The sequence below is a fragment of the Acidisarcina sp. genome (genome assembly GCA_035539175.1).
Lineage (GTDB): Bacteria > Acidobacteriota > Terriglobia > Terriglobales > Acidobacteriaceae > JANXZS01.
In genome coordinates this window covers 230,687-288,357 of record DATLIY010000008.1, presented here as the reverse complement: position 1 = coordinate 288,357, position 57,671 = coordinate 230,687, and the positions used below count along the sequence as shown (strand labels likewise).

43 protein-coding genes (2 of these 43 running past the window's edge) are annotated in these 57,671 nt (G+C 56.7%); 15 read left to right on the top strand and 28 right to left on the bottom strand.

Annotated features, from left to right (window positions below; all coding sequences use genetic code 11):
• From VM554_09310 to VM554_09295, 4 genes are all read right to left on the bottom strand, one after another.
• Positions 1-598 carry the 5' portion of a hypothetical protein gene (locus VM554_09310; GenBank protein ID HVJ08571.1) on the bottom strand. The gene continues 2 nt to the left of window position 1, outside the view, so only the first 598 of its 600 coding nucleotides appear in the window; its start codon is at positions 596-598; only part of the stop codon is in view: it crosses the left edge, with 1 base visible at position 1.
• Positions 588-1,121, bottom strand: coding sequence for an RNA polymerase sigma factor (locus tag VM554_09305; protein HVJ08570.1), 534 nt, complete (start codon positions 1,119-1,121; stop codon positions 588-590). Before VM554_09305 ends, VM554_09310 begins: the two co-directional genes overlap by 11 nt.
• A 538-nt stretch (positions 1,122-1,659) precedes the next feature.
• Positions 1,660-2,229: an HNH endonuclease signature motif containing protein gene (locus VM554_09300; GenBank protein HVJ08569.1), complete on the bottom strand. Its 570-nt coding sequence runs from the start codon at positions 2,227-2,229 to the stop codon at positions 1,660-1,662.
• Entirely contained in the window at positions 2,226-3,182 is a 957-nt protein-coding gene (locus VM554_09295; protein ID HVJ08568.1) for a DNA cytosine methyltransferase, read from the bottom strand. Before VM554_09295 ends, VM554_09300 begins: the two co-directional genes overlap by 4 nt.
• 166 nt (positions 3,183-3,348) lie before the next feature.
• Between VM554_09295 and VM554_09290 the strand changes: the two genes are divergently transcribed.
• The 3 genes from VM554_09290 (at position 3,349) to VM554_09280 (ending at position 8,018) form a co-directional block, all read left to right on the top strand.
• Entirely contained in the window at positions 3,349-4,512 is a 1,164-nt protein-coding gene (locus VM554_09290; protein ID HVJ08567.1) for a hypothetical protein, read from the top strand.
• Positions 4,513-4,670: 158 nt separating this feature from the next.
• Positions 4,671-7,292, top strand: a complete 2,622-nt coding sequence (gene gyrA / locus VM554_09285; protein HVJ08566.1) for a DNA gyrase subunit A — start codon at positions 4,671-4,673, stop codon at positions 7,290-7,292.
• 114 nt (positions 7,293-7,406) lie between these two features.
• Positions 7,407-8,018 (top strand): hypothetical protein, encoded by a 612-nt coding sequence (locus tag VM554_09280; GenBank protein HVJ08565.1) that lies wholly within the window; start codon positions 7,407-7,409, stop codon positions 8,016-8,018.
• Between the two features lie 60 nt (positions 8,019-8,078).
• Here VM554_09280 and VM554_09275 read toward each other — a convergent pair whose 3' ends face one another.
• The 4 genes from VM554_09275 to VM554_09260 form a co-directional block, all read right to left on the bottom strand.
• Positions 8,079-8,564 (bottom strand): hypothetical protein, encoded by a 486-nt coding sequence (locus VM554_09275; protein HVJ08564.1) that lies wholly within the window; start codon positions 8,562-8,564, stop codon positions 8,079-8,081.
• A 176-nt stretch (positions 8,565-8,740) separates the two neighbouring features.
• Positions 8,741-9,526 carry a fumarylacetoacetate hydrolase family protein gene (locus VM554_09270; GenBank protein ID HVJ08563.1) on the bottom strand — a complete coding sequence of 262 codons (786 nt, stop codon included), beginning with the start codon at positions 9,524-9,526 and terminating at the stop codon, positions 8,741-8,743.
• A gap of 25 nt (positions 9,527-9,551) precedes the next feature.
• Positions 9,552-10,691, bottom strand: a complete 1,140-nt coding sequence (locus VM554_09265; GenBank protein HVJ08562.1) for a fibronectin type III domain-containing protein — start codon at positions 10,689-10,691, stop codon at positions 9,552-9,554.
• A 29-nt stretch (positions 10,692-10,720) separates the two neighbouring features.
• Positions 10,721-11,632 carry a TIGR01777 family oxidoreductase gene (locus VM554_09260; GenBank protein HVJ08561.1) on the bottom strand — a complete coding sequence of 304 codons (912 nt, stop codon included), beginning with the start codon at positions 11,630-11,632 and terminating at the stop codon, positions 10,721-10,723.
• A gap of 138 nt (positions 11,633-11,770) precedes the next feature.
• Here VM554_09260 and VM554_09255 point away from each other — a divergent pair, with 138 nt between their 5' ends.
• On the top strand, positions 11,771-12,565 hold the full coding sequence (locus VM554_09255; protein ID HVJ08560.1) for an XRE family transcriptional regulator: 795 nt from the start codon (positions 11,771-11,773) through the stop codon (positions 12,563-12,565).
• Between the two features lie 23 nt (positions 12,566-12,588).
• Here VM554_09255 and VM554_09250 read toward each other — a convergent pair whose 3' ends face one another.
• Both VM554_09250 and VM554_09245 read right to left on the bottom strand, forming a co-directional pair.
• On the bottom strand, positions 12,589-13,161 hold the full coding sequence (locus VM554_09250; protein ID HVJ08559.1) for a hypothetical protein: 573 nt from the start codon (positions 13,159-13,161) through the stop codon (positions 12,589-12,591).
• Between the two features lie 95 nt (positions 13,162-13,256).
• A complete protein-coding gene (locus VM554_09245) occupies positions 13,257-14,066 on the bottom strand; it encodes a C4-type zinc ribbon domain-containing protein (protein HVJ08558.1) in 810 nt (269 codons plus the stop codon).
• A gap of 221 nt (positions 14,067-14,287) precedes the next feature.
• Here VM554_09245 and VM554_09240 point away from each other — a divergent pair, with 221 nt between their 5' ends.
• Both VM554_09240 and VM554_09235 read left to right on the top strand, forming a co-directional pair.
• Entirely contained in the window at positions 14,288-16,549 is a 2,262-nt protein-coding gene (locus tag VM554_09240; protein ID HVJ08557.1) for an alpha/beta fold hydrolase, read from the top strand.
• A complete protein-coding gene (locus tag VM554_09235; protein HVJ08556.1) occupies positions 16,546-17,427 on the top strand; it encodes an MBL fold metallo-hydrolase in 882 nt (293 codons plus the stop codon). The genes VM554_09240 and VM554_09235 overlap by 4 nt, the downstream gene beginning before the upstream one ends.
• Positions 17,428-17,437: 10 nt before the next feature.
• Here the strand turns inward: VM554_09235 and VM554_09230 are convergent, their stop codons facing one another.
• Positions 17,438-19,051 carry an acyl-CoA carboxylase subunit beta gene (locus VM554_09230; GenBank protein HVJ08555.1) on the bottom strand — a complete coding sequence of 538 codons (1,614 nt, stop codon included), beginning with the start codon at positions 19,049-19,051 and terminating at the stop codon, positions 17,438-17,440.
• Positions 19,052-19,479: 428 nt separating this feature from the next.
• Here VM554_09230 and VM554_09225 point away from each other — a divergent pair, with 428 nt between their 5' ends.
• Positions 19,480-20,796, top strand: a complete 1,317-nt coding sequence (locus VM554_09225; protein HVJ08554.1) for a hypothetical protein — start codon at positions 19,480-19,482, stop codon at positions 20,794-20,796.
• A 6-nt stretch (positions 20,797-20,802) separates the two neighbouring features.
• Here the strand turns inward: VM554_09225 and VM554_09220 are convergent, their stop codons facing one another.
• Positions 20,803-21,306, bottom strand: coding sequence for a hypothetical protein (locus VM554_09220; GenBank protein HVJ08553.1), 504 nt, complete (start codon positions 21,304-21,306; stop codon positions 20,803-20,805).
• Between the two features lie 204 nt (positions 21,307-21,510).
• Here VM554_09220 and gluQRS point away from each other — a divergent pair, with 204 nt between their 5' ends.
• The 3 genes from gluQRS to rpoD all read left to right on the top strand — a co-directional run bounded on the left by gluQRS (position 21,511) and on the right by rpoD (position 26,259).
• On the top strand, positions 21,511-22,443 hold the full coding sequence (gluQRS, locus tag VM554_09215) for a tRNA glutamyl-Q(34) synthetase GluQRS (protein ID HVJ08552.1): 933 nt from the start codon (positions 21,511-21,513) through the stop codon (positions 22,441-22,443).
• 56 nt (positions 22,444-22,499) lie between these two features.
• A complete protein-coding gene (dnaG, locus tag VM554_09210; protein ID HVJ08551.1) occupies positions 22,500-24,263 on the top strand; it encodes a DNA primase in 1,764 nt (587 codons plus the stop codon).
• A gap of 307 nt (positions 24,264-24,570) precedes the next feature.
• Complete coding sequence (gene rpoD, locus VM554_09205) at positions 24,571-26,259, top strand: RNA polymerase sigma factor RpoD (GenBank protein ID HVJ08550.1); 1,689 nt, start codon at positions 24,571-24,573, stop codon at positions 26,257-26,259.
• Positions 26,260-26,334: 75 nt separating this feature from the next.
• Here rpoD and VM554_09200 read toward each other — a convergent pair whose 3' ends face one another.
• Positions 26,335-27,219, bottom strand: coding sequence for an aldo/keto reductase (locus VM554_09200; protein ID HVJ08549.1), 885 nt, complete (start codon positions 27,217-27,219; stop codon positions 26,335-26,337).
• Positions 27,220-27,322: 103 nt separating this feature from the next.
• The gene (locus VM554_09195) at positions 27,323-28,255 is read right to left on the bottom strand and encodes a VOC family protein (GenBank protein ID HVJ08548.1); all 933 of its coding nucleotides are present in this window, start codon (positions 28,253-28,255) and stop codon (positions 27,323-27,325) included.
• A gap of 96 nt (positions 28,256-28,351) precedes the next feature.
• On the opposite strand from VM554_09195, the gene VM554_09190 reads away from it, so the two are divergent.
• Together VM554_09190 and VM554_09185 are read left to right on the top strand one after the other, a co-directional pair.
• Positions 28,352-30,391: an alpha/beta hydrolase domain-containing protein gene (locus tag VM554_09190; protein HVJ08547.1), complete on the top strand. Its 2,040-nt coding sequence runs from the start codon at positions 28,352-28,354 to the stop codon at positions 30,389-30,391.
• Between the two features lie 130 nt (positions 30,392-30,521).
• Positions 30,522-31,667: a glycoside hydrolase family 5 protein gene (locus tag VM554_09185; protein HVJ08546.1), complete on the top strand. Its 1,146-nt coding sequence runs from the start codon at positions 30,522-30,524 to the stop codon at positions 31,665-31,667.
• 28 nt (positions 31,668-31,695) lie between these two features.
• Here VM554_09185 and VM554_09180 read toward each other — a convergent pair whose 3' ends face one another.
• From VM554_09180 to VM554_09155, 6 genes are all read right to left on the bottom strand, one after another.
• Positions 31,696-35,037: a carboxypeptidase-like regulatory domain-containing protein gene (locus VM554_09180; protein ID HVJ08545.1), complete on the bottom strand. Its 3,342-nt coding sequence runs from the start codon at positions 35,035-35,037 to the stop codon at positions 31,696-31,698.
• Between the two features lie 215 nt (positions 35,038-35,252).
• Positions 35,253-35,666, bottom strand: coding sequence for a TOBE domain-containing protein (locus tag VM554_09175; GenBank protein HVJ08544.1), 414 nt, complete (start codon positions 35,664-35,666; stop codon positions 35,253-35,255).
• 69 nt (positions 35,667-35,735) lie between these two features.
• Positions 35,736-37,487 carry a class I mannose-6-phosphate isomerase gene (locus tag VM554_09170; GenBank protein HVJ08543.1) on the bottom strand — a complete coding sequence of 584 codons (1,752 nt, stop codon included), beginning with the start codon at positions 37,485-37,487 and terminating at the stop codon, positions 35,736-35,738.
• Positions 37,477-38,424, bottom strand: coding sequence for an ROK family protein (locus tag VM554_09165; protein ID HVJ08542.1), 948 nt, complete (start codon positions 38,422-38,424; stop codon positions 37,477-37,479). Before VM554_09165 ends, VM554_09170 begins: the two co-directional genes overlap by 11 nt.
• A gap of 85 nt (positions 38,425-38,509) precedes the next feature.
• The gene (locus VM554_09160; protein HVJ08541.1) at positions 38,510-39,529 is read right to left on the bottom strand and encodes an L-rhamnose/proton symporter RhaT; all 1,020 of its coding nucleotides are present in this window, start codon (positions 39,527-39,529) and stop codon (positions 38,510-38,512) included.
• A 3-nt stretch (positions 39,530-39,532) separates the two neighbouring features.
• The gene (locus VM554_09155; protein HVJ08540.1) at positions 39,533-42,436 is read right to left on the bottom strand and encodes a glycoside hydrolase family 38 C-terminal domain-containing protein; all 2,904 of its coding nucleotides are present in this window, start codon (positions 42,434-42,436) and stop codon (positions 39,533-39,535) included.
• A 300-nt stretch (positions 42,437-42,736) separates the two neighbouring features.
• Between VM554_09155 and VM554_09150 the strand changes: the two genes are divergently transcribed.
• The 3 genes from VM554_09150 (at position 42,737) to VM554_09140 (ending at position 49,389) form a co-directional block, all read left to right on the top strand.
• A complete protein-coding gene (locus tag VM554_09150; protein ID HVJ08539.1) occupies positions 42,737-46,273 on the top strand; it encodes a carboxypeptidase regulatory-like domain-containing protein in 3,537 nt (1,178 codons plus the stop codon).
• A gap of 144 nt (positions 46,274-46,417) precedes the next feature.
• Entirely contained in the window at positions 46,418-48,148 is a 1,731-nt protein-coding gene (locus VM554_09145) for a CRTAC1 family protein (GenBank protein ID HVJ08538.1), read from the top strand.
• Between the two features lie 32 nt (positions 48,149-48,180).
• Positions 48,181-49,389 carry a tetratricopeptide repeat protein gene (locus tag VM554_09140; protein ID HVJ08537.1) on the top strand — a complete coding sequence of 403 codons (1,209 nt, stop codon included), beginning with the start codon at positions 48,181-48,183 and terminating at the stop codon, positions 49,387-49,389.
• On the opposite strand, the gene VM554_09135 is transcribed toward VM554_09140, so the two are convergent.
• From VM554_09135 to VM554_09100, 8 genes are all read right to left on the bottom strand, one after another.
• Positions 49,386-50,684 carry a hypothetical protein gene (locus VM554_09135; GenBank protein HVJ08536.1) on the bottom strand — a complete coding sequence of 433 codons (1,299 nt, stop codon included), beginning with the start codon at positions 50,682-50,684 and terminating at the stop codon, positions 49,386-49,388. The genes VM554_09140 and VM554_09135 overlap by 4 nt on opposite strands.
• The gene (locus tag VM554_09130; protein ID HVJ08535.1) at positions 50,671-51,402 is read right to left on the bottom strand and encodes a c-type cytochrome; all 732 of its coding nucleotides are present in this window, start codon (positions 51,400-51,402) and stop codon (positions 50,671-50,673) included. Before VM554_09130 ends, VM554_09135 begins: the two co-directional genes overlap by 14 nt.
• Positions 51,399-53,438 carry a c-type cytochrome gene (locus tag VM554_09125; GenBank protein HVJ08534.1) on the bottom strand — a complete coding sequence of 680 codons (2,040 nt, stop codon included), beginning with the start codon at positions 53,436-53,438 and terminating at the stop codon, positions 51,399-51,401. The genes VM554_09130 and VM554_09125 overlap by 4 nt, the downstream gene beginning before the upstream one ends.
• Before the next feature lie 21 nt (positions 53,439-53,459).
• Positions 53,460-54,164 carry a hypothetical protein gene (locus VM554_09120; GenBank protein ID HVJ08533.1) on the bottom strand — a complete coding sequence of 235 codons (705 nt, stop codon included), beginning with the start codon at positions 54,162-54,164 and terminating at the stop codon, positions 53,460-53,462.
• On the bottom strand, positions 54,161-54,949 hold the full coding sequence (locus tag VM554_09115) for a cytochrome b N-terminal domain-containing protein (GenBank protein ID HVJ08532.1): 789 nt from the start codon (positions 54,947-54,949) through the stop codon (positions 54,161-54,163). Before VM554_09115 ends, VM554_09120 begins: the two co-directional genes overlap by 4 nt.
• Before the next feature lies 1 nt (position 54,950).
• Positions 54,951-55,445, bottom strand: a complete 495-nt coding sequence (locus VM554_09110; GenBank protein ID HVJ08531.1) for a Rieske (2Fe-2S) protein — start codon at positions 55,443-55,445, stop codon at positions 54,951-54,953.
• Positions 55,446-57,431: an FAD-dependent oxidoreductase gene (locus VM554_09105; GenBank protein HVJ08530.1), complete on the bottom strand. Its 1,986-nt coding sequence runs from the start codon at positions 57,429-57,431 to the stop codon at positions 55,446-55,448.
• Positions 57,432-57,502: 71 nt separating this feature from the next.
• Positions 57,503-57,671, bottom strand: the final stretch of a protein-coding gene (locus VM554_09100; protein HVJ08529.1) for a carboxypeptidase regulatory-like domain-containing protein. The gene runs 413 nt beyond the window's last position; the window shows 169 of its 582 coding nt (coding positions 414-582); its start codon lies off the right edge, out of view; it ends in the stop codon at positions 57,503-57,505.

The window sequence follows — 57,671 nt, the reverse complement described above, 5'->3', positions numbered from 1 at the left end:
ACTGCAACGGCTCTATCTGAATTGCTGCGATATGAATTGGCTCAGCACTCTCGGCCTGAGCCTCGGTTAGGGCCTGCGTTACTTCCGCCGGATGCTGCTGGATTGCAGCGATAATCCTGCGTTCTTCCGCCGTCAAAGGCTGCAGTACAGGAAAGAACTTGCTTCGCGCCGGGCTGGACTCCGTAACGGCGGGAGCGGCTGGTCCAGTTCTGTGGCTGCGAACGGGAGCGATGTGCCTTCGCAGCGGCTCCGGCAACTCTGACGTCTCCGAAAGCTCTGGGGCCGCGACGCCCTCTGGCCTGCCAGCCGGCTCGGCTGAGGTGCGTTGTGCCACGTTTGGCTGCAGGGAAGCGACTCCCGGGTGGGCAGCATCTGTTTTGCCGGGCCGCGTTGCAAAGAGAGCTGCGAGGACTGCCAGAATCGCCACGCACGCACAGGCTGCTGCCCATTGCCACACACGAAATCGTGGTGCGACGCGCGGCTCCCTCGCTCGGCGCAGCACGCGTTCCTCCATGCCCAGCCGAGGTTCGGCGTCCGCATAGCTGGCGAGGCCCGCCTTCAGAAGGTCATCCAACTCGTCCTGCTTGTTACCTGGCATAGCGTCCATCCATCATTGCGGCTAACTTCTCTTTCAGGATTCCGCGTGCACGCATCAGCCGCGTCCGCACGGTTCCTTCTGGAATGCTCATGACGGCTGCAATCTCAACCGAACTCAACTCCTCGACCGTGGAGAGGGCCAGAGGTTGCCGCAGCTCTTCCGGCAGGGAATCGATCAACTGGTGCACCAGTCTGCGGGAGTCGGCTGCCATGGCCGCCTGCTCTGGAGTTGGCTTGCTCGAAACTGGTTCCAGGAGATCCGCGTCGTCCTGCGAAGTGTTCTGCGCTCGCTTCGGCAGCTTGTCCACGGCGATGCGCCATGCCGATCGCGCCAGGAAGGCCCTCTCGTCCTGCATCTCCTGCCACGCGCCGGATCGATAAAGCTTCAGGAATGTGTCCTGCACTGCATCCTCCGCATCGTGGACGTTTCTCAGCACGGCATACGCAACCCGGAAGACGAAGCGGGATTGACGATGGACAAGCTCTCGAAACAAGTCTTCGCGCAGCTCGTCGTTTCTCCCCAACCGCCAACCTCCGCTCTGTCCGTCATAGCGTCTCACAAGCAAAGACCGCCCTCGTGTGCCATTCGTTCAACTATTTTTCCGGGCCGTTCACGGGGTGGCTGCGATTTAAACGATCTGTACATCAGGATGCAAGATACTTTTGCAGCTTCAAGGAGGTTCTAGCTGTATCGCGGAGTTCACATTCCCAAATCACCAAAACCTTCCAGCTGAGCGCCAGGAGTTTCTTACGGTTCGTCCTGTCGCGCTCTTGGTTTTTCGTGAGCTTTGGAAGCCAGTATTCGATTCTGGTCTGTGGAATGCGGCCATCTACGCAATGCTTGTGCTGATGCCAAAAACATCCATGGACGAGAACCACTTTCCTGAGGCGCGGAAGCACAATGTCCGGTCTCCCGGGAAGATCTGCACGATGAAGGCGAAAGCGATAGCCGAGCCGATGGATTATGGAGCGAACTGCGATTTCCGGGCGAGTATTGCGGCTTTGAATTCGCCGCATATTTTCGCTTCGCGCCGCGGATGGAAGTTTATCCATACGAAAAGGCTACAGCGGAAACTTTCGCAGTAGCCATTCAAGCACTTTTTTCTGATCATCGGCCGTTGCCCTGCGAACCTGAATGAGGAGTTTCTGTAAAGAGGGGCGATCCAAGGTTAAGTTTCGCGCTCCCTCATTGCAAATCGAACAAATTGCCCTTAAATTCCCCGCTTCGTCTTTTCCACCCATGGATTTATCGACGATGTGGCCGATATGCAGTCTTGTCTTCCTTCCAGGATCGTATGGGTGGTCTTCGCCGGCAACGGCCCCGCACATTTGGCAGGTAAACCCATTTCGATCCAGGACATATGCACGTAATTCCTTTGATATTGCCCGTTCAAAGGCTGGCATCGGCTTTGGATCATTCAAGAGATATTGACCGGGCTTAAGATCGCTTCGATCATTGTTCGTCAGAATTTGGAAGCCCTCTTCTGTTCGCAATTCCCGGACGCGCCGAGCCCACTCTGTAATATCCCCCGCAACCTTGCGCAGTTCTTCGGAGTTCATCACCTTGCCAATATTCCTGAGGAAATGAGCCCGTAGTTTTGCGCGGGCACCATTGGATTTCTTTTCAGTCATCTTGCTCTCACCAAGCGGAGACCAGCGTTGAGAGAGCGGTATATCTGCCGGCCAACCGCCTCAGCCACCGGGGGAGGAAAGGCATTTCCAACCTGTCGGTATGCTGCGGTCTTTGCACCGGCAAATTGCCATTCATCAGGAAAGCCCTGAAGTCGTGCCGCCATCCTCACTGTGAGCCTAGGCATGCCGACAAAGTCAGCTGGAGGAGCCTCATTTGCTAGTCCGTGCCCATCGACAGAGAGTGTTGCCCAAGCTCTCTTGGAACGAGTTGGGCCAAGGTCGGGTCCTCCATGCTTGAGGCTGCCACCAACTAGGGTCGGAGCTATTTCATCGGCACGGCTCCGCCAGAGATCGGCTCCCTTCCACCCCCGGCTTGCCATCAGGTCATAAAGCGTTTCACCTACGGTTTGAGGGCGCTCCGGATTGCACTCCGGCCATTCAAAATCTTGTCTGTTATGGTGAGCGACGGCAACAAAGACAACGCGGGGCCGAAGCTGACTCACGCCGAAATCAGAAGCATTGAGGAGTTTCCATTGCGCCCTATAGCCAAGGGCCTTTAATTCTTCCACTATGTATTGCCGGTAATCACTGAAAACGGCATCGAGGATACCGCGAACATTCTCGATCATCACAGCACGCGGCTTGACTTGCTCAATGACTCGTATCGCCGAGGGGAAAAGATTTCTCTCATCATCTTTGCCCAACTGTTTGCCGGCGACGGAGAACGGCGGACACGGTAAACCTCCGCACACGAGGTCAACACCCGCAAATGCAGCGGCATCAAAATCGCGCAAGTCGCCTTGAATCACGTTCCATTCAGGTCTATTGATGCGCAGGGTCATACATGCGTGCCGATCGAGTTCAAGTAGCGCCTTATGGTGAAAGCCGGCGCGCTCCAAGCCCAACGCTTGACCACCTGCACCGGCACATAGTTCCAAAGCTGTTAGTTTCATCTATCCACCGATCGTACGGCACAGAAGCTGTCTTCGGTTGCCTCTCAGATAAAATAACCCACAAGTTCCCCTTCTGGTCGATCAGTAATAGAAGAGTCCTGATTCGATCATGCTGGACTCCTTCGCCAACTCTTCCGTTTACACTGTCATGTAAGTTCATCACGCAATGACTTTTTCCCGGATACGGAAATTTCGTTTCGAGCGGCCCCAGCAGTTTGCCGCGCTGCTCCTGCTCCTGCTGCTGGTGCAGTGTCTGTGGGTCATCCGCCACCAGACTCTTACCGACCGCGACTACCAATTTGCCCGTTGTGGCCGCGAGATGTGGGAGCGGCCTTCGCCGCTCGCCGGATACTTTACCAGTTGCGGCAATATCCATGACGGTACGCTTGGCTATCGCGCTGCGGGCCTCCCGCTCACGGTAGAGCGTGTCTTCGCCGGGCAATCCACGGAGACCTCCACCTGGGAGGGCCGCCATCAGCTCGGTTCTGTGGTGTTGCTGATGCGGCTTGCCTTTGTGCTGGCCGGCATAGGCCTGGGCGGTGCGCTGTGGTGGGTTACGCGCAGGCTCTATGGCAATGAGGGGGGATTTGTGGCGCTTTCCCTCTACTGCTTCTCGCCGGATATCGTTCGCGCCTGCACCTCTGCCAATAACGAGATCCTCGCCGCCTTTGGTCTCTATGCCGCCGTGTATACGGCGATCGGAGTGGCGCACGCCATGCAGGGGCCACAGCACAAGTGGAGGCCGCGACTCATCCTCCTGACCGCAGCCTTCGGGTTCACCGCCGCGGCGCATGTCTCGGCCGCGCTGCTCGCGTTTGTGCTTGCCTTCCTATTTCTCGCGTACCTTGCTGAAGGCCGCCGCGCGTACATCATTCCGATTCTGATGGTCACTGGCCTGGGCACGCTGCTGCTGCTCTTTGCCTCGTATGCGTTTCGGCCTGACGCTTTCAGCTATGTCTTTCGCAGTGGCGTGGCGCGAATCAGCTTCTCGTCGTTGCCTGCGCAGCTCTACTTTTCCAATGTGCTGAATGCGGGGATAACGCTCGCGGCGGCAGCAGCTCTCGCGCTGTACCTGGTGCTCAAGCATGCACGATATTTCGGCAATACCACGCCGCTGCTGGTCGCGCTGCCACTCTTTTTTCTGGTAACGACCGGGGTGCAGGCGCAACCCTGGATCTGGGCGATTCCTTTCCTCCTGACCTTCGTTTCCGGGGTCTTCGCCGATGTTCTGGAGAGTCGGCATCGACGGGTATTTCTCTTCGCCACGGTCAGCGTTTTGCTGGCTCAGGCGGCGCTTTGCGTGGCGGGTTTGCCCCTCCTCTGGCGATAAATTGCAAGTGACTCGCATCATTGGAGTTACTGGGGCGCTACGCGCTTGCTTACGGGTAACTATTTGCGTATCATAGAGTTAGGTTAGTTTCAGAGTCGGAATTTCCTGTGCGGGTCCCTGCTTCTTCTCTTCCGGCCACCTGAACCACCCCCACTCTTATGGCAGACGATCAGAATCCCCAGTTACCCCTCGGCGGAGATGGCAAGGACGGTCTTCGACCGGACGCTACCGGTGCCGCCAGCATTATCCCGATCAACATTGAAGACGAGATGCGCCGTTCGTATCTCGACTATTCCATGTCCGTCATCATCGGTCGAGCGCTTCCCGATATTCGCGACGGTTTGAAGCCTGTGCATCGCCGCATTCTTTACGGCATGAACGACATGGGATTGCAGTACAACAAGAAGTACACCAAGTGCGCCAAGGTAGTCGGCTACGTCATGGGTGTCTTCCATCCCCACGGCGACTCGGCGATTTATGACACCCTGGTGCGCTTGTCCCAGCCCTTCAGCATGCGTTATCCCATGATTGACGGCCAGGGGAACTTCGGTTCGGTGGATGGCGACCCGCCAGCAGCCATGCGTTACACCGAGTGCCGCATGATGCGTGCTGCCGGGGAGTTGCTCGCCGACATCGACATGGAGACGGTGGACTTTGCGCCGAACTATGACGAGTCAACGCTTGAGCCTACTGTCCTGCCGACTCGCATCCCTAACCTGATTGTGAATGGTTCGAACGGCATTGCGGTCGGCATGGCTACAAACATTCCGCCGCATAACCTCACCGAGGTGATCAACGCCACCATCGAGTTGGTGAACGATCCGCATGCAGGACTGGCGGAGGTTTTGAAGCACGTTCAGGGGCCCGATTTCCCGACGGGCGGCTTTATCTATGGCCGTGGCGGCATTGCGCAGGCATACAAGACCGGGCGTGGACGCTTCCTGATGCGCGCCCGTGCGGCCGTCGAAAACATGACCAAGGACAAGCAGGCGATCATCGTTACCGAGATCCCCTACCAGGTCAACAAGTCCAAGCTCATCGAGCGTATCGCCGATCTCGTCAATGAAAAGATCATCGACGACATCTCCGATATCCGCGATGAGAGCGACCGCGACGGTATGCGCATCGTCATCGAGCTGAAGCGTACCGCGGAAGCGCAGATTGTACTGAATCAGCTCTACAAGCACACGCAGATGCAGGAAAGCTTTTCCATGATCTTCCTGGCGGTGGTGAATAACCAGCCCAGGGAGGTGGGACTTGCCGAGGCTATCCGTCACTTCATCGATCATCGCGTAGACGTGGTTCGCCGCCGCACCGCTTTCCTGTTGCGCAAGGCGCGCGAACGCGAGCACATCCTCGAAGGCTACAAAATTGCCCTCGACAATCTCGACCAGGTGATCCGGATCATCCGTGGTTCGAGCAGCCGTGCCGATGCCCGCGAGAATCTCTTCCGCTTCGGCAAGAGCAAAGACATCGTCATCAAGCTCGATAAGGACACCACCAACCTTACGCAGGAAGTGGGCCTGAGCTACAAACAGATCGACGCTGTTCTCGAATTGCAGCTCTATCGTCTGACGCAACTCTCCATCGATGAAATTTTGAAGGAGTTGGCCGACGTCCGCGCACGCATCGCCGAGTACGAATCGATTCTTGCCTCGGAGAAGAAGCTGCGTCGCGTCATCGTCGCTGAGCTGGAAGAGATTCGCAAGCAGTATGGCGATGAACGCCGCACCCAGATTCTGGATGAGACCGCCGAGCTGCAACTGGAAGATCTGATCGCCGATGAGCAGGTTGCGGTCACGGTTTCGCACTCCGGTTATCTCAAGCGCACGCCCATCTCCACCTATCGCCAGCAGAGGCGTGGGGGGCAGGGACGACTTGGTATGAAGACGCGCGAGGAAGATTTTGTCTCGCAGCTGATCATCGATTCCACGCACGCCTACCTGCTCTGCTTCACCAACACCGGGCGAGTTTACTGGCTAAAGGTGTACGAGATTCCCGATGTAGGAGCGGCGGGTAAGGGCAAGTCGATCGCCTCACTGCTCAGCCTGCAGCCTGGGGAAACGGTGCGTAACATCCTGCCGGTGCGCAACCTGGAGGAGGAAGGCAAGTTCATCTTCTTCGCCACCCGTAAGGGAACAGTGAAGAAGACGCCCTTGAAGGACTTCTCCAATGTGATGGCTCGTGGAATTATCGCGATCGGCATTGACGAAGATGACGAATTGATTGGCGTCAGCATCACCGATGGCAAGCAGGTCATCTTCCTGGCGACGCATGACGGCATGGCCATCCGCTTCAACGAGAACGATGTTCGCTCCATGGGGCGCCCGGCGCACGGCGTTCGCGGCATCGATCTGCAGAAGCAGGATTACGTCGTGGGCATTGCGGTTACGCCGCTGGAGCGGGTGAAGGAAGATAACGGGGCCGAAAGCCCCCGCCTGATTCTCAGCGTCACCGCCAACGGCTATGGCAAACGCACCGATGTGGACGAATACCGATTGCAGACACGTGGCGGCAAGGGCGTCATCAATATCAAGACCACCGCACGCAACGGTAAGGTCAACACCATTCAGCTGGTGGACGAAACGTCGGAGCTGATGGTCATCAGCCAGTATGGCAAGATCATCCGCATCGATACCAAGACCATCCGCGCGGCGGGCCGCTCGACGCAGGGCGTACGCCTGCTGCATCTGGAGGAAGACGATAAGGTTGCCGCTGCTGTCGTTATCCCGCCGGAAGAGGCAAAAAATGAACCGGAAAACGGGACTCTCCTGCAATAGAGGGTTCCGCGGCAAATACGCCACAGTAGCAGTGACATTTCAAGCAAGGGCATCGAGACATCGGTGCCCTTCTTCTTTTGCGGCTTAGGCTTATGGCCTGGCGGAGCATGGAAAATGCTCTATACTTCGCTCTCAGGGAATCTTTGCAAGGAGACGGAGAAATTGGTCGACTACCAGCAATTGGTCAGGCACTACAGCAGCATGTATGACGAAGAACTGCAAACTCTGGCCGCGCAATATGACGATCTGACGGAGGTCGCCCAGCAGGCTTTGCGGGAGGAGTTACAGCGGAGAAAGATGGACTTGCCGCAGCGTCGCCAGGAGCCATCCGGCGAAGTGCCAGCGGCCGTTCCCCTGGAAGTCGATATGGCCGCGGATGGAAATGCCTTGGTCGGCAACTTTCGCACCGTGGAGGAGGCAACGATTGCCTACTGGGCTCTGGAGATAGCCGGGATCGCAAGCAAAGTGGTCACTCCGCAGACACCCCGCCTGCAACTTGCCCCCGAAGATGTAGAACGCGCGCAGCAGGTGCTTGCCCAGCCCATCTCCGACGAAGCCATGGAGCAGTATGAGGCAGCAAGGGAGACCGGAGATTTTCAGTCTCCGGAATGCCCGCGCTGCGGCACCCCGGATCCGCTCCTCGAGTCCGCCGATCCCGTCAATGAATGGTTCTGCGAGTCCTGCGGTCACCAGTGGAAAGACACGCTGCATCACGGCACGGAATAAGAAATCGCCTGCCATAGGTATCTATGGCAGACGTAATTTATCTGCCGCGATGTATCGCAGCTAGTTCTTTACTGTCATCGTGTCGGAGTTGACGGACTTTTTCCCAGTTATGCCTTCGAGTCCCGCAAGGATACCGCGATACTCGTTCTTGTCACACTGCATCGCCAAGCCGCCCTTTTTGTCAGTACTGGCCCACGTCAAACCAACGAAATGCTTCTTGGATTTACTCAGAGCCATCAAGGCTCCAGCGCCCAGGGTGAAAACGCCAATTGCAATAGCGGATCCCACGCGCCGGTGGACATCTTGTCCGTAGCTGATCTCCGTCACGGACGAAGCAGGTACGAGCATTACATCTTTTCCATCTCGTACAAATCGTATGGTGTCCGCCTCAATGTACATCTTGAGAGCAGAGCCGGATTTCACACCTGTGAATGAGCCTCCATCGTAAGTCACCTTATAACTGTTGTCAGCGGCGAAGGCTACGATGGGGATGGTAAGGCAGAGGATCAGAGCGAGCACGCACTTCATCAGACCTGTTTCTTTCATGGTCTCCTCAGTTCAGATAGAAAGCTGTTTGGATTGCGACTGGGAGGCTAGCAGGTTTGAAACACGCAGAGGAAGTGGCTAAGCAGTTGTTAACGCAGGCATTAACCACTCCTTGTCGGGTGTTGCAACCTAATCGATTGGCGACCTTGCTGACAAGGTAGAGGTTCTGGAACCTCTTACGCCACCATATTTGTCAGTGTGCCGAGCCCTTCGATCGTTACCGAGACCTGATTCCCGGGACGCATCGGCCCTACACCTGACGGGGTTCCGGTAGGAATCAAGTCTCCCGGCTCCAGCGTGATGGCAGCAGTGATGTAGCGCAGCAGCGTGGATACCGGAAAGATCAAGTCCAGTGTTGTGCCATGCTGGCGGAGTTCGCCGTTGAGCCGCGTCTCTACCGTGACGCCCTTCACCGGGTCGATCTCGTCCGATACCAGCGGCCCCACCGGGCAGAAGGTATCGAAGCCCTTTGCCCGGGACCATTGGCCATCTTTCTTCTGCAGGTCGCGCGCGGTCACGTCATTCACGATGGTGTAGCCGCGGATGTATGGTTTCACGTCCTCTTCAGGGCCGATGCGGCTGGCACGGCGGCCGATCACGACGGCCAGTTCTCCTTCAAAGTCCACCCGTTCGGAAACAGCGGGAATCCGAATCGTGCCGCCGGGCGCGAGCAGGGAAGAAGGGGCCTTGAGAAAGAGCAGCGGCTCGGCGGTGAAGTCGTTGCCCAGTTCCTTGACGTGGTCACTGTAATTCCTTCCGATACACACGATCTTCGAAGGCATGACCGGAGCGAGCAAGGTTGCCGTCGCGAAGAGGATCGGCTCAAACTTCGCCTGGGATAGGCGGGTGACGTGGTCCTCCTGTGGCGGAGGAAGCCGCCGCTCAATCCATAGCTCGCCATTGCGGTCGACAACCTCGCCGTACTGTGGTCCCTCTTGCGTCTGGAAGCGGCAATACTTCATGGATTCCTCTCTCCTTATTGCAGGTTTATTGCGGCAGGGATTCTTCTGCCTCGGCGGAGCGTGCACTCTCATTTCCACTGGTGTCCAATGCGCTGACGGAATAGCGATAGCGATGTCCGGGAAGCGCGGAGGTGTCACGGAAGGAGGGAGCTACCAGCAGGATGCCGGCTGGCGACACGCGCTCTGGCTGACTACCATCTTCCCTGCGATAGACCACATATCCGGCCAGATCCGTTTCGGTATTCGGTGACCAGGATAGATCGATTCCATGCTGGCCCTCCGCTGCGATAGCTGCCAGTTGCTGCGGCGGGTTTGGAGGAAAGACGTCCTTGGTTTCTATCTGGACGGTGTTGCTGGGGCCGCTCAGAACCTCGATGGAATGACCGTTGAGGCTGACCGGGGCCACTCGCTCCACCCAATACTCATAGTGGCGGCCAAACAGGGCGCTTCGGTCCAGCGCTTCGTCGCGGTCTTCGCCGGATGCGGGTTTCACCAGCAAGCTGAGCGTGACGGGTTCAGGAGCGCTGCCTTCGGAAGACTTCTTCTCCGGTGCAGAATCCAGCAGCTTCCTGTGGATGCGAAACACATTGGGCCCGCGAAACACGTTGGACCCTGCGTCCTCTGCTGAGGTCACGTCCTGCTTCCAGCGCAGGTGAACTCCGTCCTTTGTCATCTCCCCGGAGAGTTCCCGCACGGACGAGGGAGATGCGCCAGCAGCCGAGTATGCCTGATTCGATCGGCCAGCGGAGTGCCCCAGGTGGTTTTGCAACTCCACGGTATACGTGAGGATCGCCGGAGGCCCGGTTTGTAACTGTGGCGGTAGCTTGTCCGCAAATGTACCGGAGGCGCCAGGGAGCAGGGCCAGATCTCCGACAAGGTCGCCTCTTCCGCTGCCGTTCGTTCGCCACACATACACGCTCGTCTTGCCCTGGAGCGGAATGTTGTCGGTGGATCGGCGAGGCATGGTCCACTTCAGTTGGACGGTATCTTCGCTGCGGGTTGCGCTTAGATCTTTCGGCGGCTCCGGCAGCTTCAGCGTGGGTGCCTGCGGTGCTGCGGGCATTCCACAACCCGCGAACACTCCGGCTGCCAGAAAAACCAGCAATGCCGTGGCGCGACAGATGCGAAACGCTTTCTCGTTGTCTCTTCCTGGCTTGCGAATCATCTCCTCTTCAGCCTAGCAGAGGAATTCTGTTACTTCCGTAGCAGAGAGCGCAATGCGGGCTCGAGCTCCTCGTGCTCCAGGCGGAATCCCGCTTCCAGGATGCGCCGCGGAAGCACGCGCGTGCTGGCCAGCATGGTGCTGTTGGCCATCTCGCCAAAGATCAGCCGCAACGCCGCTGCCGGAACGGCGAAGAACGCGGGCCGATGCAACACTCGACCCATGGCACGGGTGAACTCCAGATTGGTAACCGGGTGCGGCGTGACCACGTTGATAGCGCCCCGCAGATCTTCTCTTTCCAGGGCGAAGCGAATGATGCGCACTACATCGGGCAAAGCCACCCAACTCATCCACTGCTGGCCGCTGCCGAGCTTGCCACCCGCGCCCAGCCGGAAGACCGGCAGCAGCTTCGCCAGCATGCCGCCCTCGGCTGCCAGCACTACGCCAAAGCGCAGGTGGAGCACGCGAATGCCGAAGCTCTCGGCGGGTTGCGCCGCGGCCTCCCACTCCCGGCAGAGATCGGCGAGGAATCCGGTGCCGGGGGGCGAGGTTTCGTCCAGGATGTCGCTGCCCCGGTCGCCATAGATTCCTATGGCAGATGCGCATACCAGCACGCGAGGAGGACGCGGCAGACGAATCAGCAGTTCGCAGAGCGCCTGCGTAGAGGCGACGCGGCTCTGCCGGAGCTGCTCCCGATAGGCCGGAGTCCAGAGGTGCCCCGCAATGTTTGCTCCTGATAGGTGAATCGCCGCGTCTAAGGGAACGGAAGCCGGAATTTCAGGGAATCGTTCCTCCGGAGAGGATGCTTCAGGATTCCAGTGGATCTCTCCCGCCTGGGTCGCGGCTGACCGGACCAGGCGAAACGTCGGAATCGATTCCCGTGCAAAGGAAGCCCGGAGGGCGTTTCCGATCATGCCCGAGGCGCCACTCAGAAGTACCGGCATCTTGATGCTCCTTTCCTCGCGGTCTGGTTCCGATGCGATTGCCGCGGGAGCTGGTTTCACCATAATGGAAGGTATTGCAGTACTGGTAACATTTTGCTCCGCTGACGCATCTATTAAGTGTGGTCAAAAGGATCTGCTATGAACACCAAGCCCGAGATGAAAGACGAAGGGACCACTCCTGCGGCGATCGATCCTAGCAGCGCCGAGAATTTTATCGCGGAAAAACATATCGGGGAGCGAATTAAGCGTCTTCGATTGAAGAAATCCATGGGGCTTGTGGAGTTGGGGAAGCACACCGGCCTTTCGGCCAGTTTCCTGTCGCAGCTTGAGACCGGCCGTGTGGTCCCTACCCTCAGGAACCTGGCGCGCATCGCCATGGTCTTCAGCAAGGATCTTTCCTACTTTTTCGAGACGGAGCCGCATACCCTTTTTCGGGTCCATAAGAAGAAGGAGCGTGTTCGCCTGCCACAGACCGGGGTGGACGACCCCACCTACTACTTTGAGAGCCTCGGCTACATGGTTCCCGACCGCCAGCTCGATCCCTACTATGCGGAGTTCATTCCGCTGAAGAAGATGGCGGAAGTGCGCCCGCACGTGCATCCGGGCTACGAGTTCCTGTACTTGCTCGAAGGCGAACTTGAGATCCGCCACTCCGACAAGGTTCATGTTCTCGAACCAGGAGATGGGGTCTATTTTGATGCCAGCACGCCGCATGCGTACCGCTGCCTTGGCAAAACTCCGGCTACTGCGATTATTGTGACCATGCACCAGCAGGCCACTACGCAGCCGGCGATGAATCTGCGACCCATGGGAACAGCGCTGGGCGCCAAACCATTGGCTGCTGTGCTGTCTTCGAAATCGCCAGCCATGATGCGCGGCTCGATGCCGCCCGTCCGGCCGGTTGGATTGGAACAGGACAACGGCAAGCCCTAGAAAATTGGCTGTCGATGGTGGTGCTAGAGCTCTTCGGACGGGTTATTTTCGGTCAAATTGCGGAAAAATTCGGCGATCTGACGCCAGTTATCCACGCGATGGTAGCCGGAGACGCCGAGATTGTGCGGAGCGGAATACAGGATTCCCTGGCCGACAAATCGCCGGAAGTTTCGCGGTAGATCGTCAATCAGGTAGTGGGCGCGCAAGATGCCTTTGTCACCGCAGAAGACGTAGTTTACCGGGGAGATGAAAGGGAAGTGCCGCTGCAGCCACCGGTATTTGGGACCGAAGGAGTTGGGGAACTCCATGGCTGCCGTGGCGATATAGACGTCGTATGTCTCACATAGATCAGCCAATACCTTCTGGCTGTCCGGCACGACCGGCAGATCCTCAAAGAAATCTTCTGCCTGCAGGTACGCATTCAGCCTCTCGTGCCGGTCGGTGGAGACGATGTCCCACATCCACTTGCCGGCCAGATCCGCCTTGGTGACCGACTCCCCATGCTCCTGGTTATAGCGCGCGATGTGTTCGCTGAGCGTATCGGCAAGGACTTCGTCCATGTCGACGGCAATGCGCTTCTTCCCCCTCTGGGCCACTTCGTGGAGCTCTCCTCTAGGAATAGTATGCGGTCGGCTGCTCCTCAACTGGAGAGGAACAGCTGTAAATCGAGCAGGTTAGGACCGGATGCGCTTCAGGCTTCTGCTTTTTCCGTGGCTTGTGCCGCGCCTTCTGCTGGAGCTTTCTTGGTGCGCTTTCTGGTCTTGGATGCCGCTGGCTGGGGCTCACGTACCGGCTCTTTCGAGGCGTCGTAGTACATCAGCCGTCCACAGCTCTCACATGTCAGCAGTGCACCTGCCTCGCGAACCATGTTCCATAACTGGGGGCGCAAAAACATCTGGCATCCGGTACATTGCTGCCCTTGTGCGAGGGCCAGGGCCTTCTTTTTGCCGGAGGAGATGCGATCGTAATTTGCCAGTACCGTGGACTCGACACCGGCGCGGCAGGAGTCCCGCTTCGCCTTCAGATCTGCCAGTTCGGCTTCCTGCGCGGCAGCAGAAGAGCGTGCCAGCTCCTTCTCCGCTTCTACATGGGCCGTCTGGGCAGCCAGCTCCGTCTGTGCTGCGGCGCGCTCGGCCACCAGCTTTTCGGTGCGATCCATGCATTGCAGTTCCTGCTCTTCCAGCTTGCGAATTTCGCCCTCAGCAAAGGTGATTTCGTGCTGCAGCGCTGCGTATTGGTCGTTGTTCTTGACCCCGGTCAGCTGATCCTTATACTTCGCGATCTTCTGCTGCTGATCCTTGATATCGCTCTCCAAAGCGCGTTTTTTCGCCTCTTCGGCCTTGACGGCCTTTTCATGTCCGGCGACGGAGAGTTTCTGGCTTGCAAGTTTCTGTTCGAGGGCGGCAAGGTGCCCGGGCAGCGCAGCTATGGCTTCCTGAAGATGAGCGATTTGCTCGTCGGCTGCCTGAAGGAGGATAAGACGTTCGGCTAATGGATTCATGCGATACTTAATAGTTTAACACCCGCCGTTTTTACCGACCCAATCTCTCTATCTCCCGCTCCGCATAAGATGACCTCTCCTTCCTGCCGCAGAGGCGGAAACGCATGCAAATATTGAGGCCAAAATGTTGATGGGGCAGGCTCCCACAAGGAAGATTCTGCGGCTGTATGGCGGCGTGTAATACACTGCATCCTTAATAAAGCTTCGTAGGGGTCTTTCCTTTGAATAGGTTCCTGTCATTTTTCTTCCTTTCCGTCCCGGTTCTTTTCCTTGGCTTCCTCGCCCTTGACTCCTTTGCGCAGACCGCGCCTCCCGCCCGGCCCTTCACCGTTGCCGAAATCTATAGCGAAAGCGGCTTGACGGGGAAGGCTCCGGAAGGCCAACTGTGGTCGCCGGATGGCGCTCGGCTTACCTATGTCTCGGAAGAGGGCGATTTAATGCAGGTGGAGGCGGCAACGGGCAGGGTTTCCGTGCTGGTGGGACGCAACAAGCTGGCGAGCCTCATCAGCGCCAATGCTCCGGAGAAGGACAAGGATCATCGCTCGCGCTACAACATGCCTGGGTACATATGGGCCCCGGATTCGCGCCATTTACTGTTTGACTCCAACGGCCAGCTCTGGCTCTACGATTTGCACATCGGCACGGGCGTTCAAGTGGCATTTTCCGGCATCGCCAGCGGCGACGATCCCAAGTTTTCGCCTGACGGCTCGATGCTCAGCTTCGTTCGCGATCACAATCTGTACATCTGTCAGTTGCGCAAGGCCGGGACACCCACCGCGTCGGTGAGCAATAACCGGGATCCTAACGTGTTCAACGGCCAGGTGGATTGGCTGTACCTGGAAGAACTGGGCGTACGGAGCAACTACTTCTGGTCTCCGGATTCGCGCCAGGTGGCTTATTTGGAGATGAATGAAGGAGCCGTGCCGGAGTATCCGTTGGTGGACTGGATTCCCACCCATGCCCAGGTCGATCTGCAACGATATCCGCAACCGGGGGATAACAATCCTGCGGTTCGCGTGGGAGTGGTGGGCGGCGGTGGCGGCAAGACGGTCTGGATGAAGCTGCCGTTCCACGAGGGTCAGGACTACATACCCCGCTTCGGGTGGGCCACCCGCAAAACGCTATGGATTGAAACCATCAGCCGCGATCATACGCACCGCAACCTCTACTTTGCCGACGCTGCCACCGGAAATACCACTCTCGCGCTGGCGCTGAAGGACGACAAGTATTTTGACGAGTCCTATGACATCACCTTCAGCGGAATCCACATTGCCTTGACCAGTTGGCAGGATGGTCACTCGCATATTTATCTCTACTCCTTCGACGCGGCGAACCCCACCACAGCGAAACTCGAGGCTCAACTGACCAAGGGAGATTTCGAGGTCAGCTCGATTGCTGGGCTGGACGAGAGTCATCACACGGTCTACTTTGCCTCCAATGAAGGCGATGCGCGCCAACAGCAGGTGTGGGCAGTGCAGATGGATGGCAGCGATAAGCGAAAGGTTTCGCAGACCGCAGGCTTTCACGATCCGGAACTGGCTCCCGAGGCGGCTTTCTATGCCGATACCTACTCCAGCCAGATGACGCCGACGACCGTGAGCCTGTGCACCAGTAAGGGCGCGTGCAAGCCCTTCTGGCAATCCAAATCGCTCTCCGGATATTCGCTTACTGCGCCGGAAAATCTGGAGACGAAGGCCTCGGATGGGACGACGCTTTACGGATCACTACTGCTGCCACCCGGCAGGACAGCGACAGCGAGTGTGCCTCTGATTATCAATCCATACGGGGGGCCGCACGCGCAGACGGTGCGCGACGCGTGGTCCAAGGGATTTCTTTTCGATCAGCTACTGGTGCAGCACGGATACGCAGTTCTCCACGTGGACAACCGCGGAATGGGAAGCCGAGGACGCAGCTTCGAGCAGGCTGCCTATCACAACTTCGGGCCGGTGCAGCTTGAGGATCAGTTCCGTGCGCTGGACGATGCTCTGGCGCGTTATCCCCAGCTCGACCGGAATCGCGTTGGATGGTGGGGATGGAGCTGGGGCGGCACGTTTACGCTCTACGCCATGACGCATTCGTCAAGAGTTGTGGCAGGGGTTGCGGTTGCTCCGGTGACCGACTGGCACAACTACGACTCCACCTATACCGAGCGCTACCTGGGAACGCCGGCGAGCAACCCCGATAGCTACCATGATTTCTCCGTGGTCAACGAAGCGCAGAATCTTAAGGGACGGCTGCTCCTGGTGCATGGCACGGGCGACGACAATGTGCACGTGGGGAACTCCATCCAGTTCCTTCAGCACTTGATCGATGCTGATATCCCTTACGATTTGCAGTTGTATCCCCGCAAGACGCACTCCATTGCGGGCGAAGAATCGCGCACCCATCTCTTTGAGCGAATCCTTGCCCACTTCGACCGGTATTTGATGAATGCGCACCAAAATGCAACCACGGCAGGTACAAATTCAGGAGAGGCCGAATGACGCACCCCGCGGAGCAGCCGGATTCGCACAACCTGATACGCGCCCGCTCGCGGGTGGGCGACTTCGATCTGACGGTATTGACCGATGGCTTCTTCTTCCTCGACGGCGGCGCAATGTTTGGCGTTGTGCCCAAGCCGATGTGGGAGAAGCGCGCACCGGCGGATGAAGAGAATCGAATCCTGCTTGGGACCAATACTGTTGTGGTCCGCACGGGCAAGCATACGGTGGCGATTGAAACCGGACTTGGCAATAAGCTGTCGAGCCGCATGCGGGAGATCTTCGGCGCGAAACAACTGCTGCCGGAGTCCTTTCGTGCCGCGGGAATCCGGCCCGAGGAGGTGGATATCGTCATCAATTCACACCTTCATTTCGACCACTCGGGATGGAATACGACGAAGACCGCGGACGGCCGCATCGTGCCGACCTTCCCTAACGCCCGCTACTTTGCGCATCGCGGCGAGGTGGAGCATGGGCATCTTCAATTGGAGCGGGATGGGGTCAGCTATATTTCGGAGAATTACGATCCTCTGATTGCAAGCGGCCAGATGACGCTGCTGGATGGTCCCTGCGAGATCGTGCCCGGCATCTCGGTCGATATGTATCCCGGACACACTGCGCAGCTGATGGGCATCTCTATCGACTCCGCGGGAGAGCGGGCCTGCTACATCTCCGACCTTATCCCCACCAGCGCACACCTGGATATCACCTGGGTGATGGGCTACGATCTGGACCCGGTCACATGCATTGCGCAGCGAAAGCGCTTTTACTCCCGTGCGATTCCAGAGAAGTGGCTCGTGCTGTTCACCCATGACCACCACAGGCCAATGGGCTACGTCGAGTTGAATGAGAGGGGCAAGCCGCAGTTGCGCACGCCTTGATGTTGGCGGCCTACAGCGGGATGTTGCCGTGCTTCTTCGGCGGATTCTTGTCGCGTTTGCTATCCAGCATCTCTAATGCGGAGATGAGCCTTCGCCGCGTGTCCCGCGGAGCGATCACGGCATCGACAAATCCGTGCTCGGCGGCGATGTAGGGATTCGCGAATTGCTCGCGGAACTCTTCGACCTTTTGTGAGCGTGCCCCCGCCAGCACCTGTGCTCGTTCGTCCTCGCTCAATGGTCCTTCGCGATCCTCGGCCTCCTTGACGACTCCCGCCAGCTCGCGCCCATAGACGATATTCACCGCGCCCTCCGGACCCATGACTGCGATCTCCGCCGTCGGCCACGCAAAGTTGAAGTCGGTGCGAATATGTTTGGAGCTCATCACGCAGTAGGCTCCTCCATAGGCTTTGCGCGTGATTACGGTGAGCTTGGGCACGGTCGCCTCCGCATACGCGTAGAGCAGCTTGGCTCCCTGCCGGATAATGCCTCCGTACTCCTGCTCGGTTCCTGGCAGGAATCCGGGCACATCTTCCAGGGTGATCAGGGGAATATTGAAGGCGTCACAGAAGCGGACGAATCGCGCGGCTTTCACGCTGGCATCGATATCCAACACTCCGGCGAGGAAGGCGGGCTGATTTGCCACAAGCCCGACGGGCCGCCCGTTCATGCGGGCGAAGCCAACGACGATGTTTCGCGCGAAGTGCTCGTGGACCTCAAAGAAATAACCCTCATCGACAATTCGCGTGATCACATCCTTGATGTCGTAGGGCTGGTTGGATTCTGAAGGGATCAGGGTATCGAGGCTTGCGTCGGCGCGATCGGCTGGGTCACTCGACGCCTTGCGCGGTGGATCTTCCAGATTGTTCGCCGGCAGAAAACTGAGCAGTTCGCGAACCATCGCCAGGCACTCGGCGTCGTCCTGCGCTATGAAGTGTGCAACGCCGGAGACCTCGCTGTGTGTGGTTGCGCCGCCCAGTTCTTCCTTTGAGACGATCTCATGGGTCACGGTGCGGATGACATCCGGTCCAGTCACAAACATGTAGCTTGTCTTATCGACCATCAGGGTGAAATCGGTAATGGCCGGGGAATACACGGCTCCCCCGGCGCATGGCCCAAGGATGGCCGAGATTTGCGGAATCACGCCGCTGGCCAGCGTGTTCCGCAGGAAGATGTCCGCGTATCCGGCAAGCGATACGACGCCTTCCTGGATGCGTGCTCCGCCGGAGTCGTTCAGGCCGACCACCGGCGCGCCCACGCGCATGGCCATATCCATCAGCTTTACAATCTTGGCCGCGTTTGTTTCGGAGAGGGAGCCTCCAAAGACGGTAAAATCCTGCGCGAATACGAATACCGTGCGCCCATCGATGCGACCAATCCCGGTCACGAATCCATCGCCGGGAATGCGTTTCTCCTGCATGCCGAAGTCGGTGGAGCGATGCACCACCAGCTTATCCAGCTCCTCAAAGGTTCCTTCGTCCAGCAGCAGAGCGATCCGCTCTCGCGCCAGGAGCTTCCCTTCGGCGTGCTGGCGCACACGCCGCTCGGCACCGCCGCCTTCTTCAGCAAGGCGGTCTCTGCGCTCCAGTTCTTTCAGGTGGTCTGTCCGAAGGATCTCGTCGCTCATGCCTGCGGATTATAGATGGGGAAGAAGAGAAACGAGGAATTCACTGCAGGAGTCATTCGATTCCGGGTTTACAGGATCGAATGTGCGAACGGCCTGCTCTGCGGCGGGTTAGAACGTCTCGCGGTGGAACAGCTTATCTTTCTCTTTGCATGGCGAGCAGACAGCGCTCAGAGCGCAGCCTAGCAACAGCGCTGCACTCGCTGTCACCAAAACCGCAAGGGTCAAGGCCGCGTGCTGAAAAAACCACTCCGATATACCGTCAAGATTTGGATACCACATACTCAACCCCATTCAGCTTAGAAGGATTCAAGTGGCGTTTGGGTTACCATTGTGCAAAAAAAAGAATCTTTGTGCAATGAAAAGTTATCGCGTGTGGTCCCACGAATATTTTGGGTTGAATAAGCGCGAACAAAAGGCGAATATAAGGCGTGGCGGCCTTTCCTAATCCCGCAGGCCAGAATCAGCCGCTGGGTCAGCCCCAGCTCAACTGGCTCTTCCTCGATCTGAATTCCTACTTTGCTTCCGTAGAGCAGGAGCTGCGCCCCGAATTGCGCGGAAAGCCGGTGGCCGTCGTTCCCCTGATGGCCGACACAACTTGTTGTATCGCCGCAAGTTATGAGGCAAAGGCCTTTGGCGTTCGGACGGGGACGCAGGTGGGCGAGGCGAAGCGGATGTGTCCCGGCCTGCGGCTGGTGGAGGCGCGGCACGAGGAGTATGTGCAGTACCACCACCGCATCATAGAGGCGGTCGAACGCTGCATCCCGGTATCCGCTGTCATGTCCATTGATGAGATGGCATGCCGCCTGATTGGCCGGGAGCGGCCACTGCTGGCGGCGCTGGAACTGGCGCGCCAGGTCAAGGCCAGCATCCGGGAGCACGCCGGAGCGACTCTCCGCTGCTCGGTGGGCCTCGCGACCAACCGGTATCTCGCCAAGGTTGCCTCGGACATGGAGAAGCCCGATGGCCTGGTCGCTCTGACATCCGACATTCAGGAAGCTGCCCTCCTGCAGCTCACGCCGCGCGATCTTCCCAGCATAGGAGCGCGCATGGAGAAGCGCCTGCAGAAGGCAGGGATTCACACGATGAAGCAGCTTTTGTCCCTCGACCGGGAGCAGATGCACGCTGCCTGGGGCGGTGCTCCGGGGGAGAAGCTGTGGTATTGGCTGCGCGGGGAGGACTTCAACGATGCCGAGTTGGAGCATCAGAAATCCGTCGGCCACTCCCATGTGCTGCCGCCGGAGCTGCGCACGCCGGAGGGCTGCTACGCGGTGGCGCATAAGCTTCTTCATAAGGCGGCGATGCGGCTGCGCACGGCACGGCTCTGGACGACGCATGTGTCGCTCGCCATCCGCTATGCCGTGCCCAGGGCCACTGCCGCATCGCAGCACAACTCCGGAATTCCGCAGTCGGCCTGGTCGCAGGGACTGGCGGTGATCGAGTGCCAGGATAATCAGACGCTGGTAGAGGCTCTCAAGAAGCTCTGGGCAGCCAGGCCCACTGGCGCAAACTTCGAAAAGCCGTTTTATGTTGGCGTCGGGCTGGGCGGTCTGGTGCCGGACCATCTGCATACCTTGAGTCTGTTTGCGTCTCTTGACGCGGAGTCACGCCGCACGCGGCTCTCGGGCGTTATGGATTCGGTGAATCGCAAATATGGCACCGATACGCTGTGCGCCGCGAGCATGCTGCTGGCGAAAGCGGCGGCACCAACCCGCATCGCCTTCACCAGCATTCCCGATCTCTTCTAGAGCTCTTCAGGGCAGCCGAAGGACAACTCCCGTGCTGACCGTCTTGGGGTGGAAGGTATTGTCGAAGGCGGAGAGTCCACCGTAGCTGAACTCCACCACGCGCCAATCCAGCCGCGGGAAAAATGTGTAATCCACTCCCGCAAGGAAGTTGTAGGCGAAATTGGTCGATGAAGACTGGTTGAACTTGGCGTAGCCGACACCGATCGCTGCCTCGACATAGGGCTTGACTGGCAGAACATGGGGCGTAACGGCAACCCTTAATCCACCCAGCCCGTTATTGTATTGGGTGGACCCTCCTCCGCCGAGAAACTGGCCGCGGAAATCAACCCCGGCGCTCGCGACGCCAAAGTGCCATCTATCAAAGTAGACGCCAACGGTTGGACCGTAGATCCAGTCGGTGCTGGAGTTGATCTTGGCGCCGGTAAACGCCGCGTAAATACCTGTCTGAGCACTGGCCGCAAGCGAGCAGAAACATACCATCAGGAGCAGAAGAAGACGAGTGGATTTCATTGGGGGAGATACCTCATTTCTAAGAGCTTATCTGCGTTTGCCGCTCAACGTTAGATAGGAAGTAGAGACGTGGCATCCTGGATGCCTCTGCCCGTTTGCGCCATTCCGCTTTCGCGGTGTTTCTGGTAAACGGGGCGTGCACGTGGAGCAGCCAGGACTCGTTAGGCTGAGACTCGTGAAGCGGGACTCGTTACACTAGGACTCGTGAACCAGGAATCTTGGGGAAGACTGGCGCCTTCGGAATATCGCGGAAGACTGGCGCCTTCGCCTACCGGCTTGCTCCATGCCGGCCATGCCCGCACCTTCTGGACCGCATACCAGCGCAGCCGCGATGCCGGCGGCGTGCTTGTCTTTCGCAATGAGAATCTGGATCCCTATCGCTCGCGACCCGAATATGAGCAGGCGATGTTTGAGGACCTGCACTGGCTGGGCATTCGCTGGCAGGAGGGGCCTGACATCGGTGGTCCGTTTGGACCCTATGCCCAGAGCCAGCGTCTGCCGCTCTATCATGCCGCGTGGCGGAGCCTGCTGCAAAAGGGCGCAATCTATCCCTGCCAGTGCTCGCGTAAGGACCTGGAGCGGTCAACGCAGGCTCCGCATGAGGCGGCGAACCCGGAGCCTGATGACGAGCCTGTGTATCCCGGAACGTGCAGGCCAGATGGCCGACAGCCGGACCACTCCATCGCTCTGCCAGAGCAGGGTGCGGACCTCTCTCCCGCGGGAGTGAACTGGCGTTTTCGTGTGCCCGATGGAGAGGCGGTCGAGTTCGAGGACGGGTACTTTGGCCCACAGCGCTTCGTTGCAGGGCGCGATTTCGGCGACTTTCTGGTGTGGCGGCGGGACGACGTACCGGCCTACCAACTGGCCGTTGTGGTGGACGATGCCGCGATGCGGATCACTGAGGTCGTTCGTGGCGCGGACCTTATCAAATCAACGGCACGCCAGATTCTGCTCTATCGTGCTCTAGGCTTGCCGCAGCCGCTCTGGTACCACTGCCCACTGGTGACGGATGCTCTGGGCCACCGCCTGGCGAAGCGCCATGATGCTCTGGCGCTGCGCACTCTGCGCGAGCGCGGGGTCACTGCCGGGGAGATCGTGGCGGCGGGATTTTCGATTGCTCCTGAAATCGCTCCCTGAAACTTGCCCCTGAATCTTCGTGTGCCTTTGCAGTATGCTCGGAAGCGTAGCCCCTCATGTCAGAGTTCGCCCAATCCGTAAAGCAGCAGGCGGATATCGTCCGCGTCATCGGGGAATACGTGCGCCTGAAGAAGGCTGGGGCGCAGAATTATTCCGGGTTATGCCCCTTCCACAAGGAGAAATCGCCGTCTTTCTCTGTCCATGCGGTGCGGCAGTTCTACCACTGCTTCGGCTGCGGAGTTTCCGGCGACGTTTTTTCGTTTGTGGGCAAGATCGAAAACGTAGGCTTCCCGGAGGCTGTCCGCATCGTCGCGCAGAAGTGCGGAATCGCTCTTCCCAAGCGCGAATACAACTCCCCCGAAGAGGCGCGGGAGAGCCGTCAACGCGGGAAGCTTCTCGAACTCCACGAGCAGGCAACAGTGTGGTTTGAGGAGCAATTGCGCTCGCCCGAGGGGGCCAGCGCGCGCGAATATCTTACTGGCCGCGGCCTGACGCCGGAGGCTATCGCCAAGTTCCGCATTGGTTACGCACCGGATAACTTCAACGCGCTGCGCGAGCGCCTGCAAGGCTCCGCCGACGTGGAGTTGCTGCGTCTCTCCGGCCTGTTCTCGTTCAAACAGCAGGAGGATGGCTCCTCCGGCCCGCTGTATTCGCGCTTCCGCAAGCGCATCACCTTCCCCATTGCGAATGAATCGGGGCGCATTATTGCCTTTACCGCGCGGGCGCTCGACTCCGGCGACAAAGCCGGGCCGAAGTACCTGAACTCGCCGGAGACGCCGCTCTACTCCAAGGGGCAGGTACTTTTCAATCTCGACAAGGCGAAACAGACCATGCGTCAGCATGACTTCGCCATCCTGGTGGAGGGGCAGATGGACTGCATCTCCGTCTATCTTGCCGGGATCCAGAATGTGCTGGCCACCAGCGGCACAGCCTTCACGGAGCACCATGTCAATCTGCTCAAGCGCTTCACTGGCAAGGTCGTCGTCAACTTCGATCCTGACAACGCCGGGGCAAATGCTGCCGAAAAGTCCATCTCCCTGCTCACGGAGGAGGGATTTGAGATCAAGGTGGTCACGCTGGAAGATGGGCTGGACCCGGATCGCTACATCCGGGAGCGCGGGGCCCAGGCATATATCGCCGCGCTGCGTGGTGCCAGGCGCCAACAGGACTACCTCATCGACCGTGCCCGCCAGCTCTTTCCCGGCCGGAACTCCGAGTCCAAGGTAAAGGCGCTGAACTTTCTGCTGCCGCACATCCGGCGCATGCCCAATCGCCTGAATCGGGACGAATTTGCCGCCGATGCGGCGCAGAAGCTGGGGATCGACTCCGCCGTGCTGCGGGATGAGCTGAAAGAGGCTGCAGCCCGCCGCCGGGACCAGATCGTCTCCCATACCGCCGGGGTCAGTCCGGTGGAAAGGATTCTGCTGCGCGCTTTCTGCGGCGAGCCCGGTGACCCCGTACTGGCAATCTTTGTATCCGCGATGGACAAAGATCCAGCTTATTTTGAAGGACTTACGGTGCGCGCCGCGCTGGAGGGGCTGCGGAATCGCGGCTCTGTGCAGCCGCTGGAGGCGGTTCCCGAAGGTCGCACGCGCTCCCTGCTGGCGCAGGTGCTCCTCGAGGAGAGCGAACCAGTTTCCGAGCAGGAGGCTCAGTTTGTCCTCGAAAATTTACGGGCCCAGTTTCTCGAAGGCCGCCAAAGAGAGCTGCGCGCCGCTATTTCCGAGGCGGAAAAGAAGGGCGACTGGGGCCTGCTGGCCTCCCTTACCGCTGAAAAGCTCTCCGTCGACCGGGAATTGAGGGCGGTTGGCGCGGAGTGATTTTCGCCTCTAATCGCAGGTTTGACCCTGCTTCACGATAAATCGAAGCGAATCCCGCTCTATTTGCGTCTAATTGAATGGCGGATTGTGGCACAAATGAGGTATCCCTGCAATACGATCGTGGCAGTATCTGCCGTAGGGTTCTTCTGCGGGTCATGTTATCCTGTAAGTCTTTGAAGGACGTGCGTCTACCTGCCCTGCGCCTAATCGAGCGCCAAGGGATGAAGCCTTAAGTGGCCTGCCTCGCACCTTGTCCTCATCCGAGCACGGATCCGGTCCGAACACATTTCGCGGGAGATAATGCCGCTTGGCTATCGAAGACAAGTACGAAGAAGATATTCAGAAGTTGATTGAGGCGGGCAAGGAAAAAGGCTACTTGACCTATAACGAGGTCAACGACCTCATTCCTGGCGACCTGCACTCACCCGACGATCTCGATGACCTGATCACCACGATCGGGACACAGGGGATCGACATACTCGAAGGCGGCCCCAAATTCGGGGGAGAGAAATTCGAGGGCGAGGGCGAAGAGAGCGAAGATGTTGAGCTCGACCTTACGCCGGGCACACTGGAAAAAACCAACGACCCTGTCCGCATGTACCTCCGCGAGATGGGCACCGTTCCGCTGCTGACGCGCGAAGGCGAAGTTGAGATTGCCAAGCGCATTGAGCGCGGCCAGCTCCGCGTGCTGAAGGCAATCTCGCGTTCCCCGATCGTCATTCGTGAAATCACGGGCCTTGGCGAGGATCTGAAGCGCGGCGTTCGCAACGTAAAAGAAGTCGTGGTCTTCGACGAAGAGGAGCTCACCGAAGACATCCTGCAGGCGCGCGTGCGGCAGACAGTTTCCCGCATCGATATTCTGATCAAGCATCAGAAGAAGGCCGCGCTGCTCCTGGAGAAGCTGCCCTCGCTTGCCATCAAGACGAAGGCCAAGGAACAGCGCAAGACGCGTTGGGCCCTCGCCCGCGAACGCGTATACATCTCCCGCATTGTTCGAGAGTTGAAGTACACAAACCAGGAGCGCAAGCGTCTTCTCGATAAGGTCAACAAGACCGTCGATGCGATGCGCACTCTGGAGCGCCAGATCAAGTCGCTTGAGGTGAAGTTCGAAGCCTCCAAGAGCGAAGAGCTGCGCAAGGAATATCGTCGTCAGCAGAAGAATTGCCGCACCGATCTCGAGAAGCTGGAATTCGAGGCGGGTGTTTCCATCGCCGAGCTCAAGCGCACGCAGCGCGAGATGATCCAGGGCGATATGGATGCCGAGCAGGCCAAGAGGGAATTGATCGAAGCGAACCTCCGCCTGGTGGTATCGATCGCCAAGAAGTACACGAATCGCGGCCTGCAATTCCTCGATCTGATTCAGGAAGGCAACATCGGCCTGATGAAGGCGGTGGACAAGTTTGAGTACCGTCGCGGTTACAAATTCTCGACCTATGCGACATGGTGGATTCGGCAGGCCATTACCCGCGCCATTGCGGACCAGGCACGCACGATTCGTATCCCCGTGCACATGATTGAGACGATCAACAAGCTCATCCGTACCTCGCGCCAGCTGGTGCAGGAGCTGGGGCGCGAACCTACCTCCGAAGAGATTGCCCGCCGCATGGATATTCCCGTGGCGAAGGTTCGCAAGGTGCTCAAGATCGCGCAGGAGCCCATCTCGCTCGAAACACCGATTGGCGAAGAAGAAGATTCGCACCTTGGCGACTTTATTGAAGATCGCCAGGCCGTCTCTCCTTCGGATGCGGTCATCAGCGTGAATCTCAAGGAGTACACCTCGCAGGTTCTGCGTACTCTGACGCCTCGCGAAGAGCGCGTGATCAAGATGCGGTTCGGCCTCGAAGATGGGTCGGAGCACACTTTGGAAGAGGTGGGACAGAGCTTCCAGGTGACACGCGAGCGCATTCGCCAGATCGAAGCGAAGGCACTGCGCAAGCTGCGCCATCCTTCACGTTCGCGCAAGCTCAAAGCGTTTGTCGACGGCGTGCGAGAGTAGAATCAGTCACAACTGAAAGAAAAGGCCGCGAACCTGAACAGTTCGCGGCCTTTTTCTTTTGGTGGGTTCTTCCGGTCAACTTGCAACATACGCCTTTGCGGCGTCTTCGATTGTCTTCCACTCTGCATCGCTCAGCTTCAATCCGGCCGCTGCGACATTCTCTTCCAGGTGGGCGACGGATGAGGTTCCAGGGATGGGCAGCATCACTGGTGACCGGTGCAACAGCCATGCCAACGCAATTTGCGCAACAGTTGCGTTGTTCTCCTTCGCCACCTTGTCGAGCACGCCTCCCGGTGCAAGGAGCTTGCCTGCAATCATCGGGAACCAGGGAATGAATGCAAGACTGTGCGCGATGCAATATTCCAGGCTGGACTCGTAGGAATGTTCGACGATGTTGTATCGGTTCTGCACGCTAACTACATCGGCTGTCTTGCGCGCATTTTCGATCTCGTCCGGCTTCACTTCTGAAAGGCCGAGGTGGCGAATCTTCCCCTCGTCCTGCATCTTCTTCAGTTCCCCGAGGCTCTCCTCTACTGGAACCTTCGGATCGATGCGATGAAGCTGATAGAGATCGATGCGCTCCAGTTTCAGCCGTCGCAAGCTCATCTCCACACATTGACGAAGATATTCGGGGCGTCCTACAGGGAGCCATTTATTGGGTCCTTGCCGCGTTAGACCGCCCTTGGTGGCAATCACCAGATCCGCCGGATAGGGATAGAGTGCCTCTGCGATCAGGCGCTCGCTCACCTCTGGCCCATACGCATCGGCGGTATCAATAAAGTTGACGCCCAGCTCCACTGCCCGCCGCAGGACACGCTTTGCTTCTTCGGGATTTTTTGGTTCTCCCCAGATGCCGTCGCCGGTGATTCGCATCGCGCCGTAGCCCATGCGATTTACTGTGAGATCACCGCCGATAGTAAAGGTTCCACTTGCTGCCGCATTGATCGTTTTAGTAGCCATACCCATTGGACTCCTTTCTGCTATTGCAGCGTCAAAACTTTTCTAATCTAGATGACGGTGGCTGAGAGGTTACGGAGATTCTCGTTTCGTTCAAGAGGGCTGTTTAATTCTCCGGACTCGCCGCGGTAAAGCTAGAACAGCATGGCCTGGTTACGGGCTGAAACTCCATCAGCTCCACGCGCGTGCCATCGGGATCGTAGAGATTTGCCTGCCATTTCCCATCCCTGCCCATCTGCGGGCCATCATGGCGCGGGCTTAAGCGATCTTCTCGAATCAGAGTGGTGACAGCCTGCTCCATGTTGGCTACGCCCAGAGAAAAATGATTGAGAACGCCAAGTTGGCGCTGGTCGATCCGAGTCAGGGGCGTCGTCGAGCCATCCCCAACCATCATATATTCCACCCAGTCATGCCCGTCGGGAACCTGCTGCGAGATCCAATCCACCTTATCCGGCTGCATGGCGCCATACCAGTATGGACGAAAACCGAGCAGCGTTTTGTAAAAGCCATCTTCAGCGGCGCGACTATGCACTAGGTATCCGATATGAATCACGCGGCTGCTGATCGCGTGCGAACTGTTCGTGACCGCGGAGGCGATTTCCGGTTGAACAAATTGAACCGTATTCCCCTCGGGATCCTTCGTTTCGAACCAGCGGATATTGTTGCTGCCGCGCAATTCCGTCACATCGTGCACTCCATGTGCGAGCAGGTAGTCGCGCAGTGCGCCGGCGTCCTCCGTGTTGTATGCGACGTGCGCCATTCTGTTGATGGATTCACCGGCGGGCAACGGCAGCACTTCTACAAATTGTGTGCTGCTGAAGTAGTAGCGTGCGCCACGGCTGTCCTCGGGATCCGCGGCCTTTTGGTTACCTAGTATGTTCGCATAGAAAAGGTCGCTGGCCGCAAGGTTGCTGGAGTAGACGCACATGTGGGAGATGCCGGTAATGCGCGGTCGATCCTTCTGTTGACAGACTCCGCTGGCTAACGACAGAACCAGCCAAAGAGCAAATCCAAAACTCTGCATGTGTGTAGGCGTCATCGTAAAACTCCTGATTCTCAGCAATTATTAGCCGCCAGCAACTATAGCAATGGCGTCACAAGGTTGGAAGCGCGAGTAACTCCTCAAGGAAAGAGTTTGCTTTATGCTATTCTTCCGCGCATGCCTCTTCGCCGCTGCTTTAGCCTGCTACTATTTTTCGCCTACACCGTTTCGCTGCTTCATGCTCGCGTGCTTCGAGTTGAGATTACATACCGCGGCGATGTTCTGCGCGGCCAGAGCTTCGGGGATGCAGGAGCGTATGAGCGCATCACGGGTCGCGTGATCTTTGCGGTCCCGATTGCCAATCCCCACAACCGTGGCATCGTCGATCTGGAGAATGCTGTAAATCTTAGAAATGGCGAGGTGGAGTTCTCCTCGGATTTCGTGGCGATTCGCCCTCGGGATGCGAGCAGGAGCAACGGCACCATGTTGCTTGAGGTTCCCAATCGCGGACACGGACGGCTGCTCTCTGTCGTTGATGGTGGCAATTGGGATCTTAAGCAGGATGCGGGCGACGGCTGGCTGTTGCGGCATGGATACAGCATTGTCGCGTTAGGCTGGCAGTGGGATGCGGTCGGAGACGATGCGCTGCGGCTCTATGCCCCGATCGCAAAGCAGCAGGGCAACACCATTACAGGCTTGTTGCGCGGCGATTGGATGCCCTCGAAAGTGACGGACGAGATGTCGCTGGGGCACTTGATCCTGGGGAGTCTTGGAGGCAAGGAATACCCGGTCGCCGACGCTGGAGATTCGCGGAATACTCTGACGGTTCGTGACTCACGAGAGGCGAAGCGCACTGTGATCCCGCGCTCGCAGTGGGAGTTTGCACATACAGTCGACGGCAGGCTAACGCCCAGTGATCGCTTCATTCATCTGAAGGGCGGCTTCCAGCCGGGCAGAATCTACGAATATGTATACGTGGTTCGCGACCCTGTGGTTGCTGGTCTTGGCTTTGCCGCGGTGCGCGACTTTGCTTCCTACGCAAAACATTCTTCCGCTGCCGTAGTTCCTGCTGCGCGGGTATATGGCCAAGGAATCTCGCAGAATGGGCGATTCCTGCGCGACTATCTCTATCAAGGCTTTAACGCGGATGAGGAGGGAAGGATCGCGCTCGACGGTGTGTTGGCTCATGTTGCGGGTGCTGGCCGTGGCAGCTTTAACTATCGCTTTGCCCAGCCTTCGCGCGATGCACAGCCAACCTCCTCTGTCTTCTATCCGACCGACATCTTTCCTTTTACGGATATGCCGGAGAAGGATCCACTAACTGGCGCTGCGATGGGATTGCTCGATCGCGCTACAAAAGAGAACGTCGTGCCGAAGATATTCTTCTCCAATACATCCTATGAATATTGGGGTCGTGTAGCTTCGTTGATTCATACAACTGCGGACGGCGGGCGTGACATGCCTCTCTCACCGAATGTCCGTATCTATCTCTTCACCGGGTTACAACATTTTCCTGGTCCATTCCCGCCTGCTCGCGGTCGGGGAGATCTGCTTGGGCAACAACCCGAATCGCCATTGCCCATCCGGTATTTCTGGCGCGCCATGATTGCGAGCATGGACGCATGGGTTCGCAATCACGCGGATCCGCCAGGAAGCAACTATCCCACGATAGCGAAGCGAACCCTGGTTCCACTTACGGCGTACGCTTTTCCTGCGATTCCTGGAGTAAATCGGCCGCACGAGGCGAACCGGGCCTATCGGCTGGACTATGGCCCGGACTGGCCCAAAGGCGTCTTCAGCGCTCAGCCTCCCAAGGTCGGCAAGCCATACCCGGTACTTGTTCCTCAGGTCGATGTCGATGGAAACGAACTTGCCGGTATACGCCTGCCGGAGATTACGGTTCCGCTGGCAACTTATGCGAGTTGGAATCTGCGCGACCCCTCTATTGGCGCACCGCAGGAGCGTGTTTCGTTCGAGGGCTCCTATCTAAGGTTTCCCCGGACAGAGGAGGAACGCCGCAAAACACATGATCCGCGGAGGTCGATTGCTGCCCGTTACCCCGACCGCGACGCCTATCTCGCTCGCTATCAGCACGCGGTGGATGAATTGGTGAAAGAGCGCTGGATTCTCGAGGAAGACCGCTTCGCCTATCTGCAACGAGCCGAAGAGGAATGGACCGAAGCCACAAAATAGAGGTTTTTCAGTCCTTTATGTTTAGCCACTCAGCGTGATGCGGGCGAGCTTTCGCGAAGAGCGGAATTTCGCTCTGCGACTCGCACGTACCGCGGAATTTCTGTAACGTCCTGAGGGTATGATTTCCTGCATGATCCGTTCTTTGATCCTCCGCGTCGTTCTGCTGACAATTGTTTGTGTCAGCCTGGGCTCTCTTGTTTCTCACGCGCAGATTGCGCTTCCGCTGCATACCAGCGGCCATCAGATTCTGGATGCAAAGGGAAACCCGGTGCGTCTCAATTCGGTGAACTGGTATGGATTCGACGAAAAGGAGTATGTCGCCGGTGGACTCGATCATGCGCCGCTGGCTGCGATCGTGAAAGAAATTCATGCGCTCGGAGTGAATTCTGTACGGCTGCCATGGGCGAATGAGACGTTGGAGCGGAACCCATTGGTGGCTGACTATGCTGTTCAGGCCAATCCGCAACTCAAGGGCAAGCATGCAATGGATGTTATGGATGCTGTGATCCACGCGTTGGCCAAAGATCGCATTATGGTGATTCTCGACAATCACGTTAGCCGGGCCGACTGGTGCTGCAGTGAGAAGGATGGAAACGGCCTGTGGTACAGCAGCGCATATCCCGAAACGAAGTGGCTGGCGGATTGGCAGACCATCGTGCGCCGCTACAAGAACGAGCCATGGGTCATTGGTGCGGATCTGCGCAATGAACTCAGAAGCGGCGCGGTCTGGGGAGGCACGGACCCCACGCGGGATTGGCACGCAGCAGCTGAGCGAGGAGGCAACGCCGTTCTGGCCGCCAATCCTCGGCTCCTGATTATGGTGGAAGGCCCGGAGTACTCGACCAACTTCATCGGTTTTGACAAGCTTCCAGTTCATCTCAAAGTAGCCAATAGACTCGTCTACTCTCCGCATGCCTATAACATCGCGCAACATCCCTTCGCCAGTTACGAAGAACTCAAGCAACTCTACGATGCGCGCGCCGGATTTCTCTTGCATACAGAGCCCGGCGTGCCGCTATGGGTAGGCGAGTTTGGCACCTGCCAAACTCTCGATTGCGGCGCCAACTCAGATTGGTTCCGTCTGTATATCCGCTACATCAAGGAGAACAACCTGTCGTGGAGTTATTGGCCGCTGAACGGGACGCAATCGAGCGGTGAAGGCCGCAAGTATGATTCGGCAGAAGGATATGGTCTGCTGTCGTCCGACTACCAGCACATTGCCGCACCGAAAATTGTGGAGCTGTTGCGCACTGTTGAGGATCAGCCGCAGCGATAAGTCATTCGCGCGTGGACCCGGCAAAGGATCACCGGCTCCACCGGATAGCAAACTGCACGACGCGAGGATCGGAGACTGTCGTTGCAATGCTTCCGAATGCAGGCGATCCAAAGCTGCCATTGGGCTGGCCGAAAGCTGGAGTGTTTGTCACGTTAAATACCTCAGCTCGAAACTCGAGATCGGTCTTTTCGGAGAGCGCGGTGTGCTTCACCATCGCCAGGTCAAGGTCGCGAAATGCGGGCCCTCTTACGGGATCGCGCGATGCATCTCCGAGCGCAAATGGCTTGGCCGCCTGAAATGCGCTGGTGTTAAAGAATCTGGCTGGAGTTCGCCGCGCGTCTGGCAGGTTTACCTTGCCGATGATGTCGGGCCTTTGCAGCACAAAACCGGCGAACGCGAGCGTGTTGGTTGCTTGCGTTATCGCCACCGGCATGCCGGACTGCATCGTGAAAATTGCGTTCACGGCCCATCCTCGCAACAGAGCTTTTCCAGGGCCAAAGCTGCCAGCATGGCGCGTGGCAACTGTTGGCAGTTGATAGGTTGAGCTGGCAACGAGGACGTTGGGCGTGTCTCCGGTGGAGGAGTCCCGCTCAAGGTATGGCCGATAGGCATCGGCGGCAACCAGGCTGTTCGAATTCGGCGAAGACAATACGGTCGATGAGAATACGGCAGACGCATCGTCGATCAGCTTCGAATGGGTATAGCTGAAGAGCATCGAGAGTCCCTGAGACAGCCTCTGTTCTACCTTCGCCTCGATGGCGTTGTAGTTGGTCTGCCCAGTGTTGTTGCGGTAATACGCGACGTTCAGGAATCGCGGATATGGCTTGATCGATTGTGCATAGGAGATCGTCTTTCCGCCGATCGACGAGGAGGCTGGAATCTGTCCGTAGTAAGGATTCGCCACCGGAGCCTGCAGTGCGGCACCGAGCGATAGCTGCTGTGCCGTGAGCTGGTTGATGTTGCTGTCAGGAATTCCAACCCGGATGATATGCGATCCCACGTAAGCAACCTCAAAGCTGAGGTTAGAGGTCAACTCCCGCTGCACGGCAAGGTTCCATTGCTGCGTATACCCTGAGCCCTGGCTTTGCTTGACCGTGTAGACGCTCTGTCCTAATCCCGCATCCGGCGTCAATGCGAGCGGCGCTACAGAAGGGCCAGCAGAGAGTGCAAAGGCTGCGTTGACGCTGTCTTGCGTCTTTTGCGCCACGTTCTGAATAAAAGGAAATTGCGGCGTGGTGAATGGGGTGGTGATTCCGGATTGATCGATAAAGACGATTCCGTAGCCACTGCGAATCACCGTTCTGGGATTGAGCAAATATGCGAGACCGATGCGTGGGGCCACGTTATTCCAATGCAGTTCGCGTGCGCTTCGTGGCACACCGTCGCGCCCGAGATACTGCAACTGCTGTGTCGCAAGATTGAATACAGCACCTTGATTGTTCCGCTCGGTGGAGGGGTGGTGCAGCGTCCACCTGGCACCGACGTTTACCGTGAGATTTGGGAGCGCCTTCCAGTCATCCTGCAGAAAGTACTCTTCAATAAAGTCACGCGGGCGAATCCGGCTGCCCTGGAGATCGATCTGGAAACTATCAACCTGGCCAAGAAGAAAACTTGCGATTGCATTTCCGGTTCCGTTCACCCCTTGCTGATTGGTTCCCGTAGTCGTAAAGGCAAACGATCCACTGGGGCTTGGCGGCGCAATCGCATTCAATTGGTACCAGCGTAGGTCTGCGCCAAACTTTACTGCGTGTGCGCTGTGGTTGAATGAGAAGGTATCAACCAGTTGCGTAACCGCTGTCTGGTATTGCGAGAAGGTTCCAGCAGACGGCCCAAGTTGCTGGATGCCGGTGATCAAGAACGACGGAAGCGCATTGCTGAAGGCGGCGTTCTCCGGAATTCCCGGAATGCTAAGTACCTGCGATGCGCTTCCACCCAATATTGTTCCGCGGATCGCGTTCGCGCGACGCGTGTAACCGAATCGAAAGTCATTGAGCATACGATCGCCGACTGTGTGTGTCTCATTAAAGACTGCTTGCTGACCAGTCACATTCGATAGCCCTGCTACATTTCCAGTGCCCAGCAGCGTGCCCACGATCGCGCCGCTGCCATCGGGTAGAGGAGTTACTGGCTGCTCGACCTCATGGAAATAGGAGTAGCGAAGGAAGGCCCGATCCTTTTGACGAAACGCGCCATCTATCCTGGCGTCCAGCTGATTCTGATGTACAGCATCGTTTGCCGTTCGGGTGTAGTTATTCGCCGTTGCGGTTGGGTTTGTTGGCAGCGGGAAGCGGCGCAACAAAGCCGCCGCTGTGGGATCGAACGGCTTATCAATGACATCGTTCGGGAACTCCTTGCGCACGTATCTGCTGCCATTGAAGAACGTCGTTGACGGGTCATAGATATGGGCTCCCGTGAAGATCCCTTGACGCTGAGCCATTGTTGGTACAGTGGATAGCCGAGTGACGCCTTCGAGAAACTTCTCTCCCTCGTAGCCACCGAAAAAGAAAAGCCGGTTCCTCAGTATTGGCGCTCCCAGAGTGGCGCCATATTGGTTGCGCCGGTATTCCGGTTTCCTCGCGGGGTAGCGCGAAAAATAATTGCGCGCATTCAAAGCCTCGTTGCGAAAGAAATCATAGAGGCTCGCGTGGATCGTGTTCGACCCAGACCGGGTGGAGAGGTTGACCACTCCGCCGTTAAAGCGGCCAAACTCGGCGGGCACGTTGTTGGCTTCCACGGTGAATTCCTGGATGTCGTCGAGGATAGGGAAGAATGCCACCTGACCTGGTTCCGGCTGTAAGGCGGATATCCCGTCAAAGAGATATTCATTCGTGCGCGGGCGGCCGCCGTTGATGCGTGGAAGGACGGTTCCTGGCGGCAGGGAGACGCCGGGCGCCAGGGTTGCAAGCTGCACAAAGTTGCGTCCATTGAGCGGGAGCGCTGTCACCGTGTGTCCGGGAATGGTTGTCTGAATGTTGCTCGTCTCAGATTGCAGGAGAGGTACATCTGAGCTCACAGTCACGCTCTGGAGCGCCGATCCAACAGTAAGCGACATATCTGCGGAATCCGTAGCTCCGGTCAGCACCGTGATGCCTTCGCGAATCATTTGTCTGAAGTTGTTCGCCGTCACGGTTACGCGGTAGAGGCCAGGGTGCAGTTGCGGAAAGACATACTCGCCATTGGGCGCACTGACAGCGGTCCGCGATAGGCCCGTGTCTACCTCCGTGGCGGTAACGCGTGCTCCTGCAATGACCGCATTTGCGCTATCGGTGATGCGGCCCTTGAGGCTGCCAGAGATTTGCCCGTGCGCGGCCGCAGAGGTGAAGAGGGAAGCTGCAACGAGTAGAAGGACGGTCTTCAACGATGATTGCACAGGCTCTCCTTGGGGAAGAAAGGGGAGTGGGGCGGATCTTCGATTGCACACGAGCAACAGAGATCTATTGTCGAATAAGAGGGGCCCAAATTGAGACTATATGAATGTAGTCGACTGAAAACGTATAGTCAACGAAGCGCCAGAAAAGGGGGCATGATGTCGACGCGAAGGACGGGCCGGGAGTGTGATGAAGGGAGAAGAGGGCCCAGGCCCAGCTAGACTCTCTCGATCATGACCTCGGTGGATTTGATCAACGCAGCCGCATTGTCGCCTTTTTTGAGTTGCATCTCGCGGACCGCGTCCGACGTGATGATGGCGGTAATCTGATGTTCTCCGAGATCAAGGACGACTTTCGCGAGCAGCCCATCCACTTTTATGTCCCGCACCTTGCCAGAGAGCTGATTGCGACCGCTCACTTTGCGATAGCGGTCTCTAGACTTGGCTGTGGGCTTTTCGTTTTCATGCTTGAGAAAGGGCTTGAGCGACCGCATGGAAAGGCGATGATGCCCTCCGGGGGTTGTTGTTGTCTTAAGCTTTCCAGTCAAAATCCATTGCTTGATGGTTGGGTAACTCACACTCAGCATGCGAGCAGCTTCTCGAGGAGTAAGCAGGGGTTGCTTTTCAGCCATGGCGCGTTTTCCTCCGACGGCCAATTATCGCACCGGGAATAGCGTTATGCGATACAGGTCGCTTGCCTTTCAGGAGTACTGACGCACAGACGCTTTGATAGTGACGCATTCCTGCCCCTCCGATTTTCCGCAGGGGCGAATTGTATAAGCGCCGACCGATGCTGGAACTATGAATGTCTCCGCGTAGTGGACGATGAAGGGCGAAAAGGCGCCGGTCGGGCTTTCGACGATTGCCTCTGCTCCGTCAACGAGATTGAGTACGTTAACGCTATCTTCTGTGTGATGCAATACGGTTTGGCTGAACCAATGGCGTCGGGTTTCGATGAACTCACGTTCGTGCAGACCAGTCGACTCTTCTCGCCATCCTGGGCCCGAGGATAACGGCGTAACACGGTCAATCAAGTTTTCTCTGACCCAGTTTGTGCGGCGATTCCATTGGATGTTAGCTGCTCCACGATCGATATGTATCGGACGCGGAAGTCCATCCAGACCAGTTCGGTTCCAATCCCAAAGCTTGAAGGTGAAGATATACGGTGTTGCGCTGATCTCCAGAACCATTACATCTTTTCCGGAGCAATGAATGGTGCCGGCGGGAATAAGAAAATGGTCATGCTTGCGTGCAGGCCATGCATTCACGAATGAGTCAGCGGAAAACGACGATTGGCCATTCTGTGCGGCGCGTAACTCACTCAGGAACAAGTCCGGGTCGGCGTCTTCTTTGAGGCCAAGATAGACGCAAGCGTCTTTGTCTGCATCCAGAACATAGTAGCTTTCGTCCTGTGTGTAGGCCATGCCGAAATGGTCTCGTATGTATTCCGTCAGAGGGTGAACCTGCAGGGACAAGTTGCCTCCGCCCATGGTGTCGAGAAAATCGAATCGTATAGGGAATTCGGCGCCAAAACGGCGATAAACATGTTCACCCAACAGTGGCCGGGCCTCTGCGAAGACCACGTCAATCGCTGGAATTTCAACCCGAAGTTGGCCGAAGCCAAGGAGCAGGCTGTTCTCCTCTGGAACACAGTCGAAGCACCAGGCATGGTTGGGCGCATCCTGAGGCAGATCGCAGACTCTTTCCATCCAATGGCCGCCCCATGGGCCGGGATCGAAATATGGGACAACCCGGAACGGCCTGCGGGCGGCGATGTGAAGGGCTCGGCGGAAGACATCTCCCGCAATCAGTTTTGGGGAGTTGGCAACGTTGGTGTCAAGCAGGAAGTCGATGCGATGGAGCAGCGATTGCTTGAGTCGATCGGCAGCACGCCACTCCACGAAATAGCCACATTTGTACTTGTTGCCGATGGTGTCTGAATAGTTTTCAAGGCCGAGATTTGCGAGGCCGCCTGCACGCCAGCGCAGTTGAATCTCCCATCGAGCGAGGTCCGCATACACCAACGTATAAGGCTCTGTAGCGATCAGCGATGCGCCGGTGCCCAGGACAACGACGAGGCCTTCTATCTGGCGAATGGCGCGTTGTTGTTGAGCAAGCAATTCGGGATCGAAGTAATCCGATATTTCGATGCTGTTCATCCGGCCAAAAACTCGATCATCTCCGAGGACCGGATGCAGGATCGCATCGAGTTGAGCAGCGGACTTATAGCTGTCACTCGCCCGGATGATGGCCCTGGGTCGAAGATGCGATTGCAAAGCCTGTTCGATCTCATCGAGCGACACGCCTGGATAACACTCAACACAAAGTATGCCGGTATTGGTATGGGCCGCGATTGCGTCTGCGACTTGATCCCAGCCGGTCGCGCAATCCTCCGCAGGGCCGATTGGAATAAAAGGATGTTTGTCGTAGGAAGACTGATATTCAGGCGGCAACAAACTCCTCCGACAAGAGCGGTATAGAGCCCAGGAAACCCGCGCATTCAGTAAGAGCAGCAGCGCGTATTTGGGGATGACCCCATGGGGTCCATGCATGTTGATTTACGTGTTGCTGGATGGCCGGGAGAATAAGATGCGCGCTCTTCATAACACCTCCGCCAATCACGACAATCTCCGGGTCATAGGCATGGATACCTGCGACCACGTTAGCAGACCAGACATCGATGCAATGTTGACGAATCTCCTGCACAACGGCGTCGTCTCTAACCTCATCCGAAAAGAGAGTGCGGAAGTCGATCACGGGTGCGCGGGAGAGCACGCTTGAGGCATAACCCGGCCAATCCCTTGCTACGAGAGGAAGCGACCACCCGGAAGCTTCTGCTTCGGCACAGCCGATGTTCCCACAGGCACAGCGTCGTCCTTTGTAGCTGACTGGTATGTGACCTCCAACGCATCCTGCCTGATGATGTGCTCCGCGGAGAAGTTTGCCATGCATCATAGCGGAGCCTCCGATCCCCGTGCCCAAAGTCATCATGACAATTTCTTCAGAATCTTGTGCGGCTCCCGCGTAGTGTTCACCCAGCAAGGCCATGCGGGCGTCGTTTTCCAGGCGGAGAGGGAGGCCGAAGGTGTCGCGGCTCCAGCCCTCGAGATCCAGATTCGGTGCGTCCTCATACTTCTCAAGAGTGGAAAAAATCTTGCCTGTTCGCGTGTCAACGATGCCGGGATAGCCGATCGCGATACCGGCACAGTCTTCAGGGCGAGTTGTGTTAGCGCGCAATAGCGAGTGGAGAGTATCTGTGATGCGGGGCAGCATGGAGGCCAGGCTCTGCGCCCTCTGAGCAGGAATTGTGAATGAGCCTAGTAACCTGCGATCTTCGACGAGGGCACATCCTATGTGTGTCCCGCCCATGTCGAGGGAGAGTGCTTTCATCTGTTTCTCTCAATCTGCAGAATAGAAATGCGGTATAGAAATAATGATTTCCAATAACAATTGGAGTTATGACTTAGGGACAGCATCAGGACACCCTGTTGCTGGTTGCAGCAAGAATAAAAACCGCAACAACCAGGACTGCAACACCACTTAGTTGAATGAGCAGAGGTTTTCGACCCGCATGCTTCCACTCTCCCGTAAGCACTCCCAGCAGACTCGCGGTGATCACAATAAGAGACATAAAAAGCGGCCAGCCGAGGATTGGACCGAGAGCCCCAAGATGCGACGTCGCAGCTCCATATAGCCACGTGCTTCCGAACCAGAGCAGGGCCATCGTCGCCGCGAGCAGCCAATAAGTAAATCTTCCATCGGCGAGTTTGTCGGCTGTGTTGTTTTTTCGCATTCGATACATGCAGTACATCAGATTTGGAATGGAGCCGGCGACCATCAAGGGAAGCCATACTGCGTTTGCGGAGTCTGTGACGCTGGCCCCCCGACGCTGTGCGGCCAACAAAAGCGGACCGCCAAACGCTAGCCCGAAGTTTATGAACGACGCGCCAAACCCGCAGGCTATAGCAAGTACAAGACCCTTGGTGTGCCCTGTATGCTGCGAGGGCATGCCTATCTTCAGGGCCGTCTCACGGTATCGCCCTGCGATAGCGCAGATCGCAACGCCTATCAGCAAAAATCCCACCCCGCTGAGCAGGCCGTGTCCCGCAGGAGTATTCAGGCGCTCGGGATGCAAACGAACCAGAGGAAGCAGCGTACCCACAGCAGCGGAAGTGCCGAGAACAAGCGAAAAGGTGAGTGCGATACCAATCGACTCTACGGCGAGACCGAAGAAGACCTGGGCAATGCCCCAACCAAATCCGAACCCAGCGACGGACAGCAGGGTGGAATGGTCAACCTCTCGGTATACCGACCCGAGCTGCGGCACTGTAGGCACTGTAACGACCAGAGGCAGTACGAGCAGGGCAAAAATGGTCCAGGCAAGCCATGTATTCTCCCATGCCCACCGCTTTGTGAACTTCATTGGCAGTGTAAATGTTGCGTTGGTAATGGCCGCGAGAGTCACCAGAGCGAAGCCCGATACTGTGCTGTCCACTGGTCATCCTTCCGAGGCGGTGCGATCTGCGCGGAGAGTCACAAGGTCCCAGGCAGCAACCGTGACATTGTCATGCTCAACAGGATGCAGAGGCAGCTCACTGGAATCGCTGATCCACATACCCGGAGCTGTATTTGTGGACCAGGTCAACTTTGCCTTCCGATCCTCGCCTGAGGCGCCAAACAACTTTACGATCCAGGCTTTGCCATCATCGCTGGGCTTGAATGTCACGGCCAGGACATCTGCAGGTTCGATCCGCAGCAGTGAGGGGGCTGGCGGCTTTTCACTCGCTGGAGAAGCCAGGAGTGGTTGCGTGAGTCCAATGGCCAGGCAGCTAGACGCGGAGGGATTGTATCCGTTGTGCGGACGCAGCGCGTAGCGGAACTCTACTACGCCTTCCTGATAAGCGCGATAGTTGGTTCCCCAATGATTGTTCATTACCCATGAATAGAACTTCTGAGTAGGCTCGATATGCTCGCGCCAAATTGTGGGGTTCGTTTGAGAGCCCAGCATGGTTGCCGTGATACCGCCGACTTCAACCAGAGGCGCGTCGAGCGATACCCACGTGACTCCCTGGTTTGTGTTAGCGATATCGATCCACCGACCGACGGTCAGCCAGTTCTTGCATGATCCTGGAAGCTGGTCAGTCTCAGGCCGCATCATGCCGAGCGGAATGTCCATGCGCATCTTGCCTTCCGGCACAGCAAAGGGGAATGCAAACTGCACGCTCTCCTTTGCTCCGCGCTGGGCAAACTCATCGCCCGGCCCACCTTTACCCGGATGGGGGTTCATCGCTGTGCGCTTCTTATCGACAACATTGATGAGCTCCAGCCAGTCCGCTTCTGCAGTCAGGCGAATCTTACGAACCAGGCTGTCGCATCCGGGTGCGGAGGACTCGATTCGGATCGTGGCGACCAGCGGACCTGGTTCCTCAACACTGATCTTGACCGGACCGCTGCTCTGAATCTTTTGGAGATCTTTTCCTTCAAGGAGCAGATACTCGTTAATTCCCTTTTCCCCGCTTACGTTGACCAGATTTCCGGTCTTTCCCTTCAGGGCAAGCTCCACAATGTTGCCGGTCGCTGGGTCGACTCCCGCCCTCACGATGCCGTTCTCCAGCACTCCATTTCTGAATGCAACATGGGTCGCAGGAGCGCTGGATTTTCCAGCAACGACTCGGTATCGCGCAGTTCCAAATGGCGGTACATCCGCCAGAAAGGCGAGTTCTCCTGTCGAGAGCCGCTGCGATGGTATGGATCGTCCGTGCTCGTCCTTGACGCGGTCTCCTCCAGTCGACATCTCCTTTGAGAGAACAATCACTTCTTTTCGAGCCCAGGAAGTAGTGTTGTGCACATCGATTGCGGAGGGATCGTGGTTCGCTGTAGATGGGAGGCAGGCTTCGCTTAACAGGCTTTCGGAGTCCTTCTTTGCCACCACCGCAAATTCGCGCTTGTAGTCCCATTGCTTCGTGGTGAATGGATTCTCAGAGTCCGAAACGCTGCACCAGGCGCCCCATGTGTGTTCGGAGTAAAGTAGAACGTTCCTCCACGCCTCATTAAACTTCGCGGCTTTGTACGCTGAAGGAGCCAGCATGGCGGAGAGCGCACTTGCCTGGCTCAAGCGATCCGCGGCCAATCGGCTCATTCGAGTTTCGACCGCGGAGGACCCAGCGCCGTCCTCCCAATAAGGCGTCAGGTCGCCTCTGAATTCTGGTAGTTGACTGCCGTGCTTCCTCTCAAATTCGGAGAACGCCTTGCTTGTGGAAGAGATTTCAAGCCTCGGCCATTCGTAATTTGAATTCCACTCTTTAACGAACTCCGAGATTTCAGGATCCGGCTCGGCGTTGTCCCCATGGCCCGACCAGCGAATGTAGGAAATGTCATAGGGGAACTTAACGCTATCGAGACGATCCTGGTACTTGCCCACCCACTCCGGATTCATCTTCATCACAGACGACATCGCGTAGCCTGTCCATGGCACCCATACAAGTACCTTCTCTTTGCCGGATGGAGAGACCCACCAGAAGGGCTTGTCCTGCCACTCCACCATGAACGTGCCAATACGATCGAAGTAGTTAGGCGCCGCGGAAAAATAGCGAATCCCCGCCTGCGCCATCGCCGTCACCGTTCCCCACGTATAGCCGGGAACATCGCTTATCATCGCGGAGTCGACTCGAATGCCGCACTCGTTGCCTAATTCGGATGAGTAGCGAAAGAGCTGCAGAAGTTCTTCCGGGCGGCAGAGGCCGGTGAGCTCATTCGCATACATGCCGTTCAGGCTCACCCATCCCTTTTTCACCGCTTCGAGGAACTCTGCCTTTTCCGCCGCCGACTTGCGCCGTATGAAGAGGTCGGCACCCCAGAGGACTTCCAGATTCCAAACAAATCTGGCGCCCTCTGGATAAGCGGCGGTTTTGCGCGCCAGCTCAATTCCTCGGGTGATATTCGCCATCTGCTTTTCTTCGACGTTGGCCTGTAGATCCGTGTAGCCAAGATCGTGGTGTGAGTGCGGCAGTATGTAGACGGCCAACTTGCGAACTGGTTGCAGGGCCACGGTGGTTGAAGTCATCTTTCCGGCAATATCAACTTCAACGGTCGCATGCTGTGGAGAGATCACCGGATTGGTAAAAACGTTGAAGGTATGTTTGCCCGCGGACACGACTCTGCTGTCCACCTCTCTACCGTTCAACTTGGTGATCGCTGTAGCGTCCGGACCGGAGTGTTCGATGGTCAGCTGTACCGGCTGCAAAAGCGTGCCATCCTTCCTGGCCAGTGCTCGAATCGGTACGGCAAAGGACTCGCCTGCTTTTGGTTGCTGCCCTGCCCCAAGTATCGACCACGCAGGATTCGTGCAAAGTGCGCTTCCCGCAACAATCGATAATCCTTTCAGAACTTCACGTCGTTTCATCTTCGATGCTCTCCCAGTCCTGCTCATGCATACTGCGTGACGATACGTTTGCGAGGCCTAAACAAATGTGTTTGCTGTCACATCGCGCTTCAGAAGCACTTGGAAATCGATGGGCTCTACTGCTCTCTGCCCGGGTTCCCGGGAGCTTGAAAAAGCCCCTGAACGCGCTCTTTGAATATCTTCTTGTGGAAACGTTGCCATAAGTGATATCGTGACCATCGCCGGGGAAAACCATACCAGTACTGACGTAGATCGGACAAGCCTTAACTAGAGAGCAACAGGAACCTCGTGCAGAAACAAATGAAGTTTTTTTGGAGCCAACATATGGATAACGGGCGTCAATTCGAGCCACACCGTCGGTACAAATCTTGCAGACTTTTGGTCTCTGGATTTGCACTCGTCGTATTTACTTGTTCCCTCATCTTTCTTGCGATGCCCTCACGTCTGAGTGCTCAGGCGCTGAGCGGCATATCCGGTACCGTTACCGATTCTTCTGGAGCAGCGCTTCCGGGAGCAAATGTTACGGTGACGAACGTTGACACCAACGTGGAGAAGTCGACAACAACCAGCGCAGCTGGCACCTTCAACCTGAGTGACTTGAATCCGGGCTCCTACACTGTCAAGATCTCAGCGCCCAACTTCCAGACCTCGATCAAGCAGGGTGTGCGAGTCGAAGCCAGTCGTGTTTCAAACGCAGACGCCACTCTCAATCCCGGTCAGGTCAATGAGCAGGTGGTAGTGCAATCGAACCTGATCTCGCTCAACACTGAAGCACCTACTCAGGCAACTACCCTGGAACCTGTTCTTGAGCAGGCATTGCCGAACATCATCAGTGGTGGCCGCGGCCGTCAGATCGACGCCTTCATCTTCCTGGCGCCGGGAGTAACAGGAGATACCTTCAGCCACCGCATTAACGGCGGCGTGGATTTCCAGAACGAAATTTTGTTCAACGGCGTGCCGGTTGCCCAATCTGAAACCCAGGGCTACCAGACAATCCTCAATCCTCCTTTCGAAATGGTGTCCGAATTCAGTGTGGTCCGTGATACCTTCTCGGCGCAGTATGGACTCGCCGCCGGCGGCGTGAACTATCGCTTCGCTACTGGCACCAACGATCTCCATGGCGATGCATTTGAGATCCTGCGCAACGACATGTTCGATGCAAAGGGCCCCTACAATGCAACAGTTCCTGTCGATAAGGAACACAACTACGGTTTCTCGGTGGGTGGCCCGGTTCGGATCCCCAAAGTCTACAATGGCAGAGACAAGACATTCTTCTTCTTCACCACGGAATGGGATCGGCTAAATCAAGGTGCTGGCGGCACCATGACGGTGCCAACCACGGCGATGAAGGCTGGTGATTTCAGCAATTTCATCGATCAGAACGGTAAAGTCATACCGATCTTCAATCCGAGCAATTCGAATTGCACGGCTAACGGAAATCGGCCTGGAACTCCATTTGTCAACAACGTGATTCCGACGGCATGCTTCAGCAAGAACTCCGCTTCGCTGCTGCAGTACTTCCCGAATCCGGACATCCAAGCCACTGGCGTTGCAGCCTTCACAAACAACCTGCACTCCCAGGCCGGAGTTAGCCCCAATCGGCAATATCAATTCGGGTTCACGATCGATCAGACCCTTACGAACCGGCAGACCATTCACTACAGCGAATGGAGAAACAAGTACACCTCTTACTACCATCAGAATCAACTTGCTCCTACGAATCCCCTGGTTGGAGAGAAGTACCAGCCGCAACTTGGTACGGGCTTCTTCCTGAACTACTCATACGCAATTTCGCCGAACCTAGTGATGACTGCCGGTGCCGGCTGGATGGGCGAACTGAACAATGAGCAGAACATCGCACCGAAGGGAAATTTCTCGGGATTAGTTGCCTCGGATGGGCAGATGCCGGCATTCAACTTCGGCGACGGGTCTTACGACATAGGCGATATTGGCGCAGCCGGTGATAATGGCGAAACCACTTCGACCAATCGTAAGCTCGGCCTCTCTTTTGCGAATAACTGGCTTTGGACCAGAGGCCGTCATACCTTCAACATTGGCTGGGAATTCCGCCGCACCTACCAGGACGATGGCGAATGCCGCAGCTGCCTGGGCAAACTGTGGTTCAGTGCAAATACGACCAAGGACCCGAGCACCTTTGGTCAACAAAATGCTCCCGTTTCTGGAAGCTCATTTGCCAGTTTCCTCCTCGGCCAGGTGGACCATCGCTATCGTGCGATTACCACGGAACTTCGCCTGCGCAACCTGGACGTGTCCCCTTACATCCAGGACGCGGTCAAGCTCAATCCAAAACTGACCATCAATGTGGGCGTGCGCTGGGATATCATGCGGCCCTTTACCGAAAACAACAACAACGTTGTCTTCTTCGACCCAACCGTTCCGAATCCTTTGGGTCACCTTGCCGGTGCTGCTTCCCGCCTGGGAACATGCCCGAATTGTGTCGGTTGGAACCATGCCGATACGACATGGACGCACTTCAGCCCACGTCTTGGATTTGATTACAAAATCAACGACAAGATGGTGCTGAACGCTGGCTTCTCACAGAACTACCTGGATGGCGGAAGTTACGAGTATGGAACCAACAAAGTTGCCGTGAACTACGGGAACCTGTTGAATGGCGTCATTTCCGATCCCAGCTCAGGCAGCACTAAGGCAACCTATGGAAACTGGGATGGCAACGTGCTGGCTTATCCTACGGCCAAGACATTTACAGCCGACATCGCAAATGGCACGGACGCTTATGCGTTTTGCAAAAACTGCACACGTTCACCATATCTGCTTGCCTTCAACGTAGGCTTGCAGCGCGAACTTCCGCATAACCTATTTTTGAACGTGGCGTACGTCACCAACCGTGGTGTTCATCTTTCCGGTCAGATGAACCCCTATAACCAACTGGCTTCGAAATATCTCTCGCTGGGAAGCCTTTTGACTGAGAGTATTAACTCTCCAGATGCGAAGGCTGCTGGATTGTCGGAGCCGTTTATAGGCTTTTCAAACCTGTGGGGCGACAATGCTACCGTTCGGCAGGCGCTGCGTCCTTACCCGCAATTTGGAAACATCACGAACGATTTCGATTACAGTGGTGCATCCAGATACAACGCAATGCAGATCGAACTGGATCGCCGCTTCAGCAACGGGTTGAGCGCTCTTGTCAGTTACAACCTCTCCCGAATGATGTCGAACACGAACTCGGGCTTTACTACCTTCGTGGCCCGGCCGCTCGATAAGGCCAACCAGTCTCCAGAGTGGACGGTCGACAACAACGACCAGACACACATCTTCAAGCTGGCTGGTACCTATGAACTGCCGATCGGTCCAGGGAAGCACTTCCTGAACACGAAAAATGTTGCCGGTCAGGTCCTGGGCGGCTGGCAGATCAGTCCCACGATTGCCTACCACTCAGGAACACCGATGCAGATCGGTGCCAGTTCAGATCCTCTGATGAGTGGCGGAAATCGCGCAAATATCATCCCCGGCGTCAAGCAGTTCTTTGGCTATCACAATCTTGATGCAGGTACACTCGTTCTCAATCCAGCCGCATTCCAGGATCCAGGTAACTATGCTCTCGGAAACTCGCCGCGCGAGATTCCGTCGCTTCGTACCCCTTGGGGCTTCAATGAAGATGTAGCTGTCGCCAAAAAGTTCTTCTTTGGCGAGAAGACCAACCTGGAACTGAGGATGACTTACTTTAACGTTCTAAATCGTGTGATCCATGGCGGGCCGGATACAACCATAACGGATGCAAACTTCGGCACGGATATAAAGAACATGGCCAACACGGAACGACGAGGTATGGCGCAGTTCAAGTTGAACTTCTAAACCATTACCACTCACAGCCGAACGAGCCTATGCTAGTTGTATGCATAGTGCTCGTTCGGCTTTTCTTTGTAATCAGGCCGCTCGATTGGATTCCCAGCCTCAGACGAGCTAGATAAGACGTAGCCACCTATCAAGGTATGTCCCATGGGCGTGATCGACTTCTTTCTAAAATATTTGGCAGCGCCCGCTGGGCAATATCGTGCGAAAGCACTGCGAAGATGCCTGTCCATCGCGGTCGCGGCTCAAGCACTTCTCCCAGCACTTCTTTTCGGCCAGGTCATGCAAAAGCCTCTTAAGTTTGAGGACGTTACAGCCGCTGCCGGTATCCGTGCCGAGATGCGTTGCGGTAGCCTGGAGAAGAAGTGGATTCCCGAAGCTAATGGGAGTGGAGCGGCGTGGCTCGATTATGACAACGACGGCCTGATGGACCTACTAATAGTCAACGGTTCGGGAATGGATGACCTTCGTGTTTCTGCCTCGGGCCGTATTCCTACACCGACAAGCCAGGGCGTTTATCTGTTTCATAATCTCGGGAATGGCCACTTTGAAGACGTAACGAAGAAAGCAGGTCTTTCGAATCCATATTGGGGAACCGGCGCGAATGCCGTTGATTTCAACAATGATGGCTACACGGATATCCTGATCACGAACATCGGCGTCGATCTTCTCTACAAAAATAATGGGAATGGTACGTTTACTGAAGTAGGAAGAGCCGCGGGCCTAAGCCAGAAATTCGCGTGGCATACGGGAAGTGCTTTTGGAGATGTGGATGGAGATGGCAATCTCGATCTTTACATCGCAAGCTATATCGACCTCGATTCATTCCCGCTCGATGAGCCAGCCCCGGTTTGCAGCTTTCAGGGTAAACCTGCGTTTTGCGGACCCATGGGAATAAAAGGAGGGCATGGCGTCTTCTACCATAACAACGGTAACGGAACCTACACGGACCAGACGAAGCAGGTTGGCGTCGACAAGGTCAGGCCATCGCACAGCTTTACGGCTGTCTTCAATGACTTCAACCACGACGGAAAGATTGACCTGTTTGTATCGAACGACTCGGATCCAAACTTTCTTTTTCTCAATCAAGGAGACGGTACGCTGAAAAATTCAGCGGCCGATTTAGGTGTTGCTTATAACAACGACGGAAGAGCCCAGTCCAATATGGGCGTGGCGATTGGCGACTACGACAGCGATGGAAAGTCCAGCGTCGTCACCACCGCATTTCATCAAGACTATTTCCCTATATTCAAACCTGACAAGAGTGGCATGTATGAAGATGTCTCCCCTATGAGCGGGCTCGCGACGGAGTCGATGCCGTATCTCGGCTGGGCGTGCGGCTTCGCCGACTTTGATAACAGCACGGGAACATACCTCTGGACAGCGAATGGCCATGTCTATCCGACGTCGCCGCAATACAACCAACCCTTTGTGATTTTCCGTCAGCAGACACGATATGCACCCATCTATCGCTATCCCGAAGTGCCAAATAATTCCTATCGCGGCGCGGCGCTTGGTGACTTTGATAATGATGGCAGGATGGATATCGTCATCGTTCCCATTGTTGGCCAACCTGTTCTTCTGCAAAACCGCACCCTCGCCGAAAATTCATGGGTCGGTCTACAACTCCGCGGGACGGTCAGCAACCGGGACGCCATTGGTTCTGCAATTCGTCTCAAAAGCTGCGGAAAAACACAATTCAGCTACATTACGAATGGCGACGGCTACATGTCTCACAACGATTCTCGAGTCCATTTTGGGCTGGGCACGTGTACCAAAATCGACGACGTTGAGATCACCTGGCCGAGTGGCAAGATCCAGTTGATTCATGACGTTCCCATTAATAAATATGTGAAAATCGAGGAGTCGGGGAGATAAGCCTCGTTGCACGCAGAAGGGAGCTTCTACCGATGAGTAGTTATCAGGGCCATCGCAGGAACCGCATTCCGGGTAGAGGATGGATCGCTTCAATTGTGATCGGCATGCTGCTTATATTCCTGGAGACATCTCCACTGGCGCAGACAAAAACATCCAGTACGGATGCGCGTGTGCAGCAACTCTATCAGCAGGCGAGCAATGCGAAGCTCCAGGGCGATTATGCATCGGCGATTTCTCTCTACGAAGAGATTCTTAAGCTCCAGCCAAAGCTTGCTGCGGCCTACAACAACCTGGGCGCCTTGTACGTTCAGAAAGGCGAATACGCGAAAGCAACCGAGGTGCTAACTCAAGGGCTCAAGATCAATCCCAATATGCACTCCGCTTCTGCGTTGCTTGGAATGGCGTTGTTCAATCAGAATCGCTATGCCGACGCGCGTCCAAGGTTGGAGGCAGCGGTTCGAGAAAACAATGCAGACGTTGACCTGCACATGCTCTTGGTGGATGACCTTACAAAACTCGGCGACTTCGAAGCCGCAGCGGTTCAGTTACAGGACGTGACACGCAGCCATCCGGACAATTCGCGAATGTGGTATCTCCTCGCCAAGATTTATACGCGACTGGGCCAACAAGCGTTGTCAAAGATGAATTCGCTGGATCCGAATTCAATATGGGTACACGTGACCTCTGCCGAACTGATGGAAGAAATGAAGAACTATGAGGGAGCCGAGGTCGAATACCAGAAAGCGATCGGCATGGCGCCTTCGGAAGCCGGGCTTCATTACAAGCTTGGCGATATGTATTGGAGCCTCTCGCGCTGGGACGAGGCCCGGGACCAATTCCGGGCCGAACTGGCGAATAATTCACGTCACTGCATGGCACAGTGGAAATTAGGAAATATTCTGAAGCAGAAGAGTCAGTTTGACGAGGCGCTCGCAGAGGTTGATAAGTCTCTCGCTGTGTGTCCCGATCTGCCAGAGGCTCGTCTGGATCGCGGACAAATTCTGCTCAAGCTCCGGCGCGCGGATGAGGCATTGCCATATCTGCAAGAGGGAATTAAGGCGAACCCTGCAGATCCTGGGCTTCATTTCTCTCTAGCGCAAGCCTTACGTGCTACGGGCAAGACGGCGGAGGCCAATGCGGAGTTGAAAATTTATACTGCACTGCAGGATAAGGCCCAGGCGGACGCTGCACAACATACGGAGGAGGTCATCAAGCTCCGGGAAAAAGCGAAGCAACCCTAACGAGGCGTGGCCTCGGCGCTTTGCAGATCCACTCCAACGCGCTCGCCGTTGATGAGCACCGATCCTGCATCGATCAACTGCTGCCCCGTGCAGTCGTAGCTTTCATAGCAGTGCAACGCACGAAACGGAAAAAAGAATTCGACCGCTTCGGAGTCTGTTGATGCAGATCCTTTGCTTCCTTCTATGTGAACTGTCGTACTGATGCCGATTCCGTCAAATTCCTGTTCGCCCTTGAAGTAGCCAAGCAGAGGACGAATCAGATGAGCGATGTGATCATCAAAGGCCAGAGCGGCCAACTTATAGTGCGAACCAGCCGCAGTTGCGGGCAGGGAAGTATTCACAGAAAGCTCAAGATAGCTGCCTTGACGAAAGGCGACAAACGCAGGCGGCGCATAGGAGACAAAGTGGGCCTGCGCGTTGAGGTCCTTCGTCATGCGGCTGATCAAATCCGCATTCGAGGTCTGCAGAGCAGCGAGCGCCTGCTTCGATGTATCTCGCGGAATTACCGGACTATCCTCGCGCTTCGGTGCTGTCATTGCAGCGGGTACAGGGTTGATTGCTGCGACAGAAGGATTCACCGCTTGCACAAGAGCTGCTTCGGTCTGTGCCAGTGGAGCTTCCTGCACAATGGGGGCCTGCTTGTGGCGGGCTGCGGTTGCGGTTCGAGTCCCTCCTTCACTCAGCCAGATGCTCAATGGCTCGGCATTGAGGAATACCTGCGCATTCAGCATGGCAGCCTCCTGCTCGCCTTCGCTCTTCGCCTTTACCAAGGCGATTGCGGTACGTTGCGGGAGGTAAGTCATCATGTTTTCCGGGCGCTCCATCGTAAGGCCAATGGTCTTCCGTACGATGTGGTGAGAGACTTCAACCGCGTAACCCTGCACGGCGGAGTTTTCTCCGAAGTGTGCGACGGCGATCTTCAGAATGGGTAAGACCACCTCGAGCAGAGTATCCTTCGCGCGCTGTTCCACGTCGAATTTTGGAGAGTAGGCGGCGAAGTAGTTTCCGGAGATAGCCAGGACAACCTGGTTATCATATCGATCGAAGCGGATCGAACTCTGGGCTGTCCGCAGTTGCAACGGCTCATCTATATCCAGCTTCCGGCTTAGATAAAAAGGAAAATCGAAGCGGTGAGCGAGAATCTCCTGGCCCACCAGCTTGAGACTTCCCATGTTCTGTCGCTGCAGAATCTGCAACTGAGGATCCTGGATCTCAATCGGCGGGACGACCTGCGCGGAACACACGCCGGCGCAGAACAAAATCAGGCATAGCCATCGCGCTTTATTTTTGCGCATACGCCATTCCCGGGGCCTGGTACGGCGGCTCCGAAATGAGTCGAATATATGCGACCAAAGCCTGGGTTTCCGCATTGTTAAGAGTGTAGCCATACGGTGGCATCAGTGCGGACTTATTCAAGGCTACGCCACCATGATCGATGATGGATGTCAGTTCGGCGTCACTCATCTTGTTCAGCGTTGCTCCGTCGGAAAATGTGTGTGGCTTTACTTCCAGATTGTCGTAGTTGGAGACTCGCTCTGCAGACGACTCCGGATTGTGGCATCGTGCGCAATATCTCTCTCCCAATTGATAGCCCATCTCCTCCTGGTATCCAAGAGCGATCTCGGTTATGTCGAGCGCAATCTCCTTTTGCGCTTTTGACTTGGTTATCGCCTTTATTGGATATCGCGCGGCGATTCCTCCCATGGTTACGTTGGTAGTCGCCTGGCCGCTGGAGTCGGTCAACACGATGGACGGATCAAAGCTTGCTCCATAAGGGCCTTGGAACTCCACCAGCGCGCCAGCAACGCCAGCATCCTGCTCATCATTTACCTGTACCACGAGAGGCTGACTCAATGTGGTACCAACGGCGCCCTCCTGCTTTCCTCCGCTCGACTCTATTAATGCAGAGCCATAGGCCGTTGGGTGCAGAAGCGTTGTAGAAGGCCGCTTGTGCGAGCAGCCTATAGCAATCAGAGGAAATAGAAATAAGCCAGTCGCCAGGGTTCTGTTCATCGCTTTGCCTCCTGCCTGGCCGTGCCTTTCTGGGTCATCAGAAACGCTGTCAGCGCACGCGCGTCTTCCTCGCTCATGTTGAAGTTTGGCTGCGCAGTATCTGGCCGCAGCGTTTGAGGATTCATCAGCCACGCATAGATCCATGCGGCGTTCAGGCGGGAACCGACCTGGGTAAGTGTCGGTCCTATATATCCCTTGTCTGCCTTGCTATCGACGATGTGGCAGGACTGGCAAGCGTACTTCGAGTAGAAGAGCTGCCTACCCTGTTCTATCAGCGATGCCGGGTAGCCACCGGAGGGCATGGATTCGCGGTCAATGGCTGGCGATTGGTAAGCCGTCATCATGTAGTCGGTCAACTCCGATGCCTCTGCATCCGTCAGGTTGAAGCGCGGCATGCGGCGAATCAACGATGGACGAAGCGTATTCGGATTCTTGAGAAAGCTATTCAACCACGCTCGCTGCACGGAGCTTCCTTCCATGCTCAGGTCAGGCGCCATATCTCCGCCACGGCCGTTGATGCGATGACAACTCTGGCACGCAAGCTCCTCCATCAACCTCCCTGCGCTCCCTGCGGGGCGGTAACTCGAAGTCGGCGTTGAGGCCACGGTAAGCTTGCGCGGCAGGTTGTGGCTTTGATCGGTGTAGGAGAGCAGAGCCGTCGTGATGGCATCTACCTGCGCCGGTGTGAAGGTATATTGCGGCATCTTCAACCCCGCGCCAAAGGCTCGAGGCTGCCGAACCTTTCCCGAGATGTAATCCGGCAGAGTATGTGGCATACCCGAGATAAAGACGAGCTGTGCAATCGGCTTGCTCCCTATGCGGCTCAACTCCGGGGCAAAGTTGTCTGGCTTCTTCACTCCGTTGATTGCATGGCACGATGCGCATCCGTATTCGGTCACCAGTACTTTGCCATGAGCTATCTCCACAGGAGTGGCCGTGCTCAGGTGAACATTGGCGAGCAGGCTGGAATCGCTCTTGCTCGCGAGGAAGTTGCTCAACAGTGCAACTTGCTGCGCTGTAAAGCGATAGTGCGGCATCAGCGTAGTGGGATCGTAGATGCGCGGGTTGCGCAGCCACGCCTGCATCCATTCCGGCTTGACCTTGTTGCCGATATGCGTCAACTCTGGTCCGATATCGCCACCGACAACATTCCCCGCGGCGTTCTGTATCGCGTGGCATGAGGCGCAGAAGGACTCGCCATACAGGCTCTGCCCAGCGACTGGATCGGTTGATGCCTGGGACGATGCTGCTGCCACCGGGACTGTGTCTCCCTCGGCGGGCGTGCTGCTGCTGATCAAAAATGCCGATATATCCCGTGCATCTGCATCGCTCAAGTTGAAGTTTGGCATGGTTGCCGAAACCGAGTAGGACTGCGGATCTTTGAGCCAGGCATAGATCCATTCGCGTGTCGTCTTGTCCGCGACATGAAGTAGCGAGGGGGGATCATCCGTGGCCGTCATCGTGCTTCCATCGGGCAGCCGCAGTGTATGGCAACGAACGCATCCATTGCGCGCCAGCAGTTCTCTGCCGCGATTCAATTGGGGTGTGCCGGTGAGCGGAGTGTGATGGCATTGGCCGCAGGATGACTCCATGTAGCGTGCGGGAAGCATGGGTTGCTCCCATGCCAGCGTGCTGTAGTGTGCCTCTGCAACCGTTGTTGCCGCACCTTGTCCACGATGGCATAGCACGCATCCAAACTGCTCTGCGGAGTGAGGGATCACGGGATGACGGCGGAACGGTTGTTGCGTTACGCCTGCCAGGCTGGCTTCCTTCAAGCCTTCATGGCATGTCGTGCAGCGATCCACGGCACCCACTTCAGGAAGCCATATCTGTTGTATGTCCGGGTGGAAATGGCGTTGCAGCGTAACAGCGTCGCCGCGTCCGTGGATGAGCGCAAGATACTTCTTCTGGTAATGACGCCACTCACTGAAGTGGTTCTTCGCCGGCGCTATTGCAAGAACGATCACCAGCAATACGCTGACTACGCCAAATGCGCGGAGCGGATTCGCAAAAAATGTTTGCCAAGCTGAGACCAATCTGTTCCTAGACGGTTGCACTTAACTCCTCCAGGGCCATACCCAGGACCAGCCTGGACCGCGAAAAAAAGTACCCACAGCGGTGAGCACGATCATTTCAAACAAAAACCATGTCATCACCCAATAAGAGAGCGGCTTCGATGCAAGATAACGACGAAAAGGAGACAGGGATTGTGGCGAGCTATGTGCCGCAAGAAACATCAGCGCAACCATAATCAGCGTGGGCACGAGCGCCACATATACACCAAAGAACCATAAGAAGAGAGACAGGACGACTGCCACGGCATAGAAAATACTGAGACGCCGGCTACGGTCCTTCAAGAACAGACCCTCGGCCTCGATATTGATGTTGAAGTAGGGAATGACGACCAGCGCAATCACCAGCAGCGTGGGAATCAGGACCCCGGCAACTACCGGCGGAAAGTAGTGCAGCATCTCCTGCAGCCCGAGAAAATACCACGGCGCTTTGGCAGGATTGGGCGTATGTGAAGGATCTGCGAGGCCCTCAAGAGGCGCATTGAACAGAAGAGAGATTATGACCAGCACGACGGTTAAGAGTTCAATGGCCAGAAGGGCACGGATCAGTGCCTCGGGATATGTCTGTACCTGATCTTCGTCGCTGGCCTTTACCTGCGCCGACGTGCGACGTGTGACAAAGACGACACGCCGAGGCGCTTTGCGGACGTCCGATCCTAATCCCGCAACGAAATCCTTTGGCTCGCTCATCTCGTCTCCTTCGCGGCCACTGTTGCTTCTTCGGTAGTCATCCGCGCAGGTTCGCTTTGTTGCACGTAGAGCCCGCCATCTTTGCGAATCCTCCAGAAGTGAATCGCGACAAAGAAGATGGCTGCCAGCGGCAGAATGACGCAGTGCAGCACATAGAACCGGAGCAGTGCGTTGGCGTTCACCAGGTTTCCGCCCAGCATCAGGAAGTGCACTTTCTTGCCCACCAGCGGGACTACCGCGGAGATGTTCGAACCGACGGTGATTGCCCAGAAGGCCAGTTGATCCCATGGCAGCAGATAGCCTGTATAGCTAAGCAGTAGCGTGATCAGAAGCAGCATGACTCCAATCACCCAGTTGAATTCGCGAGGCGGACGATAGGCGCCCCGGTAAAAGACCTTGAACATGTGGGCAAATACCAGAAAGACCATCGCATGCGCCGACCAGCGATGCAGGTTACGCAAAAACAAGCCAGAGGAGACGACGAATTGCAGATCCTTGATATCGTCATAAGCCTGCGGTACGGACGGGTGGTAATAGAGCATTAACAGGATGCCCGTACTGATCAGAATAAAAAGTGTGCCCAGCGTTAGAGTGCCAAGGAACCATGTTGAGCGAAAGGTGAGCATCCGCTTTCGCACCTTGGTGGAGAAGAGGTGCAGGAAGAGGTTCTGCTGAATCGCGAGAGCGCGGTGCAAGGTGCTGGTGCCCGCTCCACTGCGAAACACCGAGCGCCACACCCGTGTGCCGCTGAACTCGTCGAGATATTTATCGATTCTGCTGGCCATCCTACACCCTCAAAAACTGCATGGAACGAATGTTCGTCGAGCGGTCCACCATCAGATCGCCATCATCGCTTATCCATGTCCGGAGCCAGGGAAGAGGCGCCGGGGCGGGGCCAGCGATCTTTGCGCCTTCCCGATTGAACTTGCTGCCATGGCACGGACAGGCAATGATGCCGAGTTCCGGCTTCCACGCCGTCAGGCAGCCAAGGTGCGTGCATACCGCATTCAACGCGAAGAATCCTTCGTCGGAATGGACCAGGTAAATCGCGGAATTCACATCGAGCGTGACGGAGTTCAGCGCGTAGTTTTCCGGTTTGCCCGCATTGATAATCGGCGAAGGCTCATACAGCACATTGGGCGAGAGGAACTCATACGCAAAGGCCGCCGTGCCTACGGCTGCAATGCCCAGAGATCCAAGGCCAAGTTTGGCGAAGAATGCGCGACGGTCAAATTCTTCGGCCGACACTGCGGTAACGTTTCGCTTCGCTTCTGTCATCATTTACCTCGGACTCCTGCCCATAGCGGGCGCTTTCGTTCGGAATGGTCCATCGATAGTTTCGATAGAGATGAGGCCAGTCGGCTCGGCGGGTATAAGGTTGTAGGACTCCATCGTGATGGTCCCTACCGGGCAACGTGCGGCACAGAGTCCGCAACGAATGCAGCGCGTCTCGTCTTTCAGCATTACGGAGCCGGCCACGATTCCCAGTTCATCCGCCTTCACCTCATCCAGCTCCACGCCGAAAAGCTCTTGCTGCTCGCGAAGGTGCTGAACCACCTCCGGCTCAAATTCAACGCGATTCATCGAGACAAGATCCAGGCAGTTTTCCGGACACACATCGACGCACCCGCCGCAAAGGATACACAGGCTGCCATCGAGCGGGTTGCCTTCAAAGACGGTATTTACCCAGCAGTGCAGGCATCGTTGCGCTTCCTCGATCGCAGTTGCTTCGTCGTATCCAATTTCAACTTCGGTGACACCGGTGCGGCGCTCCAAGGGAAGCATGGGAACGGGCTGCCGTATCAGATCCAGCAACTGTAATGGCATCGAATACCGCTTCATTACCTCTACATCGATAAGCGGGTCAGGATGTTTTTCGCCGCGCAGGTACTCGTCGATGCCCACGGCGGCTCGTTTTCCATCCGCTACGCTGTCGATGATCAGCCGGGGGCCGAAGACGCAGTCGCCCCCGGCAAAGATGCCTGCGGCTGAAGTCATCAGTGTTTGCGGATTCACCGCGATTAAACCGCGTGGGGAAATCTCAACCTGATCTTCCGGTTTTAGAAAATCAAGTTGGGGCGATTGGCCGATCGCCATGATGATTGTGTCGCATTCCAGCCGCGTCTCACTGTTTTCATAAAACGTGGGATGGAAGCGCCTGTTTTCGTCGAAGACCGATTTTGTTTTCAGCGCTTCCAGGGCTACGACCTTACCGCCTTCGCCAATCATCCGATTTGGGCCCAAGCCGGGATGGATAAGGATACCTTCTGCTTCTGCCTCCTCGATCTCATCTAGCGCGGCAGGCATCTCCTCGCGATTTTCCAGGCAGACAAGATGCACCTCCTGCGCTCCCAGACGCATTGCTGAGAGGGAGATGTCGACCATCTCACGGGTTGCCACGGCGCTCACGTTCTCGCTCGACGGCTCGGCATTTTCCACTCCACCCGGGTGTTGACGAATCACCTCACGCGCGGCGGAGCGTGCTACGTCCATGGCGACGTTGCCTCCGCCGATCACGATCACCTTTTTGCCGATGGTGAACTTGTAGCCCAGGTTCACGTTCAGCAGAAAATCAATCCCTTTGTAAACGCCATCGAGATCGACGCCGGGAATGGTGAGGTCGCGGCTGCGCTGTGCGCCAACTGCGATCAGCACAGCATCAAAGCCGTGGTTGCGAAGATCGGAGATCGCAAAGTCGCGTCCGGCAGCCTGATTCAGCCGCAGGTCAATATCCCCAGTTTCAAGAATCTCGCGTACCTGCGCTTCGACAACATCGCGCGGCAGACGATACTCGGGAATTCCGAGATAGAGCATTCCACCTGCGACCTGTGCCGCTTCAAAGATGGTGACCGAGTAGCCCATCAATGCGAGATCGTGCGCTGCCGATAGGCCAACGGGCCCACCTCCAACGATGGCTACTTTGAAGGGAAGCTTCTCTTGTCTGCGGCCGGCGTTTACATCGACAGGATGCCGCGACTCCGGACCATGGCGCTCGGTAAGAAAGCGCTTCAACGCGCGGATCGAGATCGGTTTGTCGATCGCTCCACGGCGGCAGGCAGTCTCGCAGGGATGCGCGCATACCCGTCCGCAGATACTCGCCAGAGGGTTGGGTTCGCGGGCAATCTTGTAAGCCTCTTCAAATTTCTCTTCGGCGATGAGTGCCACGTAGCGGCCCGCATTCGTATGGGCAGGACAAGCCATCATGCAAGGAAAGTTAGTGTTCAGCCATTCCTTGTCGACCTTCTTGTCGTTATAACGCTGCAGCATAAGTGCCCCTCTGCTACGTACCTGTAAAGAAAAGTATGGGGAGCGGCTAGAGTGACCCGCTCCCCCATCGCTCACTTGCTCAGTGTGAATTCGGCCGCTGTGTCGCCGGCAACCTTCACTGGAGTGGATTTGTTTTTTGCGCCTTCATGCCACGCGGTAACGGTGTAGCTGCCATCCGGAACATTCTCGATCTTGTAGTTTCCAGACTTGTCCGTAACCGCGAAGTAAGGAGTGGGCGAC

Bases quoted from the DNA above. Each gene is read 5' to 3' on its own strand.
- VM554_09195 (HVJ08548.1), bottom strand. From the start codon at position 28,255: ATGACGCCTACACACATGCAGAGTTTTGGATTTGCTCTTTGGCTGGTT.
- VM554_09230 (HVJ08555.1), bottom strand. From the start codon at position 19,051: ATGAGCGACGAGATCCTTCGGACAGACCACCTGAAAGAACTGGAGCGC.
- VM554_09165 (HVJ08542.1), bottom strand. From the start codon at position 38,424: ATGAAAGCACTCTCCCTCGACATGGGCGGGACACACATAGGATGTGCC.
- gyrA (HVJ08566.1), top strand. From the start codon at position 4,671: ATGGCAGACGATCAGAATCCCCAGTTACCCCTCGGCGGAGATGGCAAG.
- VM554_09300 (HVJ08569.1), bottom strand. From the start codon at position 2,229: ATGACTGAAAAGAAATCCAATGGTGCCCGCGCAAAACTACGGGCTCAT.
- VM554_09185 (HVJ08546.1), top strand. From the start codon at position 30,522: ATGATCCGTTCTTTGATCCTCCGCGTCGTTCTGCTGACAATTGTTTGT.
- VM554_09145 (HVJ08538.1), top strand. From the start codon at position 46,418: ATGGGCGTGATCGACTTCTTTCTAAAATATTTGGCAGCGCCCGCTGGG.
- VM554_09110 (HVJ08531.1), bottom strand. From the start codon at position 55,445: ATGATGACAGAAGCGAAGCGAAACGTTACCGCAGTGTCGGCCGAAGAA.
- VM554_09135 (HVJ08536.1), bottom strand. From the start codon at position 50,684: ATGCGCAAAAATAAAGCGCGATGGCTATGCCTGATTTTGTTCTGCGCC.
- VM554_09175 (HVJ08544.1), bottom strand. From the start codon at position 35,666: ATGGCTGAAAAGCAACCCCTGCTTACTCCTCGAGAAGCTGCTCGCATG.
- VM554_09105 (HVJ08530.1), bottom strand. From the start codon at position 57,431: ATGCTGCAGCGTTATAACGACAAGAAGGTCGACAAGGAATGGCTGAAC.
- VM554_09140 (HVJ08537.1), top strand. From the start codon at position 48,181: ATGAGTAGTTATCAGGGCCATCGCAGGAACCGCATTCCGGGTAGAGGA.
- VM554_09150 (HVJ08539.1), top strand. From the start codon at position 42,737: ATGAAGTTTTTTTGGAGCCAACATATGGATAACGGGCGTCAATTCGAG.
- VM554_09270 (HVJ08563.1), bottom strand. From the start codon at position 9,526: ATGAAGTATTGCCGCTTCCAGACGCAAGAGGGACCACAGTACGGCGAG.
- VM554_09155 (HVJ08540.1), bottom strand. From the start codon at position 42,436: ATGAAACGACGTGAAGTTCTGAAAGGATTATCGATTGTTGCGGGAAGC.
- VM554_09295 (HVJ08568.1), bottom strand. From the start codon at position 3,182: ATGAAACTAACAGCTTTGGAACTATGTGCCGGTGCAGGTGGTCAAGCG.
- VM554_09290 (HVJ08567.1), top strand. From the start codon at position 3,349: ATGACTTTTTCCCGGATACGGAAATTTCGTTTCGAGCGGCCCCAGCAG.
- VM554_09130 (HVJ08535.1), bottom strand. From the start codon at position 51,402: ATGAACAGAACCCTGGCGACTGGCTTATTTCTATTTCCTCTGATTGCT.
- VM554_09245 (HVJ08558.1), bottom strand. From the start codon at position 14,066: ATGAATCCATTAGCCGAACGTCTTATCCTCCTTCAGGCAGCCGACGAG.
- VM554_09275 (HVJ08564.1), bottom strand. From the start codon at position 8,564: ATGAAAGAAACAGGTCTGATGAAGTGCGTGCTCGCTCTGATCCTCTGC.
- VM554_09115 (HVJ08532.1), bottom strand. From the start codon at position 54,949: ATGGCCAGCAGAATCGATAAATATCTCGACGAGTTCAGCGGCACACGG.
- VM554_09235 (HVJ08556.1), top strand. From the start codon at position 16,546: ATGACGCACCCCGCGGAGCAGCCGGATTCGCACAACCTGATACGCGCC.
- VM554_09200 (HVJ08549.1), bottom strand. From the start codon at position 27,219: ATGGCTACTAAAACGATCAATGCGGCAGCAAGTGGAACCTTTACTATC.
- VM554_09265 (HVJ08562.1), bottom strand. From the start codon at position 10,691: ATGATTCGCAAGCCAGGAAGAGACAACGAGAAAGCGTTTCGCATCTGT.
- VM554_09260 (HVJ08561.1), bottom strand. From the start codon at position 11,632: ATGCCGGTACTTCTGAGTGGCGCCTCGGGCATGATCGGAAACGCCCTC.
- VM554_09255 (HVJ08560.1), top strand. From the start codon at position 11,771: ATGAACACCAAGCCCGAGATGAAAGACGAAGGGACCACTCCTGCGGCG.
- VM554_09120 (HVJ08533.1), bottom strand. From the start codon at position 54,164: ATGAGCGAGCCAAAGGATTTCGTTGCGGGATTAGGATCGGACGTCCGC.
- VM554_09220 (HVJ08553.1), bottom strand. From the start codon at position 21,306: ATGAAATCCACTCGTCTTCTTCTGCTCCTGATGGTATGTTTCTGCTCG.
- VM554_09280 (HVJ08565.1), top strand. From the start codon at position 7,407: ATGCTCTATACTTCGCTCTCAGGGAATCTTTGCAAGGAGACGGAGAAA.
- dnaG (HVJ08551.1), top strand. From the start codon at position 22,500: ATGTCAGAGTTCGCCCAATCCGTAAAGCAGCAGGCGGATATCGTCCGC.